Below are 57,671 nucleotides of genomic sequence, written 5' to 3'. Positions count from 1 at the left end.
TGATCAAATAACCATTGATTCAAAGGAATCTAAAACGCAGTATTCTGACGGCAACGGCTCAGGAACAGGAGAGGTATTCTCTATTCAATTAATGAAAACTTCAGAGGATGGAACGGTATTGGCTGGGGCAGAATTTGATGTCTTCAAAAATTCTACGAGTGAACTTATTGGTAAAATCATTACAAATGAGCAAGGGATAGGAGAAATAAGTAATTTATTACAAGAAGACTATACACTGATTGAAACAAAAGCGCCAATTGGTTTTATTTTAGATGCAACACCTATAAAGATCGCCTCAAATGAGTTTCAAAATAAGCTGGCCGTTAAGCAAGTAATAAATAAAGCTGAGCCAACATCGGGCTCGGTACAATTAATTAAAATTGATCAAACAACGAAAGCAATCTTAAAGGGTGTGGTATTTGAGCTTCAAGATGAGACGGGAAGCACGTTACAGACAGAACTTACAACAGATGAAAAGGGTCAATTACTCGTTGAGGGGTTAGCACCTGGAAAGTATCAATTTCTGGAAACAAAAGCATTAAAAGGCTATATACTAAATGCACAGCCGATTCCTTTTGTGATTACGTCAAGCCAAACTGAACCATTAAAAGTGATTGCTGAAAATCAAAAAGAAGACACACCAGAACCTTTAAAAGAGAGTAGTAATGACAAACAAACAAAGAAAAATACTGACAATCACTCTGAAAATAAAACACTACCTAAAGCTGGAGAAAATACTAGGAACTACTTATTGCTATTCGGTAGTCTATGCTTAGGAATGGTAGCAGTCATCCTCTTTTACAGAAATAAAAGAGTTTAATTTTTTGAGATATGAGCAAATAAAACTGAGGTAAAGTCTGTTAGGCTTTTCATCTCAGTTTTATTTGGTCATCAGGAAAATTTTAATAATAAGGAATTCAATTAGACTGATTGTGATAGATAAAGTATAATAGATAGAAGGAATCAAAGTAAGTAAGGGGATTAGTAAAGTGCAAGGTATTTTTATAACAATCGAAGGACCAGACGGCGCAGGGAAGACTAGTGTTTTAAACGAGTTATACCCAAGATTAGATCTGGCGGCAGAAAGAAGTATTATCAAAACAAGAGAACCTGGCGGCATTCCCATTGCTGAGAAGATTCGTCAAATTATTTTAGATCCAAAAAATCAAGAGATGGATGAGCGGACGGAGGCTTTGCTTTATGCCGCGGCTAGACGTCAGCATTTAATGGAGAAAGTGTTACCTGCTTTAGAAGAAGGTAAGATTGTTTTGTGTGACCGTTTTGTAGACAGTTCGTTGGCCTATCAAGGAGCAGGTAGACGAATCGGTGTTGAAGCGATTGCCACAATCAATGAATTTGCGATCGAAGGAACGATACCTGATTTCACAATTTATTTGGATGTTGACTCAGACACAGGACTAAATCGTATCAAAAACCATCGTCAGCAACAAATTGATCGCTTGGATTCAGAAGGACTTGAGTTTCACCAACGAGTTCGTCATGAATATTTAAAGCTAGTAGAAGAAAATCCAGAAAGAATTACGAAGATCGATGCCAGAATGAGCTTGGAAAATGTTGTAGAAGCAACGTTTCAAGCAATTGTAAACCGTTATCCAGAATATTTTAGAAACTAGGAAGGTGACCGAATATGAAAATTATTTTAGCAATTGTCCAAGATAAAGATAGTAACCGTTTAGCCAATGAATTTATTGATGCCAATATTCGTGCAACCAAACTTTCATCAACTGGGGGCTTTTTAAAAGCTGGTAATAGTACCTTTATCGTCGGGATCGATGATGATCGTGTAGAAGAGGCATTAGAATTGATTAAAAAAACATGCCAATCTCGCAAACAATATGTGTCAACTCCTGTAACATTAGATATTACAATGGATGGACAAGTGCCTTATCCTGTAGAGGTCGAAGTTGGCGGCGCGACAGTTTTTGTCTTGCCAGTAGAAGGATTCCATCAATATTAGGATGAATGAAGCACATGTTTTAAATGAACAACAACCGCTGCTTTACCAGCAGCTTCAAAAAAGTTTCGAGCATGGTCGTCTTGCCCATGCTTATCTTTTTGAAGGCGATACAGGAACTGGTAAAAAAGAATTTGGTTTATGGATGGCAAAACACATTTTCTGTACGAATTTAACGGACAATAACCCGTGTAATCAGTGCAATAACTGTTTGCGGATCGCTGACAATGAGCATCCGGATGTCCTGCGTATTGCACCAGATGGTCAAACAATCAAGGTCGATCAAATCAGAGCTTTGAAAGCAGAATTTAGCAAAAGCGGCGTGGAAACAGCTCAAAAAGTTTTCTTGATCGAGCAAGCAGACAAAATGAGTATTGGTGCAGCGAATAGTTTGTTGAAATTTTTAGAAGAACCAGAAGGAAAAGTTTTAGCTATTTTAGAAACGACCTCGTTAGCGAAAATTTTACCTACTATCCAATCTCGTTGCCAGGTTCTTCATTTCCAACCATTAGTTAAGTCTAAATTAGTCCATGCTTTGGTAGAATCAGGAATCAATAAAAATACAGCCAGCCTTTTGGCAGAGTTGACAAATAGTTTTGACAAAGCAGTTGAAATCTCTCAAGATGAATGGTTTAATGAAGCTAGGGAAATTACTCAACAATGGTTTGATTATATGATAAAAGATGATTTACAAGCTTTTGTCTATGTTCAAAAAAAGATGGTCAAAGTGTTTAAAGAAAAAGACCAACAAGCGTTGAGTTTTGATTTATTACTTGCTTATTACCGCAAACAACTCACTGAAAGTGTGGCGCAAAACCAACTCAAGCGTGTAGTCGAACAGCAGGCCACACGGGTTGAACTGATTTTAAAAGCACGACAAAAGTGGGAAGCCAATGTTAGTTGGCAGAGTGTTTGCGAGCAATTAGTAATACGAATGATCCACCCTAAAACATAAATAGGAGGATGGAAATGGTAGAAGTAGTAGGAGTTCGCTTCCGTGAAGCAGGTCATATCTATTATTTTGCTCCTGGAAAATCAGAGTATTTTTATAATGAGAAAGTACTTGTGGAATCACAGCAATCTAAACAGCTAGCCACAGTTGCGATACCGAAGAAATCTATTGATCCAGAAGACTTACCTGAGGATTTAAAACCCATTTTAAATAAAGCATCAGAAACTGATTTAGAAAAAGAACAAAAAAATGTGGATGATGCTGAAGCGGCTTTAAGTGTAGCCAAAGAAAAAATTCGAGCACATGAATTAGAAATGAAATTGATTCGTGTTGAATATACATTTGACCGCAGCAAGATGGTTTTTTATTTTACGGCAGATGGTCGCATCGACTTTCGAGAACTAGTCAAAGATTTAGCCGCGATTTTCCGTACAAGGATCGAATTGCGCCAAATCGGTGTCAGAGATGAAGCAAAAATTTTAGGCGGGATTGGTCCATGCGGTCGACAATTATGCTGTTCGACTTTCTTAGGCGATTTTATGCCAGTATCCATCAAAATGGCAAAAGATCAAGGACTATCACTGAATCCTGTAAAAATTTCTGGATTGTGCGGTCGCTTGATGTGTTGCCTGAAATACGAAAATGATGAATATGAAGCAGCGAAAAAAGAATTGCCTGATTATGGTAAAGATGTCATTACACCAGATGGAAAAGGACGTGTAGTTGGTTTGAATTTATTGAGCCGCATCATTAAAGTTCGTTTGGTTGGACGTGAAATAGCTGTGGAGTATGATTACGAAGAAATCAAAGAAGCGACAGAAAAAGCTCAAGCCGAAAAAGGTGATCACAATGGATAAACGCTCTTTATACGATGGTCTGAGTTCTTTAGAGACTGATTTACAAGGAACTTTAGGACAATTATCGGAGATTAAAGAAGCACTTCATGAATTAGTTGAGAAAAATACAACACTTGAAATCGAAAATCAGCGTTTACGGGAGCATTTGCAGGAATTGACTAAATTAGCCAGTGACTCTAGTGACCCAGCTAAGCAGGAGTTATCTAAATCTCGAATGAATTTGGAAAAACTTTATGAAGAAGGGTTTCATGTCTGCAACATTTTATATGGCTCACGCCGGGAAAATGATGAAGAATGTGCTTTTTGTTTAGATGTAATTTATGGTGAACGATATAAATAAAAAGTTGGGACAAAAGGAGCTGCTTTTAGGCTAACTGCTTGTGTCCCAGCTTTCTTTTTTCAAAAAATCAAAAAGGAGTTTCTCTATGCAAAAACAAAAAAGTTTTGATTCATCCGGCATCGGGCAGCTATATTTAGTGCCGACTCCAATAGGAAACTTGGAAGATATGAGCTTCCGCTGTATCAATAGTTTAAAAGAGGCGACGATCATCGCCAGTGAAGATACTCGAAATACGCAAAAATTGTTGAATCATTTTGAGATAACAACCCCCCAAATCAGTTTTCATGAGCATAATTATAAAGAGCGAATTCCGCAATTTATCGAACGCTTAGAGGCTGGTGAAATCATCGCTCAAGTCAGTGATGCTGGGATGCCTTCGATTAGTGATCCTGGGCATGAATTAGTTGAAGCATGCATCGAAGTAGGGATCAAGGTGATTGCCCTACCTGGACCTACAGCAGGTATTACCGCATTGATTGCTTCTGGGTTATCTGCGCAGCCGTTTACATTTTATGGCTTTTTACCTCGGAAGAAAAAAGAGCAAGTAGCCGTTTTAGAAAAGCTAAAAGCAGCTGAACCAACGCAAATTTTTTATGAATCACCTCATCGAATTGCGGTCACGGTTAAGCACTTATCAGAGGTTTTCGGTGAAGAGCGGAGAGCAGTGATTTGTCGTGAACTGACTAAACTTCATGAGGAATATCTTCGAGGAACTTTGGCTGAGCTGAGAGATTACTTAGCAGAGCATCCGTTAAAAGGCGAGTGTTGTCTTTTGGTTGAGGGAGCTGACAGCCTAGCAGCTATCAACGAAAATCCAGATTTGGAGCTGTCAATCAAAGCGCATATCGATGTTTTAATGGATTCTGGAAGTTCTTCCAAAGAAGCAATCAAAGAAGTTGCCAAGCTTCGAGGGTTAAAAAAACAAGAAGTGTATAAAGAATTTCATGTAGATCAAGAGGAATAAACAGAAATAAGATTGGAGCAGAAGTGTTTAACTCAGAGAGTTACGTCTGCTTCAATCGATTGCTGTGATTCCTTGAGGCTAGGATGTGACTCGTAGAGTTATGGACTAGTCTTTTTTTGTTCAAATTGGTTTGTCTGGTTCAGGTATGATACTGTTATGGAAACGCTCTATTGGTATAGATGTTATTTTTTATAACGTGAATTGTCAGAAAAATGAAATTATTTTTGCTGAATGAGTGATTTCTATTAGGATAAATCCAAGATCGATGCTAAAATAACCGACAAAGCTAAAATGAAGGTAGGCTTAACTTTGATATTGGAGGAGTTTGTATGGAAACAGGAAATATTGCGTTTATTATTGTATGTTCAGCGATGGTCTTTTTGATGACACCGGCATTAGCATTTTTTTACGGTGGTTTAGAGCGTAGAAAAAATATCCTTAACACGATGATGATGGTGATTTGTGTCATGGGTTTAGCATCAGTCCTTTGGGTTGGTCTGGGTTATTCTATGTCATTTAGCGGCGATGATTTGTTTGTTGGCAACTTAGATAAATTATTTTTTAATCAAGTGTCCATGACAAAAGGCGAGACAATTCCAGAAAGCTTGTTTGCTGGATTTCAAATGATGTTCGCTTTGATCACAACAGCAATCATCACGGGAGCGGTGGTTGGGCGGATGCGTTTTTCTGCAATTTTTTTATTTATCGGTATTTGGTCGATCATTGTTTATTATCCAATGGCACATATGGTTTGGGGCGGTGGCTTTTTAGACAAAATCGGTTCGATCGATTTTGCAGGCGGAAATGTGGTGCATATTAGTTCGGGCATTTCTGGTCTCGTATTAGCTTTAGTTTTAGGTCAGCGTAGAGAATATCGACAAACGGAATACCGGCCTCATAATATTCCCTTTGTTGTGTTGGGTGCCGGCTTACTTTGGTTTGGCTGGTTTGGTTTTAATGCAGGATCGGCTCTGGCAGCAGACGGACTAGCGATCCACGCATTGTTAACAACAAATACGGCAGCGGCCAGTGGGATGCTTTCATGGATGCTAATTGAAAAACTGGCAATCGGAAAACCAACGATTGTCGGTGCTTGTACCGGTGCTGTAGTAGGACTTGTGGCAATCACGCCAGGCGCAGGCTTTGTTTCGCTTTGGAGTTCATTTATATTGGGTGCGTTGGTTAGTCCGGTTTGTTATTACTTTATTTCATTTATTAAACATAAATTTGGTTATGATGATGCACTAGATGCATTTGGTTGTCATGGTGTTGGTGGAATTTTTGGTGGGATCATGACAGGAATTTTTGCAGATCCTGCTGTAGGTGGGAAAACAGGCCTGCTTTATGGTGGAATAGAATTGTTTATAGCCCAAATTGCTAGTATTGTTTTTACAATCGTATTTGCAGGCGTTGCTAGTTTTATCATCATTAAAGGAATTCAATTGTTCATGCCAATCCGAGTTTCAGCCAAAGAAGAAGCACTAGGATTAGATCGAATCGAACATGATGAAACAGCTTATCCAACATTTATGGGATTAGATTCTTAGGAGGAAGATCGATGAAAAAAGTAGAAGCAATCATTCAACAAGAAAAATTAGAAGAGTTGAAAGTTACAATGGCTGATAGTTTTGAAACACTAGGAATGACTGTAAGCCAAGTGCTAGGATTTGGAAATCAAAAAGGTCTAAAAGAATATGTACGTGGACAGGAAATCATCACCTCATTATTACCAAAAGTCAAAGTCAGCTGTGTTGTGTTAGATGAAAAAGTAGAAGAAGTCATTTCCTTGATTTTGGCTATTTGTCAGACAGGAGAAGTGGGAGATGGTAAAATTTTTGTTTATAATGTAGAAGAAGCAATTCGAATCAGAACAGGTGAAAAAGGCACAAATGCCATTTAAAAGAAGTAATCCAGCAGGCTTTTAAATGCTGGATTACTTCTTTGTTTTTTATAACTTAAGTTTACTCAAAAGACGAATCATCAATCTCTTTTATACGCTCTGCCGCTTTGTCGTCAGATACGTTTGTGTATTTCTGAATGACAGTGAATGCTGGGTTTTCATTATTAAAAAAAAACATAAATTACAAAAAAGTAAATGTAGTTGTGAAAGAACAAACGTTCGTGTATAATGTAAGTAAAAGAAAGTGTGTTTTAAAGGAGAAAAAATGATTATTGAAGACGTATTATATGGTTCATTTAAAGTTGAAGAAGTTCTTACGGGATTGATCAGATCACAAGAGATCCAACGTTTAAAAGGTGTCCATATGGCCGGACCAGCAGTTTTGATCAATTCGGCTTGGAATGAGACAAGATACGAACATTCCATAGGCGTTATGTTATTGATCAGAAAACTAGGTGGAACTATAGAAGAACAAATTGCAGGCTTACTGCACGATGTCTCACACACTGCGTTTTCTCATGTGGTTGATTTGGCTCTGTCTAATAAAAATGATGATTATCATGAACAAATCAAAACACAATTAATTGAGCAATCTACAATTCCAACCATATTAAAGCAGTATGGTTTTGATTATCGGCAGATTTTATTTGATGATGAACAATGGTTATTACTAGAACAACAAGCACCTTTACTATGCTGTGATCGAATCGATTATACATTACGAGAAGTTCACCGTTATTTTTCTGTTCCAATACAAAAAATTCACCAATTTTTAAAGTCAATCAAAATTATTGAAGATCAAATCGTTATAGACTCAATCGAATGGGCCATTTGGTTTATAGATCAGTATCAAAAAGTAGTGATCGACTTTTTTTACGATCCTCGAAATATTTGCAGCTATGAGTGGATGGCAAAAATAATCCAGCTTAGTCTGGAAAATCAAGAAATTACGTTAACTGACTTAATGATGACGGATTCAGCGTTTCTCAAAAAATTAAAATCAAGTGATTCTGTGGAGATAATACAACTACTGGATAAAATGGATCGTCCACCGAAGTGTAGTGTCTGCTCTAGTGAGGATCACTATGATATCCAGCAAAAGAAAAAAACAAGAATTGTTGATCCTTTAGTAAAAGTAGCAGATGACATTGTTTCGGTATCAACTATTTCACCAATTGCTCAAGTAAAACTTGAAAAAATACTTCACGCTAGTCACAAGGGAATTTACCTTAAATTCGATTAAGACTGGAATGACACACCACATTTAGTTTAAAGGAGGATGGCAATTATGATCAGTGAACTGCGTTTTCCCTTAAAGAAGGATACATCCCGCAAAATTATTCATATCGACATGGATGCCTTTTTTGCTTCTGTTGAAGAACGTGATCATCCTGAATTGGTAGGACATCCTCTAGTAATCGCACGCCATCCTAGTGATACTGGTGGTAAAGGCGTGGTAACTACGGCCAATTATGAAGCACGTAAATTTGGAATCCATTCTGCCATGAGTGCTCAAAAAGCCTATGAACTATGCCCCAATGCAATTTTTAAACCAGGTAGTTATGAGAAATATTCTGAAATTTCACAACAGATCAGAGAAATCTTTCGCCGATACACAGATATTATTGAACCAGTTTCAATCGACGAAGCGTATTTAGATGTAACAGTGAATAAAATCAATAGTAAATCGGCTATCAAGATCGCCAAATTAATTCAATACGATATATGGAATGAATTGCATTTAACGTGTTCGGCTGGGGTGAGCTATAATAAATTTTTAGCAAAATTAGCTTCTGACTTTCAAAAACCAAAAGGCCTAACGGTTGTAATGCCAGACGATGCTGAAGTATTTTTAAAAGCGTTGCCGATCGAAGCATTTCATGGTGTGGGTAAAAAAACGGTCCCAAAAATGCATGATTTAGGTATATATACTGGCGAAGATCTGTACAAACAAGATGAGATGGAATTAATTCGTAATTTTGGTAAGATGGGTTATTCTCTTTACCGCAAGGTTCGCGGCATTCACGATTCACCTGTAAATATCACAAGAGATCGCAAATCAGTGGGCAAAGAACATACATATGGCACACCACTAACGACTGAAGCGCAAGTAACTGCTCAATTAAGACAATTAGCAGAACGCGTAGAAGAATCATTAGATCGGGTCCAAAAACACGGAAAAACAGTTGTCTTGAAAGTGCGTTATACGGATTATACAACAGTAACAAAGCGTCAGACTCTTCCAGAATATATTTCTAAAAAAGAAGAATTATATTATCAGGCAAACTTGATCTGGGAAGAAATTCTGGGACTTGAACAAGGAATTCGGTTATTAGGGATTACTTTGACGAATCTTGATCCGATGGCGTATGAAAATATGGTATTGCCTTTATGGGAAAAACAAAAGACAGAGGAAAGCGAAGAGTTACAGAAGTGAGTGATTAGATTAAACACGTGACGTTAAATTTTAGTGATTTCTTGGTAACTATGCTACTATCTTTATAATCATAAACACGAAAGGGAAAAACAATGGGCAAAACAGTTATGTGGTTTCGCAAAGATCTTCGTTTGGATGATAATACAGCTTTTAACAAAATGATCGAAGAGAGCACAGAAACGGACGAACTCATCTGTCTTTTTCAACTAAATCCGACACAGTTTTTAGAAGAAAGCTTCAATCATGCTGCTTTTTTTAATAGCTTGAACACTTTTTTTGAGCATACTGAAGCAAAAGGTGTCTCAATTCATTTTCTATATGGAGACTTAGAGGAAACTTTTACTGAACTAAAGAAGAGTTATCAAGAGTGGGATAAGATCTATTTTAATAAAGATGAACGTGGCTTTGGTCGACAACGAGATCAGGACATGCTGGCTTTTTTTGAGAATAATCAAATTCGAGTACATTCCTATCAAGATAGTCACTTACACGGTGTTGAAGAAATTAAAAAGCCGACAGGTGAGAGTTACAAAGTGTTTACACCTTATTTTAGAAAATGGCTAACACTGCCAAAGTCTCCCTATGAAAGAACGACAAAAATAACTAGATCATTTGAAAAGCTTAGTCATCCATTATTCAGGAATGGTCAAAAAGAGTTTGAAAAGATTGTTGAAAACATAAATTTACCATTTGACTATGAGTGTGGAGAAGCTGCGGCTGAAGAAGTGTTAAAAGAGTTTATCAAAAATCACTTACACGACTATCAAAAAGGGCGAGACTATCCTTTTTCAGATCAAACAAGTAAACTATCGAGATTTTTAAGAACAGGAGAGATATCCATTCGAAAAGTTTGGTACGCTCTTAATGCCGAACCAGATTCAGATAGTCGTCAGACGTTTATTTCTGAATTATGTTGGCGGGATTTTTATAATATGATCTATTTTGAGAATCCTAAACAAAAGACACAAGAAATCAAGGAGCAGTATAGACAGCTCCAATGGACCTCGAATCAAAATGCTTTTGAATGTTGGAAAGAGGGACAAACTGGTTTTCCAATTGTAGATGCTGGGATGCGACAACTCAATCAAATTGGCTGGATGCATAATCGGGTACGCATGATCGTCGCTTCTTTTTTGATAAAAGATTTAATGATCAATTGGCGAAAGGGAGAAGAATATTTCCAACAAAAATTAGTTGATTATGATCCAGCCAGCAATATTGGTGGTTGGCAATGGGCAGCTTCTACAGGAACTGACGCAGTTCCTTATTTTCGGATATTCAACCCCACGTTACAAGGTAAAAAATTTGATCCGCATGGTGACTTTATTCGTCAGTATATCCCTGAATTAAAAGCTGTACCAAATGAATATATTCATGAACCAAGTAAAATGCCAGCTGCGCTTCAAAAAGATATTGCCATTTCTTGCGGAAAAGATTATCCTAGTCCCATCGTTGATCATCAGAAAATCCGTTCAGAGATCTTGGCTTTTTTCAAGACAAATTGATTTTAGTCTAAACAAAAAATGACCAAGAATCATAGTGAAGTTATGAACTGGTGATTCTTGGTAGCTAATTGGTGTTCTTCAAATTTTGTGAATGCCAATTTATTTCTCGAAGTTGCCTCTGATCTTATTTTTTATCTGTATTTCAAGAAAGTTAGTTTCTATGTTTTTGTCTAACAGCGATTAAAGTAAAGATTCTGCACCGTCCACATAGAGTTCTGTTCCAGAGATATTTGCTGACACATCCGTAGCTAAAAATAAAACGGATTGTGCAACTTGGTCACTGGTTCCTGTTTCATTTTTCAAAGGTCGATCGCCTTCTGGAAATTCTACCTTGATTTCAATTTTTTTTAATTCATCTGAATAAGTTGTTTTTTCATTGATTGCTGTATCAATAGCCCCCGGGCAAATTGCATTGACACGAATATTGTAGCGAGCAAGCTCTAAGGCTGCCATTTTAGTAAACGCTACTTGTCCAGCTTTTGAAGCACTATATGCGGAAGCACCAAAATTATTAAAAATTCTCGTACCATTGATAGAGCTTGTTACAATGATTGAACCGCCATTTTCTTTCATATGGGGAATCGCAAATTTTATACATAAAAACGTACTACGTAGATTCGTATTTATCGTAGTATCCCATTCATCAACTGTTAGGGTTTCAATCGGTGCCCACGTACCATTGATCCCAGCATTACTGAAGAAGATATCCAAGCCTTGAAGACTGTTAGTTAATTCGTCGATGGCCTTTTTTAAACGGATTTCATCGGTTACATCCACGCTTCTATAATAGCAATCATAACCATTCTGTTTGAACTCTTTGGCAATAAGCTCCAACCGACTTTTGTCAGCGTCAATCAACCCAACATTAAAGCCTTTTTCTATAAACAATTTGGCTGTAGCAAAACCAATACCAGAAGCAGCGCCTGTGATGATCGCTTTTTTAGTAGTCAGTAGTTGACTTGTTTTCATAATAGTGTATCCTCCTATATTTTTGGGTAATATTATTTAGTAACGAAGCCTTCTATTTTGTATTGTAATACGCCAATAAAAGATGAGCCAATGATTTGATAATGAATAGAAAGAAAGACCGATAGAGCAACAAGAAAGTTTTCTGCTGCTGTACCGGTCAATGGCGAAACCTGATTTTTCTTATGGAATAAGACTTAAATCAGGTTTCCTTTTTTTATTTGTTCATACACTTGTTCAGCGTCATGACATTTGTCCCAAATGATAGCTTGTCCACAGGCTAGAGATTTCTTGACATCAAGAATCCGCTGATTACTACTGCCTCTGAATTGGAGATTCAAGTTTCTTTTTGATAATTCAAATCGTCCGTCTACTAAGATATCAATTTTATTCAATAGTTCCAACTTGTCGCTGGATTCTAATAATAATTCTTCAAAGGTATAGCCTGACCAAGACCAAATGTCTTTTTTGTCACCAAATTCTTTATGAACTCGATCGACAACGGTCAAACAAACCGCTGTATTTAAAAAGGGTTCCCCACCTAATAAGGTCAAGCCCTGTACATAATCATGTGATAAATCTTCGATGATTCTATCTTCTAATTCTTTTGTAAAAGGTTTACCGTAGCGGAAATTTTGGACGGCTTGATTAAAGCAACCTTCACAGGCAAATAAACAGCCGCTAACATATAAACTATTTCGCACGCCTTCCCCATCTACAAAGTTAAAGGCTTTGTAATCACCAATATAATTTTGACTAAGTTCTTCTGCTAACCATTCTTGTGGTTTAGGATTTCTCATGTTAGTCATCCTTTCAAATAAAAGCAATGTCTGCAAAGCGTTGCACGAACCAACTCTTCGAAAAAAAGATAACTCTTACTAGTGACAAAGAGCGTCACGACCGAGCGTTCCTATTTTTCTGTCAGAGTTAATCGGTTCGCTCCACTTTTTATTTAATCTAGCTGCACGAACCAACTCTTCGGAAAAAAGATAACTCTTACTAGTGACAAAAAGCGTCACGACCAAGAGTTCCTATTTTTCTGTCAGAGTTAATCAGTTCGCTTCGCTTTTTATTTCATATGTTTCACTCGTGATGAGATTTCTTTATGGCGTCCGTGAACCATTGGTCGAGCTTGTGGATTACCTAAATAGCCGCATGTTCGTTTCACTACATCACAGGATTTTGGATCGTGATTACCACATTGTGGGCATTCAAAACCGCGCTGTGTGGGGTTGAAATCTCCTTCAAAACCACATTCGTAACAATGATCGATTGGTGTGTTTGTTCCTAAATAACCAACACGATCATAGGCATAATCCCAAACAGACTCTAAGGCCTTGGGATTTTGCTGTAAGACTGGGTATTCACAATAATGGATAAAACCACCGGAGCAATATTGCGGATAGTCTTTTTCAAAATCTAATTTTTCAAATGGGGTTGGATTTTTACGAACATCATAGTGGAAACTGTTTGTATAATATTCTTTGTCTGTGATATTTTCGATCACGCCAAATTTTTCAGTATCCAAACGACAGAAACGGTCTGTTAAACTTTCACTTGGTGTTGAATAGACGCTAAAGTGATAACCATATTCATTGCCCCAGTCATCAGCATGCGCTTTTAAATCTTTTAAAATTTCAATTGTAAAATCTTTGGCTTCAGGATTAGTCTCCCAATCGCCACCATAAAAGGCAGAAGCGACTTCATATAAGCCGATATAGCCAAGGGAAACGGTCGCACGTTTATTTTTGAATAGTTCATTAACCGATTCTTTTCTTGATAAACGTTTTCCAAAAGCACCATACATATATAAAATCGGTGCATTTGCTGGTGTTGCTTCCTTACAGCGTTCAACTCGATAAACTAAAGCATCTTTCATTGTCTCAAGGCGCTCGGCCAATAGTGCCCAGAATTTATCCACATTGCCATGGGCTTCCATAGCAATTCTAGGAAGATTCAAAGTCACAACACCTAAATTCATACGGCCTACATTGATTTCTTCCCCGTGTTCATCTTTCCAGCCTTGTAAGAAAGAACGGCAACCCATTGGTACTTTAAAGCTACCAGTCAAATCGACTAATTTATCATAATTTAAAACATCAGGATACATCCGTTTTGTCGCACATTCTAATGCCAGCTGTTTGACATCATAATTAGGATCAGTCTCATTTAAGTTTACACCGCGTTTCAAAGTGAAAATCAGTTTAGGGAAAATAGCTGTTCGATGCTCACTACCTAAACCATTGATGCGAATTTGTAAAATAGCTTTTTGAATTTCACGTTCAAACCAATTTAGACCTAAGCCAAAGCCTAAGGAAGTGAAAGGTGTTTGCCCGTTTGAGGTGAATAAGGTATTAATTTCATATTCTAAGCTTTGCATCGCATCATAAATATCTTTTTTAGTTTTACTTTTAGCATAGGCTTCTTGGCGATCAGTTCCTTCGATCCACTCTTTAGCATCAGTTAAATGTTTTTGATAATTTAATTCAGAAAAAGGAGCTAACAATTCATCTACACGGTCTGCTGAACAACCCCCATATTGACTTGAAGCTACATTAGCTATGATTTGTGAAATTTGAGCAGTTGCTGTTTGGATCGATTTAGGTGGTTCAACTTCAGCATTACCGATTTTGAAACCATTGTTTAACATTCCCTTGAAATCAATCAAGCAGCAGTTAGTCATTGGCGTATATGGATGGTAGTCTAAATCATGATAATGGATATCACCTTTTTGATGTGCATTTGCAACATGAGGAGGTAGCAATTTAAGACCAATCGATTTACCAACGATTCCAGCGGTTAAATCTCGTTGGGTATTGAAAACATCACTGTCTTTATTCGCATTTTCATTGACAACGGATTGGTCTTTATTGATTAATTTGCTGATCGTAAAATTAATGTCAGTAGCTTTGCTACGCTCAAAATCACGACGAGTGCGATAATTGATATATTCTTCCGCTAGTTCGTATTCATTTTTTGTCAACAAAATATGTTCGACGATATTTTGGATTTCATAAATTTTTACATTTTCGGCAAAACGATCTGAAATTTCCTGATCGATTCTTTCAACGATTTCTTGAATACGCTCATGGGCAAGTGGGTCCAAAGAACCACGAATTTTTTGTTCAGCTTTGATCAAAGCATCATAAATTTTTCGATCATCAAAATCAACCAGACGTCCATCTCTTTTAACGATTTTCATAGTGTGCAAGGGCGAAGCAGTAGAACTCACTTCATTATTAGCGTGTTTAATCTCCATCATTACTACCCATCTCCTCATAGATTTATTCCTTCCTAATCATAAAACAATTAAGTCAATCTTTCAACTATATATAGTGTGAAATTTAATTTTTATTCCTTTGTAGCAACTACATATAGTGTTTATGAGAAATGAAAAAATAGTGAAAACAACTCCCTAAAAGGTTTGTGGAAATTGTCACAACATTCTTGTTAAGAAAAATAAGGGATTAATAAATTTTTTTTTATTATTACTTAATTGTAAGAGGAAACGATGTTCAGTCTCACAATATATTGGTAGAATAAGGACAATGAATAAAGTGGAGCGAAAACTATGACAAAAATTTTAGAAGTGAATCATTTAAGCAAATCTTACGGTTATCGAAATAATAAAGTTCAAGTCTTAAACAATATTTCTTTTTCAGTAGATCAAGGTGAATTTGTTGGTATCATGGGACCCAGCGGAGCGGGAAAATCTACTTTACTGAATACCATCTCAACGATCTCGCTGCCAACAACTGGAATTGTTCGGATCGATGGGCAAGATATATTGAAAATGCGTGATAATCAAATCAGTGATTTTCGCCGTAAAAAGTTAGGGTTTATTTTTCAGAATTTCAATTTAATGGATACCTTGAATGTCAAAGATAATATTCTACTGCCTTTAGCTTTGGATCGGATGCCTTTAACTGAAATGGAACAACGCTTGACTCATGTTACAGATACTTTAGGAATCAATCAGTTATTGACTGCATATCCTAATGCGATATCTGTGGGACAAAAGCAACGGGTAGCTGCGGCACGTGCCCTGATTACGAGGCCTAAAATCATTTTTGCAGATGAGCCAACAGGATCTTTAGACTCAAAATCAGCCGCAGAATTGCTGCAGTATATGACAAATATGAATGTACAAGATGATGCTACAATTATGATGGTCACTCATGATCCTTATACGGCCAGTTATTGCAATCGAATTCTATTCATAAAAGATGGGGTGATTTTTTCAGAAGTCGTTCGTCAGGGATCTAGAAAAGATTTTTTTAATCGAGTGATCGATATGCAGGCAACGATCGGCGGAGGTGGTCGGGCTAATGATTTTTAATTTATCTTGGAAAAATTTTAAAGGACAATTTCTCAATTATCTGGTTTATTTTGTCAGTATGACGTTTGCCGTTGTCGTTTATTATTGTTTTAGCGCAATTACATATAATAGAAACTTAACAAATCGAGTTGGGCAAGAGGTCCATATTGATGGGGCAATGAATTTAGGCGGTATTTTGATTGTTATTATGATATTAGGTTTTATGTTTGCAGCAAATCACTTCTTTTTATTGAAGCGTGGCAAAGAAATTGGTTTATATCATTTAATTGGGATGCGAAAAGAGCAAATAGCCTTTTTATTTTTTGTAGAGACATTGATTTTGGGTGCGGTATCTTTGATTACGGGGATTATTTTGGGCATTATTTTTTCAAAATTATTCTCGATGATCTTGGCCAAAGCCATGTTTTTACAAGTGGATAGTCTGTTTTCTATTTCCCTTCCTTCCATGATTCAAACGAGTGTGGCCTTTGTTTTTATGCTTTTAGCCGTGTCACTTCGAAGTACTTGGTTGATCTACCGCTATCAAGTATCGAATATGCTGAGAGTCAATAAAAAAAGAGCAGCTGATCCAAATAAAATATCTGTTCTAAGAATTTGTTTAGGTATTTTTGGTGTCGTATTGATTGGTACGGGTTATTTTTTATCGTATAATGTTATTCATTTTGGAACTATCTTGGTGAAAACAAGAGCGGGTTATGCCGGTTTTTTATTGTTACCGTTAATAATAATGTTTATATGTATGTTAGGTACTTATTTATTTTTTAAATATACAATGTATTTAGTCGTATATTTATTTGGAAAAAATAAATATACTTATTATCGAAATTTGAACATGCTTGCATCAGGTAACACAAAACGTAATATTAAAAGAAGTAGCAGTACACTATCGTCTGTCACTATTTTTATTGCGATTGCCTTAGGAATGATTGGTGGAGCAGCTTCTTTTTATACGATCGGGATGAATTCAGTAAATATTACGACGCCAACTGATTTTATAGTGGCCGAAGATGATTATGAAAAATTAGCTCAAAGAATCAAACAGGAACCGGATACAAAAATCGATTCATTAGTCACATTAAATTATAAGTTGACGGGTAGCCGATTTCATCTTAAAATTGGACAGGATGATAATCAAAATACGATAAGTCCAATAAATTTATTAGCTCTTTCAAATTATCAAAAATTTCAAAAAATAAATCCTTATTTAAAAAATATTAAATTTAAGAATGATCAGGATGTTGTTCTTTTGGACAGTATTCAAAATATTTTAGCAGGGTTCATTCGTTATGGTTCTGAGTTTATTTTAACAGATGGAATAAAACTTCATGTTTCTGAAGTACGCCAGGATTATCTGGGGCAAGATTTATTGCGCTATAGTTTTCCGACACTTGTTGTATCTGATAAGCAGTTCAATGAGATAAGTTCAGGTGTCACCTATAGACTGCAAGCTTTTAACATTAATACTGAAGATGAGGATGCTCTGGCAAATAAGCTATCAGAAGAAGTCAAACCTAACTGGATTTCACCGGTGTATAATAAATATCAATGGGTCAACGATCATTTAGAAGGTTATACATCGAAAACCAGTCTACAACCCGAAAAAGATCAATCATCAGAGTTTTCTGAAGAGGGCGAACGGGAAGCTTGGCAATTAAACTATGCAAGTCGCTTTTCGGACTTAAGATATGAAAGAAGAGTGATGGGACTATTCATTTATGTAGCCATGTTTTTAGGCGTCTTAGCCTTGATCATTACAGGAAGTATTTTGATGCTGCAGCAATTTTCAGAAGCTGAAAGAGAAAAAGAAAACTACGATCTGTTAAAGAAAATTGGGATTCCCAAAAAGAAAATCACCCAGCTTATTTATCAGCAAAACAGCATCATCTTTTTCCCGCCGATGATTATTGGGGTTTTACATGCAACGTTTGCGATCTATGTCTTTAGTAGATTAATTTCAAGTTCTGGTTATTGGTTAGCCTATTTATCATGTGGAATGTTGATTTTGATCTATCTTGCTTACTACTTTTTAACTTCAGCGATCTACTCTCGTATCATTCATGGCAAGGATCGTTAATAGTTTAAGTTTCTTTAAAGGGATTTTTCAATGAAGTAGTGGCTTCTATATCATGGTTGAGGCTGTATTTAGTATAAGTGCGGGGTGTCTTACATGATCAAAAGGCTCTTCTAAGGTGTAGAATTGTTTTAGCAGCAAAGCGATTAAAAAAGTATTTTTTTGTTTTTTCTTTAGTAAAAGAGGGTAGAACAAAATCTTTTGCGTTTTGTTCTACCCTTTTTTTGTTCGAAGGTGACAAAACTGTTAGTATGGAAGACGGCTTTATTCGCGAATTTAGTTTCTTTTCTCGTTAGTATTGATTACAATAGCAGTACCAAAAAATATGATTATATGAAAAATTTGGAGGCATAAGATAAAATGAAAGCTTTTTTTACTCAACCAAATGTCCAATACTGGGGGAAATTCATTGGAAAGACCGTATTTTATTTTGGTATTCTTTTAATGTTGATTTATTTATATCATTATAAAAACATTGATGGCGGTACATTTATTTATAATGAATTTTAGGGAGGGAATACTTCATGACGATTTTAAATATTATTGAAGCAATTGATCGTTGGGGGATAACAGAGCCAAACCGTCCCGTCTATATTGAAAACACACGAACATATACTTATGGAGAGCTTAAGCGTGACTCCGATGCAATTGCTGCATATTTGCAAAAAAACATAGGACGTGCTCGTCCAGTCGTTGTTTACGGAGAATTAGAATTTGAAATGCTGGCATGTTTTTTAGGGGCATCAAAAGCAGGACATGCCTATATACCGATTGAAGCACACACACCAAAAGAACGAGTTGAAATGATTTTAGATGTAGCTGATCCGGCAGTGATTTTCTCTGTTGCGCAATGGTCAGATATCAAAACAGCTGCTGATATTATTTCATTGGAAGAATTACAGAACATTTTCGTAGACACACAACATGCGAACAAGCTTGAACCTGTTATTGAATCAGAAACCTACTATATTATTTTTACTTCTGGAACAACTGGAGTGCCTAAAGGGGTTCAAATCAGTCATGGAAATCTTTTAAGCTTTGTGAATTGGGAGTTGGCAGATTTTGGGATTACTGAAGGCATGCGTTTTTTATCACAGGCACCTTATTCATTTGATTTATCTGTGATGGCTGTGTATCCTGCTTTGACCTCTGGTGGGTCCTTGACACCCTTGCCTAAAGACGTCATCAACGACTTTAAACAGCTGTTTGCTGAACTTCCCAAGCTGGAAATAGAAGTTTGGGTTTCAACTCCGTCATTTATGGATATTTGTTTGATGGAGCCAACGTTTGATGGTGAACATGTAGATAGTTTAAAAGTTTTTCTATTTTGTGGGGAAGAGTTGCCTAAAACAACGGCTCAGAAATTATTAGAGCGATTTCCTAAAGCTACTATCTTCAATACCTATGGACCAACAGAAGCCACAGTGGCAGTTTCAGGCGTTAAGATCACCCAAGAAATTTTAGACGAATATAGTCGCGTGCCGATCGGTTATGTAAAAAATGATACAACTGTGTATATCATGAACGAGGATCATGAGCTTCCCGCAGAAGAAGTAGGAGAAATCGTGATCGCTGGCCCAAGTGTTTCTAAAGGCTATCTACATAATCCAGAAAAAACAGCGGATGCCTTTTTTGAGTATAAAGGCCAACCAGCTTATCGCACAGGGGATGCTGGTAGACTAAAAAATGAGATGCTGATTTATGATGGTCGGATCGATTTTCAAGTGAAACTGCATGGGTATCGCATTGAACTTGAAGATATCGATCATCATTTAGCCAGTGTTTCTTATATAAAACATGCTGCAGTAGTGCCAAAATATCAAAACCATAAGGTTCAACAATTAGTCGCTTTTGTGGTTGCTAATCCTCATGAATTTGAAAAAGAATTTAAATTGACCAAAGCAATCAAAGAAGAATTGAGCCGTTCAGTGATGGACTATATGATTCCGCAAAAATTTATCTATGTTGAAAAGCTACCGCTGACAGCAAATGGAAAGATCGACCGTAAAGGATTGATAAATGAGGTGAATGCAACATGATCGATGTACCTCATATGATTCCTTATGCGAATCCGATTTATTTTATTTATTTGTTAATTGCATTGTTACCAATGATTCTGACTTTATTTATTAAAGGAAAACGTTGGGCTTGGTATCAAGTTTTGGTCACATTATTGTTCTTATACATGAGTTTTGGTGGTGAAGACTGGAAACAAGGCGTAGCGTTGATCGCCTATGTCATTTGGCAGACAATTCTCGTTTGGTTCTATTTTCATTATCGTCAAAAGAAAAACGAAAGTCTGGTCTTTTATTTAGCCGTATTTTTAGCAATCTTACCGTTAGTTTTAGTTAAGGTAGTGCCTTTTGTTTCAGGTCATGCTTCTCTGTTAGGGTTCCTAGGTATTTCTTATTTAACCTTTAAATCTGTGCAGATCATCATGGAAATGCGGGATGGCTCGATCAAAGAATACAATATTTTACGGTATATCGAATTTCTTTTATTCTTTCCAACGATTTCGTCTGGTCCGATCGATCGCTACCGTCGTTTCGAAAAAGATGTTGAAAATCCGCCGACGCCTGTTGAATATGTAGATTTTCTAGGAAAAGGGATTCACAATTTTTTCTTGGGATTTTTATATAAATTTATTATTGGTTATTACTTTGGCCAAGTATTACTACCTGTGGTTGCGAAGTTGGCTGCAAAATCAGGCGGTATATCATGGGAATTAGTCGCATATATGTATATTTATAGTATGTATTTGTTCTTTGATTTTGCAGGCTACAGCTTGTTTGCTGTAGGAACTAGTTACTTGATGGGGTATGACACACCAATCAACTTTAATAAGCCGTTTCTGAGCTGGAATATCAAGGAGTTTTGGAATCGTTGGCATATGACTCTTTCATTTTGGTTCCGTGATTACATTTATATGCGCTTAATGTTTACTTTGATCAAGAAAAAAGTCTTCAAGAGCCGTATCGTAGCATCGAATGTTGGTTATTTTGCCTTATTCTTATTGATGGGCGTCTGGCACGGCTTAACATGGTATTATCTAGCATATGGCTTTTATCATGCTGCATTGATTTGTTTGACCGATGCTTGGCTACGTTTTAAGAAGAAGCATAAAGAACAAATTCCATCGAACAAATTCACGCATGCATTCGCTGTTTTTTTAACATTTAATGCAGTTTGCTTCAGCTTCTTGATCTTTTCAGGATTTTTAGATACATTATTCTTTAAATAAAAAATAAACTACAGCTAAGAACTGTACGACAAAGGGGAAATTACGCATGAACATAGAAGAAACAGTTTTAGATATTTTGGAAGAAATTACTGGTACTGATGAAGTCAAAGAAAATAAAGATGTTGATTTATTTGAAGAAGGACTAATGGATTCACTTGCAACAGTTCAGCTATTAGTTGAAATTGATGGACAATTAAATGTGCAAGTACCTGTTTCAGAATTTGACCGCGATTTATGGAACACACCAAATAAAGTTGTCGAACAAGTGAAAGCCTTACAATAATGAGCATGAAGAAAAAACTTTTTGGAATCTTTGGACCGATTCTAATTTCTGCGGTTCTGTTAGTCGCTTTTTTCTTTGCACCATTTAAAATAGATGTGGATAGCAAACGCGTTTTATCAGATGCTTCCACCTCTATGGCAACTAATGTGCTAAGAGGAAATGCCATCAAGAATAAAGCAATTGGTTCAAAAGAATATATTCCATTTTTCGGTTCTTCTGAGTTAAGCCGAATCAGTCCGTTTCATCCGACTGTTTTAGCAGAAAAATATGACCGTGGCTACCGTCCGTTTTTATTAGGGGCTCCAGGTACGCAATCTTTAACACAGGCCTTGATGATGCAATCTATGGGAGAAAATCTTGCTCATAAAAAAGTGGTTTTCATTATCTCGCCTCAGTGGTTTGTTAAAGAAGGGGTTACCAATGATTATTTCAATGCCTATTATTCTGAGCTTCAAACGTATCAATGGGTTAGTGATCTAAAAAAAATCACTGATGACGATGTTTATCTTGCGTCAAGATTAATGGATTTTCCAAAAGTAAAAGAAGACAAACGGTTATGTAGTGCTTTGAAAAATATCATTTCTGGTGAAATTCCAAATCCATCAGATAAGCACTATATTAATTTAATGATCAATATGTTTTCTCGTGAAGATGAATTGTTCAGTAAAATTGGTATGGTAAGCAGAGATAAGACAATCAAAAAAGCTGAAAAACCGTTACCTATGACTTATAATGCCAATGAATTAGATCAAATAGCAGCTGAAATCGGTCAGAAAGCGACAAATAATAATCCATTTGAGATTTCTAATTCCTTCTATAATAAGCGGTTAAAAAAGAAGCTGAACAGCCTAGAAAGTTCGCAATTAAATTGGGATTATCGTTTTTCCCCTGAATTTTCTGATTTACAACTAGTACTCAGTCGATTAGCGCAGGAGAAAGCGGATGTACTTTTTATTATCCCACCAGTAAACAAACACTGGACAGATTTTACCGGTCTCTCCCAAGATATGCTGCAAGGTTTTGCCAAAAAAGTCAAATACCAATTAACAAGTCAGGGCTTCAGCAATATTGCCGATTTCACTAAAGATTGTGATACTCAATACTTTATGGCTGATACGATCCATTTAGGCTGGAGAGGTTGGTTAAAAGCTGACCAAAGGATTCAGCCATTTCTAGAAAGTGATGCGACTAAATCACCAAATTATCAACTTGATGGATCATTTTATTCAAAAGAGTGGCAGCAAAAAAATCCGAAATCTATTAGATAGTCAACAAAGTAGTAAGACATAATTGTTTTTTTTGAACATTTATGTCTTTTTTTGTATTTAAATTAAAGAATATTATTATTTTATCTATTAAAATTAATATATTATGGTACTATGGTAATAGTTGTTTGTTTTTTATAAAAATAAAAGGAGATAATGATGAAAAAACAGAAATTTTGGATAATAATAGTGATACTTTTGATGATTGCTAATTCTTTGATTCCTGTTGTTAGTTTTGCTGAAACATTCGTGTCAGAAGAAACTTCTGATACTTTATCGTCTGATGAACTAACAAGTGAAGTACCGAACAAAGAAAGCTCTTTGGAAAGTTCAGAAAGTGTTTTTACAAAGGATTCTTCGACAAGTGATACTTTAGATGAGCGACCAGAGGCCGTAGAAATTTCTACAACCGAAGCGATACCCGAAACGTCAGCGAGTGAAGTCGAAATCGAATCAAGACAAGCAAAAGTACAACAAGCTGAAAACCTGATATCAAATGTTACATTGACCGATTCTAAAGGAGTAGAGTTCAACACAACGACAAATCGTCCTCAAAGACAAGCACCGTTGAAGATAACTCTACAAGTTGGGACAGAAAATCAAACAATTCAAGCTGGAACATATGACTATCAATTACCAGCAGATATTGCGATTTCAAACAACATATCCGGAAAATTAGCGACAGTCGGAAGCTGGACTATCGATACGACCGGAAAACTTACCATCGTTTTTAATGAAACCGTAGTCAATGGAAAATATCAAATCGATATTGAAACAAGTTTTATTCCATATAGCGATGATAGTGACTTACTTAAAATGATTGTTTTCCCCTTAGCAAATAATCAGGAAAAACAATACGATATTTTATTTAAACTTTCAGGTGAAGGAAGCATTAGCCTGAAGAAAAACAAAACCTTTAATACAGATCTCGTGTCGACAGAAATAAAAACCAATATCAATCGAGAAACCATCCAGCCAAATCAAAAAATAGTGGTCAAGAACACGATCAATAGAAAAGGCTCGAGCCAGAATGAAGATGCATCGGCTTATATCGATATCAAAGATGTAAAAGTTTTTGAACAAGACGTTTCGATGGGCGGTCAGTTGATTGGTGAACCTATTTTGTTAGGAAGTGGAGATTACACACTTCAACAAAACGGTGCTAATTTAGAAGCTATTCTAAATAAAGAAACGAATAAAGCTGTGATTCTATCGTATGAATCAGTTATTGAAGAAGAGTCGATCGTTAATGAAGAGTTGTATAATCTGAGAACTGAAGCAACTATTTATGGAACATCTCTTTCAAATTATGTTTATTTTCAGTATAATCACAATCCTCACATAACTAAAAAAGGGGAGTACAATGTCAAAACAAATACAATCGTTTGGACGATCGATTACAATACGGATAATACTGAGCTGACTCAAGGAAGCAAATTTACCGATATCCTCAAGGATGAAGTTGCCAATGATTTAACTTTTTCAAGTCTAAAAATTTATTATTTATATGTTTATGGCACCAATTCGATCAGCCAAGGCGGTTTTGCGCCAACAAGTCACTGGGATACAAGTGGCTTTGGTCAATATACAACAGATTACACTTATACCAATAACCAAAATGCTACATCAACTCAGGCCTATCGATTTGTTTATGAAACAGCTGTTCAAAATCCTAGCCCGCGGGTGATCGAAAATCAGGCTTCAGATACCTTAGGAAGCGATGAAGCAAAAATCAATTTAGCGCCATCAAATATTTCTAAAATACTGGAAGAAGATTCTCTAGATATGACAGAGGGAACCGTAGACTGGTCGATCATTGTCAATAATAAACACTGGGGAATGCAGTTCAATCAAATGATTGATGTGTTTGGTGAGCGAGTAAAAGAGCTAGTGGATGGATCTGCTGATTTTTACTATTATGCTAAAGGTGATGACAAAACGAAGCACCCATTAGTTGTTGGACAAGATTATACGATCAAGAAAACAAGTTCCGGCTTTACAGTGGATATGTTAGGCATTCACGCTGGCGTTACAACGAATAAATATGTTTTGACGTATACAAGCAAGTTTGATAACACAGATATTAATGTAGGCGATGAACTAAGTAATAAAGTTTCCCTTGCAGGAAATGGAAATATTCCGATGGAAGCTTCAGCAACATTCAGTATTCCTAGCTTTTTAGTTGGAGGCGGTAAGAAAAATGTTGTATATGCAAACACAGCGGGGATATTTACCTGGACGATCGGAATCAATGAAGAGCGACATAAATATAAAAATCTTATTTTAGAGGATGAAATCGAATCAATTCAAAAATTAGATAAAGACTCGATTGAAATTCTCGAACTAGATAAGATTATCAATGAAAATGGCAAGGAAGTAGTGTTGACAGGTGAGGCAATTCAACCAGGAGATGCCCGCTATCCTACTGTTATGGAAATCAAAGATAATCATATTCATCTAGAATTTTCATCTATTGGGAACAAAAAAGTAGCAATCCGCTATAAAACAGCACCAACTACTGCTCCTGTTTCTGATTACTACACTAAATTTACGAATATAGCTAAAATTAGCGATGAAAAGGACTATCAACACGAACTTAAAGCGGAAGAAACAGTGGCTTTAGGGATCAATACTTATAAAGTGGGCAGAGTTTCAACAGCAGACAATAAACTTGCTAATTGGTATATTCAAACAAATACTATGCCGGCAAATCGTCCATATGAAAAGTTAGTTTTAGAAGATAGCTTCACACTAAGTGATTTATCGAAAGCTGAAAATACTAATTTTGTAATAGGAACGGATGCTTTTGTGGTCAGAGACTTAGTTACAAATAAGGTTCTCAGTTTAGGTGAAGACTACGAGATCACTTTCACTTATGATCCAGATCAAAGCGCAGCAGGCTCGCTTTTGAAAAATTATGAAACAAATTATTTTAAGATCACCTTTAAAAAAGAAACTCGAGGCGTTTCTGTAGAGTATCAAACCGTTACAACAAAATCAGCAAATGTAATGAATACAGCAGTTTTTTCAAATAATAAAGCGATTAAATCAGATTGGTCAACGGTAAATCATACCATTACAAGTGGTTCTGGTTCTGGAAAAGGGGTCGGCCAGATTCCACTGAAAAAAGTTGATGCACGTACACAAGAACCGTTAAATGGAGCCGTTTTTGAACTGTTTGACAAAGAAAGCAAGCAATCGCTAGGATTAAAGGTAAGATCTGATCAGGAGGGGAATGCCCTCTTTAAATCAGTAGCTGAAGGTGAGTATTTGATTAAAGAAATTACAGCTCCAGATGGGTATAAATTATCTGATGAGTATCAAAAAGGTGTCCTTTTATCTACCAAATCAGATGACGATATAGCTGAGCCAAATTATGTCACTATCGTTGAAAATGAACCAATCATCACAACAGGTACAGTGGAACTGAAAAAAGTAGATCCAAAAGGAGCCGCTTTATCAGGTGCCCAGTTTAATTTATCACGTCATATTCAGGAAAAAATAGAATACTACCATCTAGATGAGCAAAATACAGTAAATTGGACAGCGGATCAAAACCAAGCTTATGTATTCAACTCAAATGAACAAGGCTTGATTACTGTTGGAGATCTGACTGAAGGGGATTACGAATTTACAGAAGTGAAAGCACCAGTAGGGTACGAGTTAGATGCAGCGCCAGTTTCTCTAGCATTAACGAAAGAGTTGATCGAATCAGAAACAGCTGCTACAGGAGCTAAAACAAACGAATTATCAATGGGAACGATCCATGTGAAAAAAATCGATCAAGAAACAAAACAAGTACTGAGCGGAGCTGAATTCACACTTGTTTCTAAAATTGATCCTACGAATCCAGTCACATTGACAACAGATGAGAATGGTGAAGCTGTATTTGAAAAAGTAGCACAAGATACTTATACACTGACTGAGACCAAAGCACCTGTTGGTTATCATCTGAAAGAACTTGAGCAAGATATCACGATCGATCCAGAGCATTTAAATATCGAATTAACTGTAGAAAACGAGCATAAGATAGGAGAAATTCTACTCCAGCATGTGGATACAAAAGGCAATCAAATCGATGATGACATCTTACTGAAAGAAAAAATCGGCACAAAACAAACCGTTACACCAAAAGAAATCACAGGCTATCGTTTTAAAGAGGTACAAAAACCAACGCCTCAATTAAGAAATAGAATGAATCAACTAGTTGGAGTAGATGAAGTTATGTTTACAGAGGCACCGCAAAAAATAATTTACGTCTATGAAAAAGAATTAGGACCATCTATTACTGATCCCAAACTACCAGAAGTGCCAGAAGTACCAGAAGTACCAAATGTACCAAACGTATCAAAAGAGAAAACAACAGCGAAAGCGAATGATACTCAATTCCCAAAAACATCTGCAGTTGTTAAGAAAAAACTACCAAGGACCAATGAACAAGTTGAACACTGGTATACGGTATTAGGGAATTGTTTGATTATCGGTCTATTGGGTTATTATGTTATCTATTATCGTAGAAAAAAACAAATAGATCAAAGGTAATTTTTTGAAAAGGCAAACAGTGATAGAAAATGCTCATTTAAAGGGTATTTCTATCACTTTTCCTTTTGTATGTTTCAATATACTGTTGATTTTTCAAGAGTGATAAGAAGTGATATAATACGATTAATGATAATTGAGTGGCAACAAGGGTTCAGTACCTTGGGATAAAGATAAAATCTGATTGTGGCTAAAAGTGCCACCCTCATATTTTCCTATTTTTCAGTCGGAGCAGAACGAGCCCGCTATATCATATCTAGCTTCACGGGCTAACTCCTCGGAAAAAAGATAAAATCTGATTGTGGCTAAAAGCACCACCCTCATATTTTCCTATTTTTCGGTCGGAGCAGAACGAGCCCGCTACGCTTTTAATTATTAGGAGGGAATATTTTGGATCAAAAAGAAGAACGTTTATTAATAGACTTAACCAATGCTAAGGGAGTACCAGGCAATGAAGGGGAAGTCAGAGAGATATTTAAAAAATATGCAGAACCTTTTGCAGATAAGGTCATGTATGACGGGTTAGGCAGTATTATTGCCAAACGTATCGGTGATAAAGAAGGACCAAAAGTGTTCTTCTCAGGACATTTAGATGAAGTTGGTTTTATGGTGACACAAATCACAGAAAAAGGATTTATTAAATTCCAAACACTTGGTGGCTGGTGGGGACAAGTTATGTTAGCGCAACAAGTGCAGATCAAAACGGGTAAAGGGGAGCTATTTTATGGTGTGATTGGTTCAAAACCCCCTCATGTTTTGACGGCAGAAGCTAGAAAACAGCCATATGATGTAGCGGATATGTTTATCGACATTGGTGCGTCTAGTGACAAACAAGTCGCAGAGTGGGGCATCAAACCAGGAGATATGATCACGCCTTATATTGAATATCGTCGGCTGAATGATACGAAATTTATGCTGGCTAAAGCCTGGGACAATCGGATTGGTACGGCGGTATCATTAAGAGTATTGGAAAATCTAGCAGCAGAGGGCCATCCTAATATCCTATTTGCAGGCAGTGACGTGCAGGAAGAAGTGGGGTTACGCGGTGCCCAAACAAGTACTCATTTAGTCGACCCAGATATTGCTTTTGCACTTGATACTGGAACAGCAGGTGATACACCAGGTATGACGCCTAAAGAAGCTGATTCTGAGTTAGGCAAAGGACCACAAATCTTGATTTTCGATGCATCGATGATTCCACACAAAAAATTACGTGATTTTGTGATCCAAGTGGCGGAAGAAAATAATATTCCTTTCCAATATACCGTGATCACAGGTGGTGGAACGGATGCAGGTAGAATGCATTTGACTCGAAATGGTATCCCGTCACTTGCAATCACAGTTCCAGTTCGTTATCTACATTCTCATACATCAATGATCCATGAGGATGATTATCTAAACACAGTTAAATTAGTTACAGAAGTTGTGAAGCGGTTAGATAAAAAAACAGTAGATGAGCTTCGCAGTTACTAAAGAAGAGGTGATAGTTCAAATGAAAAGTCAAATTACGAATGCAATGCATCGGGAACAAGCTCGAACATCTTTAAAAAATCAATGGGGAACCATGGCATGGATTACATTTTTAGCAGTATTTATCCGCTTTATGATTAGCTCGGTAGTAGGTAGTGTAGCTAATTTACCACAAGATAGTGCAAGTAATAATGTTATGTCTTTTTTACTAAATAACTTTCTCTTTTTTGCCATTACGTATGGCACTTATTATTGTGCTTTACAAGTATTACGCGGCAAAAGAGTTCAAGCAGGAATGTTAACAGCTATTTTTCAAGGCAAGTTTTATCTTCCAATGTTGTTTATCAACCTGATTCAATATCTTGTTGAGTTAGTATTGAACTTAATTGTGTTATTACCAGTACTTTTATCTTACGGTGCTGCTTTGTACTTTGGATTGATGTTTAATACAGTATCAGTTGACCAATTTCAAACGCAAATGAGGGGAGATTTCTTTTTAGCCTTATTATTGCTGATTTTCGCATTTCTGATGATTTTAATCGGTGTTTTTGTCAGTGGTGTGTTCCAGTTTGCCGTTTGGGTAAAACTTGATGATCCTGAATTATCAGTGGGAGATGCCCTAAAATACGCCTTGTTCTTGATGAAAGGTCGCTTTGGTCAATATTTACTTCTACAAATTTCATTTATTGGTTGGTTTATCATCGGTGCATTGGTTTTCGGAATTGGTTTATTATGGGTGATTCCTTATCATGATGTTGCTGTAGCAAGTTTTTATGATACCGCTCGTGAAGAAAAAGGGGCACCAACAGTTGTTGGATAAAAAATAAGAACGCAATTATAGTTGGCTGAGTTGAATCTGGTATAAAACCAGATGTCAATTCAGCTATTTTTTTACTCATGCATTTATCTAAGCTTTTTTTAAGCCGTAATCGGATAGATACTGTAAGAAGTCAAAGATATTATCGGATAATTCATTGTTCAAAGAGTAATGAATCATTGTCATTGCACTTGAAGTATACAAATCAATCATAAATGTCAGGGGAAGGTTGAACTGTTTATATTTGCTGCTGGTTTCTATATACAAAGCGCAGTGCTTTCTTAAAATAAGCAGAAAGCTTTTTTCTAAATTATAGTGATTGTATGGAGAATTAAACAGCGTCTGGATTTCTGTTTTCTTTTTAGTTATGTCCTTAGCAATTGATTGTATCGATTCAGAAACCTCATTTTTTGAGAATCTTTGTTGTATTAGTTTATCAAAAGAATCAGAGTAGGTTTTAATTATTTTTTCAAGTACATCAAATTTATCCATGTAATGAGCGTAGAAAGTAGATCTACCGATTTTGGCGTATGCACAGATGTCTTTGACTGTTAGTTTTTCAATTGATTGTTGTTGCAATAAAAAAATAAGTGATTTTTGAATTAGTTCTTCTGTTTTAATCACACGTAAGTCTTTATTCATCAAACTGCCTTCTTTCTGGACACTGATACTCTTTTTGTTCATTATAATACATTTTCAATACTTTTGTGTCTGTTTTTAATGTTGGTCCGCACGCATACTGATGGTTACAGGGAGGGATTTCAATGTTTAAAAACTATCACAAAAATGAACAATTTAATTTTCAAATGAACCGTTTTTTAGAGCCATATGAAAAAGAAAGTAGTATCCAAAAAGAAGTAAGTGCGGCGATTCCAAATCTTAACGATTTTGAATCATGGTATGAAACATGGTTGTCACTGGGGCATGAAAAAGAAGCAAAAAAAGAGTATGGAATTGCTTCTGTTTATTATCAGCTAGCTGAATTTTTTTTTAAAGAAGAAGATTCAAGAAAATTAAACACCTATCAACTGTTCAAAGAAGCGTTTTATAAGAGTATTGATACACGTCATATGACGTGTATTCAGATTCCTTATGAGAATACTTTCATGCCAGGCGTTGTAATAAAAAATAATGGGACACCAAAAAAAACATTGATTATCCATGGTGGATTTGATTCTTACCTAGAAGAATTAATCAGGTTAGCTAACTCGTTAGAAAAGCTAACTGACTATCAATTTATTTTATTTGAAGGTCCCGGTCAGGGAGAAATGATCAGAAAAAAAGTAGCGATGGTCTACAATTGGGAAAAACCAGTTGGAGCGGTATTGGACTATTTTGAGCTAGCAAAAGCGGATTTGATTGGCATGTCCCTAGGAGGCTATTTATGCTTGAGAGCTGCGGCTTTTGAGCCGAGAATTGAAAAAGTTGTGGCCTTTGATTTGATGTATTGCATGAATGACGCACTAAAAAATAGAATTGCTCTGCAACAATATCAATTTATTGAAACAGAATTACTAAATGGAAATGAACAACAGGTTGATGAAGTGTTATCCGAAGCGATGAAGCAAAATATTGATTTAAATTTTAAACTATCAAAAGGTTATGCTATATCTAATACCAAGCGACCATCTGAACTATTAAAATTTATTTCTGCTTTTACTCTTGAAGGAATTGAAGATAAGGTCACACAAGAAGTGTTGCTGATGGCGGGAACGGATGATCTCTATGTACCAGCTGATAGATTACCTTTTCTTATCAGTAAACTTGTACATGTAAAAAAACTTGAAACAATTCTTTATACAACTTCTTCAGGCGGAGAACGACATTGTCAGGTGGGAAATAAGGCTCTAGCTTATGAAGACATCTCCGCTTTTTTATTAAAAAAATAAAAGGTAGCAAACAACTTAATGTATCGTCTATGCTGTTCTTTTTATTTGTTATCTTTATAAAGTTACAACAACTTTCATCATTAATTTCCTTTTTTGTGTTACCATTAAGTGAAGAATTCTTAAGGAGGTCGAGGAAGTTGAAAATAACCGTTTTAGGCTGTTTAGGTGCTTATCCTTATAAAGGCGAAGGAACCAGTTCTTATCTACTCGAATCAGATGGTTTTAAGCTATTACTAGATGCTGGAAGTACAACCTTAGTCAATTTAGAAGAGCATCTTGACCCGCTAGCACTAGATGCCGTGATTTTGTCCCATTACCATTATGATCATATCGCAGATCTTGGTGTGCTGCAGTATTATCGTCAATTATATCCAGTACTGGAACCGACACCTGTTTTGCCGATTTATGGACATACAGACGATGCTGCTCACTTTGAAGCATTGAATATGCCGGGAGTGTCAAAAGCCGTTCCTTATTTTGAAGCAGAAGAATTGAAATTAGGTCCTTTCCTTGTGACATTTATGAAAACAATTCATCCTGTACCTTGTTATGCAATGCGTTTTGTAGAAGAAAAAACGGGTAAAGTATTTGTTTTCACAGGTGATTCTGGCTACTTAGAAAGTTTTGTCGATTTTGCGAAAGAGGCTGATGTCTTTTTAGCAGATACGTATCTATTTGAAGGAAACGAGAAGCACCATGCTCATTTTACATCTAAAGAATCAGGGGAAATTGCGAAAGCAGCCCAGGTTAAACAGCTGATCTTGACCCATTTACCGCAACATGGTTCGTTAGAAGAGTTGAAACAGCAAGCAGAAAAAGCAGCTGGCAATCAAGTGTCCGTTAGTTTAGCAGAGAAAAATTTAGTTATCGAAATTTAAGGAGTGGTGAACTGTGATTTTTGTACCAAATGAAAATAACGACCCAAGAGTTAACTTAGCAATCGAGACCTATTTATTAAAAGAAAAACCTTTAGATGAACCGATTCTTTTGTTTTATATCAATGATCCATCAATCATTATTGGGCGTAACCAAAATACGATCGAAGAAATCAATAAAGAGTATGTAGATGAACATGGAATTCATGTAGTTCGTCGCTTAAGCGGCGGTGGTGCTGTCTATCATGATCATGGGAATTTGAACTTTAGTTTTATCATGCCTGACGATGGCAACTCTTTCCGTGATTTTGCTAAAGTAACTCAACCAATCATTCAAGCCTTGCACGAGCTAGGCGTTTCTGGTGCTGAATTAAAAGGCCGTAACGATTTAGTTATCGATGGGATGAAATTTTCTGGAAATGCGATGTATGCAACAGCTGGAAGAATGTTTGCTCATGGTACTTTGATGTTCGATAGTGATATCAACGAAGTCGTCAATACGCTAAAAGTCCGTAAAGATAAAATTGAATCTAAAGGGATTAAATCAGTCCGCTCAAGAGTGACTAATATCAAACCGTTCTTACCAGCAGATAAACAAGAGATGACGACAGAAGAATTCCGTGAAGATATTTTATTGAAAATTTTTGGTGTCGACTCTGTTGATCAAGTAAAAACGTATGAACTAACGGATGAAGATTGGGAAAAAATCAATAAGATTTCTGACGAATATTATCGTAATTGGGATTGGAATTATGGCAAATCACCAGCCTTTAACTTAGAACGTCACCAACGTTTTCCAATTGGTTCCATCGATGCACAGATGAATGTAGAAGCAGGTGAAATCAAGGAAATCAAAATCTTTGGCGATTTCTTTGGATTAGGTGAAATCAAAGACGTAGAAGAAATTTTGACTGGCACAAAATATGAAAAATCAGCGATCGAAGAGGCTGTAGATAAGATCGATATTAAAAAATATTTTGGCAATATTGAAAAAGAAGATTTAGTTGGTTTGCTGTATTAAGTAGAAAATAAAAAAACTGTAGTTAAGCTAGAAATAGTTTGACTACAGGTTTTTTTAATCGCATAGTCAAGTACTTAGTAAAACAAAGTAGTTGACAATACTTCTACTGAGTTATACTATATACCTGTACTTAATAATACTAAGTAGTTAGAGAAAATACTATAGACCTCAAGTGCCATATGAAAGAACAGGTGATGAATGTTATGAACGGGACAACAGAAATGCTTAAGGGCGTTCTAGAAGGTGTGATTCTGGAAATTATCAAGCGACATGAGACATATGGTTATGAAATAACCAATAATTTACAAGAATACGGATTTGAAGATATCGTTGAAGGAACAGTTTATACGATTCTCTTACGTTTAGAAAAAAAGAGCTTAGTCACTGTTACAAAGAAAAAATCCACTGTTGGACCAATGCGTAAATTTTATTCCCTAAATGAAGCAGGAGAAAAAGAACTCGACCTATTTTGGCAACGTTGGACATTTATTTCAGGGCAGATTGAAAGACTAAAGGAGGAAAAAAAGAATGAAAAATAAAAATGTTATCGATTATTTTAAACAAGTTCATGCAGATAAGGTAGAGTATAATAAACAAATGGCACGTTTGAAGGAACTTCCTTCTGACTATCAAATCGTGTATAAAGAAGTTCAAAAATTTTTATGGGAATTTACCGCAGGTGATGGTATGGATATGCTTCCACCTATGCTGGAGCTGCTAGACTTTTTTGAAGATGGTGCGGCAAATAATATACCAGTTTTACAATTGGTTGGCGAAGATGTAGGCTCTTTTGCAGAAAATACACTACATGAAATGCAAGCTAAAACACGAATCAACGAACTAAAAAGAAAAATGAATGAACGAATCGCTAAAAAAATTAGTGAAGAATAGAGAAATTTAGTCAGCAAAATTTAAAAATTATATTTTGACATCATATCCTTCTCTTCGTATAATATAGAAGCGAAGAGGAGCGATAATATGCGAAACGAAATGATGCATCGACCAGTTGTGAAACCAGAACTTGTTGATTTTATGAGAAATAAACAAAAAAAGATCCAAGGTGAACTTGGGGTGATTGAAGAAGAAGCACACATTGCTGGAGTGCCGATTATACCTCATGAAACAGTTGTCTTTCTACAGTTTTTCTTAGATCAAATTAAACCAAAAAATATTCTAGAAATTGGAACCGCAATTGGTTTTTCTTCTAGCTTAATGGCCCAATACGTTGGAGCAGATGGACATGTTACTACAATCGATCGATTTGATGTAATGATCAGAAAAGCCAAAGTAACCTATGAACGCTTAGGACTGACAGATAAAGTGACCTTATTAGAAGGACAAGCAGCGGAAGTTTTACCCACATTAACTGGTCCTTATGACTTTATTTTTATGGATAGTGCGAAATCTAAATATATCGAATTTTTACCGGAATGCTTACGTTTATTACGCGTCGGCGGTGTCTTGATGGTGGATGATGTTTTCCAAGCAGGCACAATTTTAGATCCGATCGAGGAAATTCCGCGTAGTCAAAGAACGATCCATAGAAAGTTGAATCAATTTTTAGAGACAGTCATGACGCATCCAGATTTGACCTCAAGTTTATTGCCTTTAGGTGATGGCGTGATTATGATCACAAAAGAAAGAGAAATAACTGAATAACATTTATACGGCTTGGGTCAGGATTTAATTATTTTGACTTGAGTTTTTTTATGTAATAATAAAGGAGCGAATCAAAATGAAAACGGATAAAGAAAAGCTTCAAGTGTTAAATAATTTAGTCGCACATTATGGTTACCAATATTGGTGGGAAGATACTAATCGAATCTCTGATTGGGTGTCGATGATCTTGATCCAGCAAACGACTGAAAAAAATGCTCACAAGGCATTAGGAAATTTGGAACCCTATTTAACTGTTGAAAGTCTTCAGGAAATTGAATTGGAAACGTTACAAGAGCTGATTCGCCCAGCCGGATTTTTCAAACAAAAAAGTAATTATATCAAAGAATTAATCAGTTGGTTTATTTCACATGATAGTGATTTTGATAAATTTCGAACATACTCGACTGATGAGCTAAGAAAAGAGCTATTGACGATAAAGGGTGTCGGTTCAGAAACGGCAGATGCAATGTTGCTTTATATTTTTGAACGAAATGTTTTTATCGCTGATCAATATGCCATTCGTCTGTTTAATCGTGTAGGTTTCGGTCCATATAAGACATACGAAGAAATGCGGAAAGACTTTATTCATTTGACCGAAGGAGTTCCTCATGATTTATGTAGAGAATGGCATGCAGCGATTGATGTCCATGGAAAGCATTTTAACAAAGATAAGAATATGGATGAATCATTTTTAAGTTTTTAAGCAAGTTTTCCCTCGATTTTTTATTTTCATTAGAAGTGATATTCAAACGTAGATTATCTAATATATTTGTAATAATAATGGTGTAGAATATCTGAATTTCCTATTTTATTTGGTTTTCATCGACTTAGTTTAAAGGAAATTCGGGATGTCTTTTCCAAAATTTGACATAAAAAAGATAGCAATGGTAGTTTAACTACATCATAGATCATAAAGTCAGGAAAAGAACTAACTGAATAGCATTACAATAACCCAGATCCAAATGTAATTATTTGGCTCTTTTTTTGATGTATATTAACTTTTTGAAGATGAAAAAGTAAGCGTCTCAGTAAGGATATAAAAATTAATTTGACAATCAATAGAGAATGTTATAAACTATTTTTATATCGAATCGATATAAAATAAAAAGGAGTTAAAAATAATGAAATCGTTGAAAAGAGTCTGGCTAAACTTGATTTTAGCCCCATTTTGGTTTTTAATTGCAATTAGTGGATTATCCGTTTATTATTCCGTAAAAGGCTTAGATACGGGAGAAATATCTTTAGAAATCGCTGACCAAACGTCGGTAATTTTATTGATCGTACAAATAATCTTATTATTGGTTTTAGTTATTACAGCTAAAAAAGAACAGTTTAGTTTATTCGCAAGTTTTAAGATTTCTTCGCCAAAGTTAAATGTGGAAATTATTAAAGGTGTGATAGTCGGCAGTTTATTTGCAGTCTTATACTTGTTTATCTTATCTCCAATACAATATGAGTTACAAAAAAATGTTGGAGATATCATTCCACCAGGAGAAGCAATGAAGGTTTTAGGAGGACAAATCATTCCCTTTTTTATTGCAAATGTTGTCTTAGCTCCATTTGTAGAAGAGTCTCTTTATAGAAATTATGCACTTACTAAGTTTGAGCAAAGATATAGCTCAATGAAGAGTGTTCTGTTGTCGGCGCTCGCATTCGGTTTTTTACATTGGACTGGTGGAATTTGGTATATCCTAATGACAGGTATTATCATTGGTATACCATTTGGCATAATTGCTTCTCGTAAAAAGAATATTTTATTGATTTTTGTAGCACATTTGACACTAAACTTTATCGAATTTATTTATATTGCTTGGTTTTGATAGAGGTCAAATAAACAGAAAATGAATCAGAATGGAGAATGTTAATTGGAAGATATTATTCTAGGCTGCTTAGCAGTCCACCCAATGAATGGATATGGTTTGAAACAATTTATTGCTGGTTCTGTCAATACTTTTTCAGATGTCAGTTTTGGCACCTTGTATCCAGCTCTAAAAAGACTTCAAGATAAAGAATTAATCCTTTTAAAAATAGAAAATGGAAAGAAAATATACTATATTACAAAAAAAGGTGAAGAGACCTTAGAGGAATGGCTAATGAATAAACAATCTAAGTTTAAAATGAATTATGAATTTTTAACAAAATTATTTTTTTCTGGATTGATCGAAACCGAAAAAGTGAAAGAAAATATCTTAGCCCATCTAAAAGAAATTGAGCAAGAAAAAATAATCATGGAAAAAACCTTGATTGATTTCGAACCCCATGTGGATATTTATCAAAAAATGACCATTAAGTTTGCAATTGATTTTTACGACTTTTTAGCTAATTGGTATACAGATTTTCTAAACGAATTAGATCTGGAGGGAAAATAGATGTGTCTTTCAATGATTATCGACGAAAACAAAGAAAAAGTTTTAGGTTTCAACTATGATTTCTATTATCATCATGGCTTGATTACGGTTAACCAACGTCAATTAAATAAAACTAGCATTCCAGTGGAAGTGGGTTTATCAACAGCGACTTGGGTATCTAAATATGGATCAATTACCTTTTCACAATTCGGTGTTGAGCTTCCATCAGCTGGAATGAATGAAAAAGGACTTTCAATTGTAATGCTCTTTCATGAAGAAGGTCAATTTCCTGACAATCAGAATGGATCAATAAGTGAATTACAATGGATTCAATTCCAATTAGATAACTATGCAACTGTAGAAGAAGTAATCTCCAACCTTCATCTACATACACCTTCTGCGAGTTTTTATTGTCTGCATTATTCTATGCTAGATGCATTTGGAAATTCAGCGATTATTGAATTTATTGAGGGAGAAGCCAGCATTTATTTTAATGAAAGCCCACATATTATTTCCAATACTTCATATAAAGCGTCGATTAATTATGCTTTGGCTAAAGAAAAAATAGAGGGTAAAACAAATAATGATGAATTGACTTCATTGAACAGATTCATGATGGGGTATCAAGAGATGATGGATTATAGTGAAGAAGATACGGCCATTCATATTTTACAAAAATGTAGTCTTCCAGAAAAAAATCAAAGCATTTGGCAATGGATTGGACAAGAAATTCCTCAAACGTACACGGCATGGACAATAACATTCCGACCGGAAAGTAAAAAAATTATCTACACAACCTGTTCAGATAAAAATGAAAAAATTATTGATCTCAATGTATTAGATTTTGAAACGATATTTAATCGTTCCTCGTTGGATGTCAATAACAGTTTTAAAGGGGATGTTATGAATAAATTTCATAAATATGACTATCAAGAAAACAAGAAGATCATAAGGAAAAGTTATCAACAGCTAACCGATGAACTTACTGAGGACTTTTTAACCGAGCTTACTCACTATCCAGATAATTTTCACTAGGAAATAGAACTAAAATAATTTCTCTTTATTTTATGTTTAATTTTCGTTTAAGTTTCATGGCGTACACTTTTCTTTAAGAGGAGGGAAACGTCATGAATGATACTAAAAACATAAAAAGAAGGGTTCCTAAAATACTTTTGATTGTAGGTGTTGTTCTAATGCTCTTTCTTTTATTTCAAAAAAGCCTAACTGCATTTGCCGAAAAATTTACACCCACGAGTGAACCTGTAGAAATTCAAACGCCAACGATTTTTGTTCCAGGCACTAATGGAACGGTCAATCGATTCAATGGCTTGATTAAAACGTTAGATTCAAAAGCCGATGTGTTAAAAGTGACTGTCGCAACAGATGGAACTGTTTCATCTAAAGGAAAACTAACAAGTTCAACGGAACATCCTAGCATTGTGATTGCGTTTAAAGACAGTAGTGACGATACATTGCCCGTTCAAGGCAAATGGTATCAATTAGCATTAAGCTATATCCAAAAGAGGTATTCATTTGAAACATACAATTACTTAGGCCATTCTAATGGCGGATTAGTAATCACTTCTTACCTAGAAGAATTTCAGCAACCTGATGACCCAATATTAGCCAAATTGATAACATTAGGAACACCGTATAATGATACGTCAAAAAAATATAATGACGCTGTGACTTCATTTACACAACTAAAAGAAACTAGCGAGCTACTCAAAGGCTATTTAAAGAATTTAGAAAACATCCCTGATACGATCAAGATGTTGAATATTGCTGGAGAGGTTGATGATACGGCGTCTGACAATACCGTTCCTGTACAAAGTGTTTTTTCTGGAAGGTCTATTTATCAGGAACAGGTAGCCGAGTATCAGGAAGTGTTGATTCAAGGAGAAAAGACAAGTCACAGTGAGTTAGTTGAAAATCAAACAGTAGTCCAATTATTGAAAGATTTCTTTTGGTAGAATAGGATGAAGATGAAATAGGATAGAGACTCTTGTCTTTGTTCTATTTTTGTTTTATTGTGTAAGTATGATCAGACAAACAATAAACCTTGCTTTTTCATGTTATTGAGAATGAAAGAGCTATTTTCTCAAAGAAAAGGCGAAAATAGCAAAAATAAAATAACTAAACTGTAATAATTCTATTGACATAATAATTTTAAATTGATACGCTAAGAGGGTAGAAAATATCTAGCTGTATGGACTAGTCCCTCGCGGAAAAGGTAAAATATGATTGAGATAGAAAGCATGGCATTCATATTTTCCTATTTTTGAGTCGAGCCCATTACGCTTTTATCATTATCTAGCTGCACGGGCTAGCTTTTCGGAAAAAAGATAAAATATGCCTGTGGTCAAAAGCGCCACAAACATATTTTCCTATTCTTCTGTCAAAGCTAAACGAGCCCGTTACGCTTTTAAAAATTAGGAGGAATATGTATATGAACTTAATCAACACAAAACTATTAGATTTCGAATGTGACGCATACCAAGACGGAGACTTTATTAAAGTTTCAACAGCAGACGTATTAGGTAAATGGAGTATCTTCTTCTTCTATCCAGCTGACTTTTCATTTGTTTGTCCAACAGAACTTGGCGACATGCAAGATCATTACGATCACTTAAAAGAGTTGAATTGTGAAGTTTACTCAGTATCTGAAGATAGCCACTTTGTTCATAAAGCTTGGGCGGATGCGACTGATACGATCGGTAAAATCAAATACCCAATGTTAGCTGATCCAAATGGTAAAATTGCTCGTTTCTTCGGTGTTTTAAATGAAGATTTAGGTCAAGCATACCGTGGAACATTTATCGTTAGCCCAGAAGGCGAAATCAAATCTTACGAAATCAATGATATGGGTATCGGCCGTAATGCAGATGAACTAGTTCGTAAATTAGAAGCGTCTCAATTTGTTGCGGAGCACGGTGATAAAGTTTGTCCTGCAAACTGGAAACCAGGCGAAGAAACAATCGCACCAAGTTTAGACTTAGTTGGTAAAATCTAAACCCTTAAATAGACATTTGTAAGACTTCCTTTTCTAGGGGAGTCTTTCTTAAAATTTATAGATCAAAATAATGAGATGTACAAAAAGGAGAACATACATGAGTCAAGAAATTTATGATTTAATCGTAATCGGCGGCGGATCAGCTGCTTTATCAGCTGGAATTTATGCAGGTCGTGCGATGTTGGATACATTGATTATCGAAAAAGATAAGATCGGCGGACAAGTAACGACGACTTCTGAAATCGTAAACTACCCAGCGATCCGTGCCACAACGGGTCCTGAATTGATGGAAGACATGCGTTTACAAGCCTTGGATTTCGGTGTTGAATTTACAACAGACGAAATCATTGATGTTGATTTAAGCCAAACTGTAAAAACTGTGAAGTCTGCTACTAAAACCTATCAAGCCTATGCTGTGATCATCGCAACAGGTGCTTCAGCCCGTAAAATTGGATTCCCTGGTGAAGTTGAATTTACAGGACGCGGCATTGCATATTGTTCAACATGTGATGGTGAATTTTTCCAAGGATTAGATATTTTCGTACTTGGCGGCGGATATGCAGCAGCAGAAGAAGCCGTTTATTTAACTCGTTATGGTAAATCAGTCACAATGATCATTCGCGAACCTGATTTTACGTGTGCTAAATTAACAGCGGAAGCTGCCAAACAACATCCAGATATCAAAATCGTCTACAATACCGAAGTCAAAGAAATCACTGGAGATGACTTTGTTCGTAAAGCTGTTTTTATCAATAACGAAACTGGTGAAGAAACGACATACGAAGCACCAGCAGACAGCACGTTTGGGATGTTTGTTTTTGCTGGAAATAAACCAAGTACAGAAATTTTTGAAGGCAAAGTCGAATTAGATCGCGGCTATGTACCGACAAATGAAAATATGGAAACCAATGTTCCAGGCGTTTATGCAGCTGGAGATTTACGTATCAAAGAATTACGTCAAATCGTGACAGCTGTTGCAGATGGTGCAATCGCTGCAACGAATGCTCAAAAATACATCACTGAAGAAAAAACAAAAGCTGGTTTGCCAATCGTCAATGAACGGATGGAAAAACGTTTAGCAAAACAACATGCTGAAACTAAAGAAACACAACCAAAAGCAGAAAATAAACCTGCTAAAGCAACAAGTGGCAATAACACATGGTTCCCAGATGCAATGAGAGAGCAATTAGGTGGTATTTTCGGTAAATTAACGAAGAATGTAACCTTATTACAAGTCATGGATAGTGGCGAAGAGAAATCACTCGAATTAAATTCTTTCTTAACTGAGTTTGCATCATTAAGCGATAAAATTTTGTTGGAAACTGTTCAAAAAGGTGCAGGTGCTGACGTAGAAGCAAAATATGGTATCGATAAATTACCAAGCGTTGTTGTGTTAAATGATCAAGGGGAGTACACAGGAATCAAGTTTAGTGGTATTCCAAGCGGACATGAAGTCAACTCAATCGTCTTAGCTGTTTATAATGTAGGAAGTGCTGGTCAGCCAATAGAAGAACCAGTCGTTAATAAAATCAAAGAATTACCTAAAAAGAAAGTACAGATTTTTGTATCATTGACCTGTCATTATTGCCCAGATGTCGTAGCAGCGTGTCAGCGGATTGCTTCAATCAATCATAACGTTGAAGCTGAAATGATCGATATCGGTGTTTTCCCAGAGTTGAAAACAGAAAAGAAAATCATGAGTGTTCCAGCAATGATCATTGATGATAAAGACATTGTTTTTGGTTCTAAAAATATGGACGAAATCGTTGAAATTTTAGAAAAATAGAGTATAGACATCTGTATTGAAAACTAATTCAGATGTCTTTTTTTAGTTATTTAATTTTATTAAGTAAAACTGACTATTGAAAGTTGAATCAAGAATTTTAAAATGCTAACTTGATAGTAAATTTTCGCTAAAGTCCTTTAATTACTTATAAAATTCAGTATAATAGGTTAAAGGAGATACAAAAATTTAAAAATAGGGAAGTAAGGTATATGATATATGAACGTTAGAAAATCAAATTTTGAGTTTTTTCGGATATTAAGCGCCTTTGTTATTGTAATGCACCATTATGTTGTTCATTCCGAATGGAATTTTGGAGAAACTTTACGTATGAAGCCAATTTTTCTCGATATTATTGGATCGGCTGGGAAATTTGGTGTAAATTGCTTTTTATTGATTAGTGGATATTTTTTAGTGAATAAGGCATTTAAGCCAAAAAAATTATTACAGTTGTGGTTACAAGTATTTTTTTACTCAATTGGAATTTTTTTCATTTTTGCATTTTTTGGAAAAGATCATTCTATATTGAACGTTAAAAATAGCATCGTAGCAAGTTTACCAATTGTGTTTCAGCAATATTGGTTTATTAGTTCTTATGTGCTATTATACTGCTTGGCGCCGTTCTTAAATATTTTGGTGGAAAATATGAACAAAAAGCAACATGCAGCCCTTTTAATAGTTTTTTTTGTGTTTCTATCAATTAAGCCAGTTATATCGTTGTTAGTAGCTAATTATGGTGGGGTCGAAAGTGGTATGTGGTTTTTGTTTATTTATTTTATTGCTGCATATATAAAGGTATACCCTGAGTCATTTGCTAAGAGCGCTAAAAGTTATTTTATAAAAAGTGCTGTTGTTTTTATGATTATAGCTTTTTTAATTGCATTACTTGCTTTTTACAATCACCAAAATGAAAATGCACTTTCTAAAAGCTTAATGATGGACATTCAAAGTCCTCTATATCTTCTTTTGTCAATCTTGCTTTTTTGTGGTGTTAAAAATTGGAATATCGGTTCTATACCTTTTGTAAATTTATTGGGTTCCGCAACGTTAGGTGTTTATCTAATTCATGATAATAATTATATTCGCCATTTTCTATGGAAAGAGTTGACGGCATTTAAAGCATCATATTATGGGATAAATTTAGTTGTGACTTCTATTGTAATTATTATTTTAGTTTATATAGTCTGCTCGCTAATCGATATTTTGAGACAAAAGTTATTTGCTTTATTGCGTATTGGAGCATAAGAAAATAAATTAGTATGTATAGATGAATAGAAAATAATATGAAGACATCTAATCGAATATAATAAGACCGCGAAAAATTTGATGTATCGATTTTTCGCGGTCTTATTATATCATGGTAATTTGTTTAAATGAAACATAGAAGGTTAATCAAGAAAAAGCAAGGAGCTTGATAATCTAGGTTCAATGGATTGGAATATACGTTTAGCAATTTCTTCATGCCCCTTTTCATTTGGATGCATATCATTTTTTATATTTTTATTTTTCAAAAAATTATCACTGCTTTTAGGATCGATGGTATCTTTTGTAGTTGTCCATATGCCACGAATATTCGCCACAGGGATATCATATTTAGAACCAATTTTAAAAATAACATCATCATAAAGTTGTGAGACATTTAAATCTCTGTTCCATGTTGTTATCAAAACTATAAAAATCTTTTGTTCTTGAAGCTCCGAAATGATATATGATAAGTTTGCTTCAAATTGTTTTAAACTCTCTTCATTTTTATAATCTAAAAGGTCGTTAGTACCGTATTCTACTGTAACAATATTTGGTTTTTGTTTTTTGATGTCTTCAATGCTTGAAATACCAAGATTACTAGCTCGTGCCCCAGGTTTGAACACTCCTTTCTGCTCAACTTGTACATCATAAGAATCCTCAATTAGATTTGCTAAGATATTGGTAAATCTTTGCTCTTCATTTTGGACAATCAGTCCAGCACTTATACTATCACCCATAGGAGAATAAGTTATTTTATCGATTTTCTTTGGTAGGCTAGATGAAGTTAGTGTTTCTTCAGTTTTGATTTTTTTTGTTTCAGAAGAGTTTGATGAAAAAAAATAGTATATAGAAAATAAAATGGTAGGAATTAAGGCTCCTATTAATAGATATGTTACTTTTTTCATTGATAAATCCTTTCTTACTAATATGTCTACAAAAAAATCTATCTGCAATGAAACTAAGTTGCAGATAGAATGTGTGAATAATTAAATCATAACTATTTTATCGTGACAAGTTTTTTCAAAGGCTCAACGCCAAAATGCTTTTCTTGATAAAGTAAAATTTCAGCGCAAGCTCGACTATCTTCCAACGCGTCATGATGATTATCCAATTGGATATCTAGAGTATCACAAATGGTGTTCAATTTGTGATTTACTAGCTCTGGGAATAGTTTACGGCTAGTTTTCACCGTACATAATGAAAGGTAATTCGGTTGATTAATGCCGTAATAATCCAAACATCCAGCTAAAACACCGCAGTCAAAAGGGGCATTATGAGCGACCACTAGGCTATTGGGTTTAAAGCAAGCTTGGATTTGTTTCCAAACATCAGGAAACTTCGGTGCATCAGCTACATCTTCTGGTTTGATGCCATGAATTTGGATATTTTTCCAGAAAAAATCTGTTTCTGGTTTGATCAGTGAGTAGTATTCGTCAACGATTCGATTATTTTCTACTTTTACTATAGCAACAGAACAAGCGCTATGTTTAGCATAACTGGCTGTTTCAAAGTCTATGGAATAAAAATTCATATTTATGATCCCTTTCGGTTCAAAATTAATTCATACATGCAGTATAACAAAAACTTAGATATTTGGTAAGTACAATAGAAAAAAATTAATGGAAACTAAACAAAACTCATAGTCGAAATAATGAACCTTTGATTTTGTTCTGATTAGTTGATTCTTGTTTTTAGAATTATTTGTTTTTGGATTTCATCCATTAAAAGAGTAGCGCCAGAATGAATCATGGATAGATCGATCGTAGCCAGTTCAATCAACAAAATATTTTCTCTTTTCGATTGAGGTAGTGATAAATAATTAGAGTCAGCTTTTTTTAGTAAAACGCCTTTATTTTTGAGACTCTTGATCAGAGAATCAATTTGAATCACTTGCGGCAGTAAAAGGTGAGTCTTCATCGCAAGCGGAGGGGCTACGTCAATGAGTTTAGCTAAAGGATGCTGTTGGATAGACCAATTAAATGCGGTGGCTTTTTCAAAATAAGCATTGCGGACATTTTTCAAATGATACTCATACATTCCACTATTGATATAAATCTCCAACGCTCCTTGTGAAAACATAGAGCTATCGATATCTGCGCATTTTTTATACTGGAAAAAAGTAGTTTTTAGTGCAGGAGGTAAGACAACAACGCCAATACGAAGACCAGGGAAAATAATCTTTGAAAAGCTTTTTAAGTAGATGGTTTTGTTATAGATATCATTTGAAAAAACAGAGTCATTTTTATTATCCAAGTCAAAATCAGCTAAGTAATCATCTTCAAGGAGATACACATCATATTTTTTAGCCAAGTGAATAAGCATCAGCTTTTCTTGTTTAGTATAAGAGATTCCTAAAGGGTCATGAAATCTGGGTGTCGTGTAAAAAAATTTTATGGATTCCTCTTTAAATAAACGTTCTAACTCATCAAAATCAAGACCTTTAGCCGTTCTTTGAAGACTAAATACTGGTAAGTGATAGACTTTAAGCAGTTCAATAAGTAAAGAATAGGACGGTTCCTCGATTAAAATCGCGGTTTTGTTATTTGGAAAAGGCATTTGGCAAAGAATGTTGAGTGCCTGCTGAATGCCAGACGTGATATACATGCATTCTGGATCAGCAAAAACCTGTGTATTTTCAAGCTGGATCTTGATGGTTTTAATAAGTTCTGGTAATCCTTGAGCTGTTCCGTAGAGAAATAGTTCCTTTTGATAGGTATCGATCGCTCGATTAAAACAATGCTGAAAATCGTTGATAGGGAACAGCTGTCGATTTGGCGAAGAGCTTGAAAAATCATAAACTGTATCTAATGTGTTGAACTCTTCTAGTTGTTTTTGAACCACGAAGTAGCCACTTTTTTCTTTAGCATATATAAAATGTTCAAGTTCTAGTTTCTTTAAAGCTTGTGTCACAGTCTGTTTACTACAACTATATTGATCAGCTAATTTTCGAACAGCTGGTAACTTTTGACTAGGAACTAGTTGGCCTGCTTGGATTTTTTTAACTAGATCATCGGCGATAGTCAGATATTTAAACATGTAAGCTCCTTTTTTGTCCTAGGACAGATGGGGATTTCTTGTATTGTAGCAGAAAAAAATCTTTACTACAATACAAGTAGTTATTAACGAAAGGAGAATTAAACTTTATGACCGGAACCAAAAAAGCTTATTTAGCTGCTGCAGTACAAATCATCATTACTGGTTTTTCATTCATGTTTGTTAAAATCACCCTAAAAACACTTTCGCCAATAGATATACTGATGTATCGATTTTTCTTTGCATGGATGGTGGCATCGATCCCTATTTTACTGAAAAAGGTTCAGTTTAAAATAACGGTTGCAGATATTAAAAAAATTTTTCCATTGGCGTTGTTTTATCCAATTTTATTTTTTGCATTTCAAGTTTTTGGTTTAGCTTTTTCATCTTCATCTGAGGCTGGTATTATCCAAGCAACTGTCCCTATTTTCACGATTATACTAGCAGGAATTATATTGAAGGAAAAAACAAGCACGTTGCAAAAAATGAGTGTTTTATTATCTATTGCGGGGATCGTTTATATTTCTCGGATGAATAGTCAGGATGCTTTAAATTTTTCAATCATAGGAACAATCCTACTGATTCTTTCAGCAGTATCTAATGCGTTTTATAGTGTTTTTGCTAGAAAGCTAACGAAAGAATATTCATTTTACACGTTGACTTATATTATGACATTTCTCGGGTTTGCTATTTTCACGATTATGTCATTTAGTGCACGGATAGTTTCTGGTGCATCACTAGATTATATCGCTCCTTTAAAATCACCATCTTTTTTGATAGGAATTTTATATTTAGGTGTGCTATCTTCATTTTTCAGTTCATTATTATCAAATTATGCACTTTCAAAAATTGAAGCATCAAAAATAAGTGTGTTAGCTAACTTAACACCAGTCATCACAACTTTAGTGGGTGTCTTCATTTTGAATGAGACGCTGAAAAGCTACCATATAATAGGGATGTTAGTGACATTGGTCGGAGTGATTGGTGCAACTACATTTGGAAATAGAAAAAACGAGAGAAGAGGAGATTTATAATGTATAAGGTAGAAACTAATAAAGAATATATCCGAGGAATACAAATTTTAAATGTGTTAAAAAAAGCTGGTATGGGAACGCAAACGTCTGAGTTGCGTCAAAAAGCGTTTGAAAATAGTTACAAAATCATCTTGATTTTTAATGCACAGAATAATGAACTAATTGGTTGTGGTCGTCTTATCTCTGATGGCTGTTATCAGGCAGCAGCTTACGATATTGCAATTGACCCAGAATATCAAGGATTTGGCCTTGGGAGAGTGATTTTGGAGAATTTATTACAGGATATGGAAAAAATTAATGTAATACTTTATGCAAGCCCGGGTAAAGAGACGTTTTATGAAAAATTTGGTTTTCGTTTAGGCAAAACATCAATGGTTAAATTTGTTAATCGAGCGAGAATGAAAGATACGGGCTATACAGAGTAACAAATTGAGATAGAGAAAAGGCGCGAACATCGAATTGATGGATCGCGCCCCCTGTTTGTTAAACAGTCAAATCAACTTCTACCGGACAATGGTCACTACCCGTAATTTCAGTGTGGATCTTAGCATTTGTCAAAGCCTCTTTCAAGCCATCAGAAACGACAAAATAATCGATTCTCCATCCAGCATTATTCTTCCGAGCATTAAAACGATAACTCCACCAAGAATAAACCCCTTCTTGATCAGGGTAGAAGTGACGATAGGTATCGATAAAGCCACTATCCAACAGCTCTGTGAATTTCCCACGTTCTTCTGGTGTAAACCCAGCATTTTTTTGATTGGTTTTCCAATTTTTTAAATCGATATTTTGATGAGCTACGTTTAGATCACCACAAAGAATCACGGGTTTTTCTTTACTTAGTTCATTTAAATACTCGCGAAAAGCATCTTCCCAAGTCATACGGTAGTCTAAACGTTTCAGTTCATTTTGTGAATTGGGTGTATAGCATGTGATCATAAAAAAGGTTGGATATTCTAAAGTAATCAAGCGACCTTCTTGGTCATGCTCTTCAAAACCCATACCATAACGCACGCTTAGTGCTTCTTCTTTGGCAAAAATCGCAGTACCTGAGTAGCCTTTTTTTTCCGCATAATTCCAATATTGATAATAACCAGGTAGCTCTAAGTCGATTTGTCCTTCTTGTAATTTTGTTTCCTGTAAGCAGAAAAAGTCTGCATCTAATTCGTTAAATACTTCCATAAAGTTCTTCTTCACAACAGCACGCAGGCCGTTGACATTCCATGAAATACATTTCATTTTGAGAACCTCCTTCAAAATTGATACTATTTATTGATTCCTGTAAGTAAGGCTTTAGCTTAGTTTAACATATATAATCTAAATTTTGGTATTCTTTGTCGACTTTTTGATTCGAATCAACGAGTAGCATTTTTGTATCCAGGTATTTAGATTTGTGATAAAGTTATAGAAAAAGAAGTGGATAATTAGTTGAATTTTCCTATATTGAAAGGATCTATAAAATTGAATGCAAAAGAGCTTGGTTTATTGATTTATGGAGTTGTACTAAGTAGTATTATTGGGGTCATATCTTTTATCTTTTTAAGGGTAGAAGGAATAGGTTCTGAATTACTTTGGAATTTAGTCTCACCTGATCACCAGTTTCGAGTGTTATATATTTTAGGTATTACTTTGATTGGCGGTGTTTTGTTAGGATTTTCTCGAGCAAAATGGGGAAATTTACCTCACACAGTTCATGATTCAGTGACAGAATTAAAACAGACCAAAACTCTAGATTATAGTAGTGTTTTCCGCAGTTTATTGATTGCCCTCATCGTGTTGATTTTTGGGGCAGGCGTGGGTCCAGAAGCAGGATTGTTAAGCGCAGTTATTTATCTTTCAGTCTGGCAAGCAGATAAGCTACGTTATTATTACTTTAACTATAGCGAATTGAAAGGCTTGTCTGTGCAAAAACGAGTGGCACAGTTGTTAAATCCTAAAAAATATTTATTGACTTATGATGAAAACAGAGCTGTAAAAGAACGACAAAAATCGAAAAAAAAGTTCTTTTATCTATTATTTATCATCAATGGTTTAGTCACTTTTTTTCTTTTGATGAAAATGACGGGACAACCATCGTTTGTCTCTAAAATGGGCGAATCTAATTGGATCTGGAGTGATCTATGGGTGGGATTGCCATTGATTTTGTTTGGTCTATTGTTTGGAAAATGTTATAGTCTCTTTACTAACTTTTTAAAGAAACGTCTAGACTTTTGGCAAGAGTTTCCGATTCGTAAAGCATTAATAGGGTCTGTAGCAATTTTTTTAATCGGTATTTTTCTGCCTAATTTACTTTTTTCAGGGCAACTATCACTTTCGCTTGCACCTTTTGTTGGAAGTCAAGCTTCATTTTTAGTGTTAACGATGATTGCGTTGATCAAATTATTGTTCTTACAAATATGTCTGAATACAGGTTGGATCGGTGGCGATATCTTTCCTATTGTATTTTCTGCGATCATTCAAGGCTTTGCTGTATCGCAGTTATTTACCCAAACAGATCGTTTGCTGATTGTTGCAATCGTGAGTACCAGTATTGCAATTGCAATCATAAATTCGCCGTTTCCAGTAGGTGTGTTTATGACGTTGTTTTTCCCATTAAATCTAAGCCCAATCATTTTGGCGGTAGCAACTATTTTATTTTTCGCCAAAAAAGGGTCAAGTCAATTCATCCAAAAGAAAACAGTGAATCAAAAAATAGAATAAAATATCATGTATCGTACTAAGAATATTATTATGTAAATAGGCGTTGTTGTCTTAGAAGTATCGAGTAAAAAAGTATTTTTACTCGATACTAAGCGACCAAGCATCCTTCATACTTTCTATTCATAATGAACCAAGAAATACAGTTCACTTTCTTAACGCCCGTCTGAAAATAAGCTACTGATTATGTTACTCTATCTTAGTTCAACCTAAGGTGTATCATTAATGGCTATCTAAAACTTTTTTGTAGTCATAACCTATTTCTTTTTGTAGATTAGAATTAGTATTGTGTTGATATCGTGTTATTTGATTTTTAATTAATGATTTGAAAAAAGGACCATTTGGTGAATAACTTGTGTTGTATAATGGCACTGTTATTGTTGACTCAATCTTTTTAGTTGCTTTTGTATATTTTGAATTACTAGTAGAGTATTTAACAGAATAAATAATTTTACTGCTTTGATTTGGCACTATAAATAAATTAATCTGTTCAGTAGAATTAGCAGCAATTTTTTTATTTACAGGTACGGAATATTTATTAGAAGTATTGCTGACATCTAGTAAAAGGACAGCAGTTTTATCTCGACCGCCTGCACCCATACCGCTAAATGTAAAACTTTTATTTGTTCGATCATAGTAGATAGAATGTATTTTAAATTTTTTATTAGATGCTAATTCAGTTAATTCAAATTTAATAGCACGATATTTTTCGTTCTTTTCAAATAATCTATGTAGTTCATCTGAAAGGTTCAACTCAAAAGATTTTAAAATATCACCAGAATATAGTGAATCCTTTCTTTTTGTTTTAGTCAAGAATAAGTTTTCGACATCTTTAGATGATAATTTATTTTCCACTTGGTCAATATCTTCTAATATAACTGACAACTTAAACTCTGAATCTTTCGAATTGCCTAAACCATTATTGATAATAAAAATTATTAACTGATTGTCCTCTAAACCATAACTAATTTCTAAGTCAGCTTCTTTTATCGGCTGAATGTCGTCTATTTCAATAGTTGCATCAGAAACTATTAAATTTTTTGATGTATTATTTTGTAGAGTAGATACATTCGTAAGAAAGAAATAAGAATCATTTGATTCTTGAATATCTGTTGGTTTTGCTATGACATATGAGTTATTTAACGATTCAGGATTATAGACTGGTTCAGTCTTATTCTGAGTGACTTCTATAGTACCTATAAATGGAATAATTACTTTTTCTGTGATGGTAATTATAGAAAGGATAGCCGGAATAATAGATATAAATAGCATAATTCGGCCTTTCCGTTGTTTTTGAGTAGTTTTCAATCTTTTTTCTTTTCTGGGAATAATAAACACCTCCACTAACAATTATATAATTAAACCATATAAGAAAAAATAAGTTACTTTTTGATAATAAGGTCATTTTAATTATAGTGAAAGTTATTTATAGCATTAGGCGAAAAGGGAGATGCCACTAAAAGGACACCTCCTCATTTTTATTTCTTAACAAAATGAGTAGTTACTTTTCTTTCACGATCTAACTTCTTAATTTTGATTTGTTCAGCTTCCACCAAACGGATAAATTCTGTGAAAAAAGCGTGGAACAAATGACCTCAAGCATAATATTCTTTGATAACTTTTTTCTTGTTGATTGGACCCGTTCGGAATTGGAAGAAATGATCCAATATGGCCAGAGGTTCTTGCCAAGAGTCAAAATGATCTAGTAAATCTTGTAAATCAGTAATATCTTGATAGGGGATTGCTTTTAGGTTATGTAACTCGTTTTTCATAATGGTTCTCTCCTTTTTTGAAGCGCTGAATTTCGTACTTCAGCGCTTCTTAATGTACGCATTGACTTAGGCAACTTATTAAATTAGCGGTAGAAATGACTTGTGGATGATCATTGTCAGTCTGGTAGAATTTCTACCGCTTTTTTTTGGGATAAAACAAAAAACGCTATTGGAGCAGTCAGTGAGAAAAAGCTATTTTTTCAACAACGTTCTAAAAATACCTCAATCCGAAAAGTGCATGGATTCCTTTTTAGTCCAGTTGCTCAAAATTTAACGACTTTTTATCATCCTAAAACTACCAATACCGCTATCAATTATCTAGAAAAAGTATGCAGACTTTATTAAGTACATGATTTTAACAAAAAGTTTCCAGACAGACTAGAAAATTCCAGTAAAATTAGGTACAATAAAGAATGCTAGGACTTTGTGCTAGCAATTGGCAACTTGTATAGATAGTTTGCTCTGTCTATGCAAGGCTTCATCAGTTGGTTGTCGCCAAATGATGAAGTGCCTTTTTGCTTTGCACCACCACGACTGACCAAAGGGCAGAGTGGATGATGCAAAGTACAAGGTGAACGAAGTGAACGTTGTCTCCTTGTCTTATATCTATAATTTATCATTTGTTTTAATTTGAAGTGAACCTCCTTTGCTTGAATTTGTAGAATAGAAAAAACGATATCAGGAAATTTCCCAATATCGTCAACAATAGTCTCTAAAAATCATCTACCACTTCTTCTGAAATAGCCCAAAAGTTAACAAACCTATGGCAAAATAGGTAAACTTTAGGTACAAGAAAGAAGCTAGTACATGTTGCTAGCACTATTGGCAACTTGTTTGGGCAGTTTGCTCTGTCTTTACAAGGCTTCAATTATTTGGTTGTCGCCAAATAATGAAGTGCCAATTTATTTTATATTCTGATTTGAACAGCTCATTTATAGATGGGCTGTTTTCTTTGTTCTATTCTACCTCCTAAGTATATACGAAAAGAAGGCGAACACGCAACCTAATTTTCCTCTTAAACGCCATTAAATAACACGAAAAATCGTTTCCTTATATATAAGATAAAATAACAGAAAAAATATTTTTACATAGATCTTGTTTATATTTAATAATTTATTTACATAGAGAGAAAAATAAGTTATAATCAATAAGTTGTGATTAATATACAAAAGGAGGGATTAAATGAATACAGAGAATAATGACCTAAACAATCAAAGAATTGAAACAAGCGAGATTTTAATTGAAAAAAACTCAATTCAATTTAATCGAACGACATTACAAATTAGCAGTATTGCACAAATATCTCTTCATACGCCACCAAGTAAAAGTATGACTAAACCAGTTATTGCTTTTATCCTATTCCTATTTCTTATAAAAAGCCTCACGATAGTTAGTATTTTAGGACTAGTAATTTCTGGTGCAATTATCTATCAAATAAAGAAGGCAAACGATAGTAGAGGGGAAGACATGTACATCCACTTGAATTCTGGTAACAGATATATCATTGCTTGTGCAGACCCGCAATTTGCCAACTACATAAGAGAAGTTATTGAATATTGTATCAACAATACTAATAATGAACGAATAGTCATTAATATGGATCAGTGTGATATATCGAATAGTCCAATTATGTTTGGTAATAATAATGGTGTAGAGTATGGAAATTAAAAATAATCATTTTAATAGCTCACCATTTATATTTGGTAACAATAACAAAGTTAACTATTCATCAGATGATGCCCAAATCGACTGGGATAAGTTTTACACAGAAATAAAAGCAACGCTGACTAAATTACCTCAAGATAGTCAAGAATTTGAAGCCTGCACAGAATTATTAGTGGAGACATCTTCAAAAAATCAAGGCAGAATAAAAGATCTGTTAAACAAACATTTGCCAGAGTTTACATCAGATGTGTTTAGTAATTTTGCAAGCACCTTTCTTTCTGATTTAATTTGGAAAATGTTAGGTAATCGATAGACTTAACATTATATGTTCATAAAAAGTCTTTATCTTTCTTGAATATGAAGATCAACGGCGAGACAAGCATTATAGCTGTCTTAGCCGTTTTTTTATGAAAGGAAAGAGAATTTTTAAACCACGTATTAAGTATTAAAACGAATATGAATTACTTCGATATTTTATTAAGATATACTTGATATTAGGGTTGAAAAAAATATAAAGGAGTATGAAAAAATGATTGATGTTAACGGCGCAGAAGCACAGAATCAGGCGACCAAGATTGGTCAAGCTAACGATAAATTAACGATTTCCCAAACCGTGACCTTTTCTTCTGGGACAACGGTGCCAGGAAATGCCACAGCAACTACTACTTTTGAAGAATTTAAAACCTCTTCCACAACAATCCAACAACTGTTAAACCGTGACGTAGCGAATATTCACAGTGCTGTTGCAGCGTTTGAACGAGCAGATTCCCAAACGAAACAGTTATTTGATAGACCCTTTACAGGTTTGATGAAATAGCGATGCATTAAAGCGTTTAACTTAAGGAGTGGATGATATGAAAGAGGACGACATTAGAAAGAAGCGAATTGAAAACGAAGAAAAGCAAGAAGAGACTGTTCAGATTAGCCTGTTACTAGAACGCAAAATGGAAGAATATGGACAGCTAGCTATGAGGGAACGGATACAAAATGAACGGATATTAGCCTATTTTCATGGACAAGAAGAATTTTCTTTTTTTGAAGAGATTGTTGAAGAAGCTCGTATAGAAGAACGCCGATTTTTTGATGAAATGAACGAAGGTCAGGAAATAGTAAACAAGGAAAAACGACAATTAGAAGAGTATTCCGAAACCTTGTATGAAGCAGAATTACAAGCGCTGAGAGAGGAGGAAGATGACCGTGGTCAAAATGGTGATTGGTGAAGTCCAAACTCAAACAGAACAAATAAAATCATATGCTAAAACGTATAGTCAGGCATTGGAATCTGTTTCAACCGCAACGCAAGGGATTCAGTTAGCGGTAGGAATGAGCGGAGAAGGAATGGACGCCATAAAATCCTATCTTTCAAGCGTTTATCCAGCGCTATGTAAAGCAGCGATTCTTCATAGTGAGGCGGTTGTACAAGCGAATGAACAATATGTGGAAGCCTACATCTCTCAGTGTGGTAGTGAAGATTTAGATTCAGAAGAATTACAAGAGCAAATCAATGAAGCGGATAAGTTGATTCAAGGGTTTCAATCGTCAAAAGACAGCTATACTCAAGCCAAACAAAATTTATCAGACGACAAAGATCAATTAATGGGCATGATTTTCCAAGCCGCAATCACTATCATGGATGCAGGCATCACACGTAATCAAGCGAAGAAAGCCAAAATAGAGGAAAAACTTCAAAAATTCCTTGCGTTTTGTGACCAGTCTACCAGTTATTTTGATGGGTTGAGTGATACAGGGAATTTGCTTTCAAAAGGAATGCAAGCTTTAGGTGTTAACGGTGACGGCAGTATTGGTCCTGGGAGTTGGAACGGTAAAGGGTTCTCTTTGAAGGATACATCTTGGATGAAAGATGTGAATAAACGTTGGAATGATCGCCATCAAACCAGTGAGCAGAAATTTGTGCGAAACTTGAAAGATCAGTATGGATTTGATGATGAGACAGCACAAATTATTTTGAAAATGAAAGAAAATATTGATAAAAATTATCCTAATCTTTCACAGAAAGAACGAGACTATATTCTGAACCGTTTACTTGGTGGTTTGGTATATGGTGAAGGAAGCTTAAAACAAGCTGCTATGTGGGCTAATACGGCGGGTTTGGGAATTACTGATGGCGGTGGTGATGCTATGTCAATTGAGGATCAGTTAAAGAAATTACTTGGCTTAAGCGATAGAGACTATGATTTATTACGTTATAAAGTGAGAATACAAAATATGATTTCATCATCCGGCAATATATCTTTTAGTGATCTAAACAAAGATCAACGACAAAACTTCAAAAATACTATGGGGCAAGCTTTGGGACATGATTTATCAATGAAAGATTTTGAAAAATTATGGAATAACCAATATAATCAGATGAGAGGGAAAGGAGACTTTGCACATCAGTCTATTACACAAGCTACCATTTTAAATCCGGGTATTCCAGCAGCAGCTGGAAATGGTGGTCGTGAAAATGCTAATCGTTTATCTGGTTGGAAAGGTGATGCAACAAAAGCGGCTGAAGCAAAACCGAGCTTAGGTCCAGATGATTATAAAGCGGATTTGGATTCAGAAAATATAACGTATTTAATGAACAAAAATAAATGGTCTTACATGGATGCAATGAATTATTATCACAATCGTTTGCGATCAGGACAAAGTCGAGCACAAATTTTTACTGAACATACATCGTATAACGAAGTGAAAAAAACTATATTTGATAGTCTAAAAGTCAATTCTATGAAAGAATTAAAAGAAAAATACTATGATTCGTATCGATTTTTATGTAACTTAAAGGATAAAAATAATGAATTGAAGGATTATTAGAATGAAAAAAAAAATCTTTTTTATTATATTACTGATACTGATTGTCTTTGGGGTTTATAAAGGTTGGGAATATCTAAAAGTTAAAAATATTTTTGATGAAATATATTACTCAGAATATGATGATCTTGGTTATGTTTTAAATCCAAAAGGGTTTCCAAAGATGAAACAGATTGAACGGTGGGATAGAAAAACAGCAGATACCAATAATGTTGTAGGACCAGTAATTGAGAGTTATAAAGAAGAATATTTGGAGAACGGTGAGTCTTTATCAATTAGTTTTATGTTTTCAAAAAAAGAGTTTTATATAGGATATACTAAAAAAATAGATTCCAATATCTCTTATGATATTGGATATAGATATGATAGTGAAACAAAAATTTTAAATGAAGACATCAGTATTATAGATGACAACATAGAAAAATGGGATATAAAAAAAGCGAACGAAATCCAAAAATATTTTGATAAATACAATATTTCAAAGAAAGAAGTACAAATAGTAACGGATAAAGTCTTATACAATAAAGTTATCAAGGATTGGATCAATACTTATCCTAGTCGCTTCTCTGCAAAGGATATTGGGAAAGTGATAATCAAGAAAGATCCATTTTTAGAATAAATTGAAATGAGTAAAAAAATGAAGAAGAAACCAAAGCTTGTTGTACTATGTATAGTTATATCTTTTATTGGATATAAAGGTTTGGAGTATTTAAAAATTAAAAATGTTTTCGATGAGATGTATTACACCAAAATTAAAAATATTCAAAAACAAAAAGCAACTGGATTTTCTGAATTGAGAATAAAGAACTTAATTATTAATCGGAACTAGGAGAGTGCAGAAATAGAATCATGATTTCAATTTGGTTTTATTATAAAGTGCTTTAATTTCAGACATTTCC

At 35.0% G+C, this 57,671-nt stretch carries 58 protein-coding genes (1 of these 58 running past the window's edge); 47 read left to right on the top strand and 11 right to left on the bottom strand.

What is annotated here, in order from left to right:
• The 12 genes from RV15_RS07950 to RV15_RS07895 all read left to right on the top strand — a co-directional run.
• Positions 1 to 820, top strand: the end of a protein-coding gene (locus RV15_RS07950; RefSeq protein WP_071877525.1) for a SpaA isopeptide-forming pilin-related protein. The gene continues 923 nt to the left of window position 1, outside the view; the window shows 820 of its 1,743 coding nt (coding positions 924-1,743); its start codon lies off the left edge, out of view; its stop codon occupies positions 818 to 820.
• 169 nt (positions 821 to 989) lie between these two features.
• The gene (tmk, locus tag RV15_RS07945) at positions 990 to 1,634 is read left to right on the top strand and encodes a dTMP kinase (protein WP_071877524.1); all 645 of its coding nucleotides are present in this window, start codon (positions 990 to 992) and stop codon (positions 1,632 to 1,634) included.
• 14 nt (positions 1,635 to 1,648) lie between these two features.
• Entirely contained in the window at positions 1,649 to 1,978 is a 330-nt protein-coding gene (locus RV15_RS07940; RefSeq protein ID WP_010760520.1) for a cyclic-di-AMP receptor, read from the top strand.
• A 1-nt stretch (position 1,979) separates the two neighbouring features.
• Complete coding sequence (holB, locus tag RV15_RS07935) at positions 1,980 to 2,930, top strand: DNA polymerase III subunit delta' (RefSeq protein WP_071877523.1); 951 nt, start codon at positions 1,980 to 1,982, stop codon at positions 2,928 to 2,930.
• 14 nt (positions 2,931 to 2,944) lie between these two features.
• Entirely contained in the window at positions 2,945 to 3,784 is an 840-nt protein-coding gene (locus tag RV15_RS07930; RefSeq protein WP_071877522.1) for a PSP1 domain-containing protein, read from the top strand.
• Positions 3,777 to 4,124 (top strand): DNA replication initiation control protein YabA, encoded by a 348-nt coding sequence (locus RV15_RS07925; protein WP_071877521.1) that lies wholly within the window; start codon positions 3,777 to 3,779, stop codon positions 4,122 to 4,124. The genes RV15_RS07930 and RV15_RS07925 overlap by 8 nt, the downstream gene beginning before the upstream one ends.
• An 85-nt stretch (positions 4,125 to 4,209) precedes the next feature.
• Positions 4,210 to 5,088 (top strand): 16S rRNA (cytidine(1402)-2'-O)-methyltransferase, encoded by an 879-nt coding sequence (gene rsmI / locus RV15_RS07920; protein ID WP_071877520.1) that lies wholly within the window; start codon positions 4,210 to 4,212, stop codon positions 5,086 to 5,088.
• Positions 5,089 to 5,417: 329 nt separating this feature from the next.
• A complete protein-coding gene (locus tag RV15_RS07915) occupies positions 5,418 to 6,635 on the top strand; it encodes an ammonium transporter (protein ID WP_071877519.1) in 1,218 nt (405 codons plus the stop codon).
• Positions 6,636 to 6,646: 11 nt separating this feature from the next.
• Positions 6,647 to 6,988 (top strand): P-II family nitrogen regulator, encoded by a 342-nt coding sequence (locus tag RV15_RS07910; protein WP_071877518.1) that lies wholly within the window; start codon positions 6,647 to 6,649, stop codon positions 6,986 to 6,988.
• 265 nt (positions 6,989 to 7,253) lie between these two features.
• Entirely contained in the window at positions 7,254 to 8,231 is a 978-nt protein-coding gene (locus RV15_RS07905; protein WP_071877517.1) for an HD domain-containing protein, read from the top strand.
• A gap of 45 nt (positions 8,232 to 8,276) precedes the next feature.
• Entirely contained in the window at positions 8,277 to 9,425 is a 1,149-nt protein-coding gene (gene dinB / locus RV15_RS07900) for a DNA polymerase IV (RefSeq protein WP_071877516.1), read from the top strand.
• A gap of 92 nt (positions 9,426 to 9,517) precedes the next feature.
• Positions 9,518 to 10,930 carry a cryptochrome/photolyase family protein gene (locus RV15_RS07895; RefSeq protein ID WP_071877515.1) on the top strand — a complete coding sequence of 471 codons (1,413 nt, stop codon included), beginning with the start codon at positions 9,518 to 9,520 and terminating at the stop codon, positions 10,928 to 10,930.
• A 180-nt stretch (positions 10,931 to 11,110) separates the two neighbouring features.
• Here the strand turns inward: RV15_RS07895 and RV15_RS07890 are convergent, their stop codons facing one another.
• From RV15_RS07890 to nrdD, 4 genes are all read right to left on the bottom strand, one after another.
• Complete coding sequence (locus RV15_RS07890) at positions 11,111 to 11,899, bottom strand: SDR family oxidoreductase (protein ID WP_071877514.1); 789 nt, start codon at positions 11,897 to 11,899, stop codon at positions 11,111 to 11,113.
• 32 nt (positions 11,900 to 11,931) lie between these two features.
• Complete coding sequence (locus RV15_RS19055; RefSeq protein WP_281246828.1) at positions 11,932 to 12,060, bottom strand: hypothetical protein; 129 nt, start codon at positions 12,058 to 12,060, stop codon at positions 11,932 to 11,934.
• Positions 12,061 to 12,093: 33 nt separating this feature from the next.
• Positions 12,094 to 12,696, bottom strand: a complete 603-nt coding sequence (nrdG, locus tag RV15_RS07885; RefSeq protein WP_071877513.1) for an anaerobic ribonucleoside-triphosphate reductase activating protein — start codon at positions 12,694 to 12,696, stop codon at positions 12,094 to 12,096.
• 269 nt (positions 12,697 to 12,965) lie between these two features.
• Positions 12,966 to 15,158, bottom strand: coding sequence for an anaerobic ribonucleoside-triphosphate reductase (gene nrdD, locus RV15_RS07880; protein WP_071877512.1), 2,193 nt, complete (start codon positions 15,156 to 15,158; stop codon positions 12,966 to 12,968).
• 309 nt (positions 15,159 to 15,467) lie between these two features.
• Here nrdD and RV15_RS07875 point away from each other — a divergent pair, with 309 nt between their 5' ends.
• The 10 genes from RV15_RS07875 (at position 15,468) to RV15_RS07830 (ending at position 29,924) form a co-directional block, all read left to right on the top strand.
• A complete protein-coding gene (locus RV15_RS07875) occupies positions 15,468 to 16,235 on the top strand; it encodes an ABC transporter ATP-binding protein (protein ID WP_071877511.1) in 768 nt (255 codons plus the stop codon).
• On the top strand, positions 16,225 to 18,309 hold the full coding sequence (locus tag RV15_RS07870) for an FtsX-like permease family protein (RefSeq protein ID WP_071877510.1): 2,085 nt from the start codon (positions 16,225 to 16,227) through the stop codon (positions 18,307 to 18,309). The genes RV15_RS07875 and RV15_RS07870 overlap by 11 nt, the downstream gene beginning before the upstream one ends.
• A 357-nt stretch (positions 18,310 to 18,666) precedes the next feature.
• The gene (locus tag RV15_RS07865) at positions 18,667 to 18,816 is read left to right on the top strand and encodes a teichoic acid D-Ala incorporation-associated protein DltX (RefSeq protein WP_025872889.1); all 150 of its coding nucleotides are present in this window, start codon (positions 18,667 to 18,669) and stop codon (positions 18,814 to 18,816) included.
• Between the two features lie 14 nt (positions 18,817 to 18,830).
• Complete coding sequence (dltA, locus tag RV15_RS07860) at positions 18,831 to 20,345, top strand: D-alanine--poly(phosphoribitol) ligase subunit DltA (protein WP_071877509.1); 1,515 nt, start codon at positions 18,831 to 18,833, stop codon at positions 20,343 to 20,345.
• Positions 20,342 to 21,547, top strand: a complete 1,206-nt coding sequence (gene dltB / locus RV15_RS07855; RefSeq protein WP_071877508.1) for a D-alanyl-lipoteichoic acid biosynthesis protein DltB — start codon at positions 20,342 to 20,344, stop codon at positions 21,545 to 21,547. The genes dltA and dltB overlap by 4 nt, the downstream gene beginning before the upstream one ends.
• 46 nt (positions 21,548 to 21,593) lie before the next feature.
• Positions 21,594 to 21,830 (top strand): D-alanine--poly(phosphoribitol) ligase subunit DltC, encoded by a 237-nt coding sequence (gene dltC / locus RV15_RS07850; protein WP_071877507.1) that lies wholly within the window; start codon positions 21,594 to 21,596, stop codon positions 21,828 to 21,830.
• Positions 21,830 to 23,098, top strand: coding sequence for a D-alanyl-lipoteichoic acid biosynthesis protein DltD (gene dltD / locus RV15_RS07845; protein ID WP_139242992.1), 1,269 nt, complete (start codon positions 21,830 to 21,832; stop codon positions 23,096 to 23,098). The genes dltC and dltD overlap by 1 nt, the downstream gene beginning before the upstream one ends.
• A gap of 156 nt (positions 23,099 to 23,254) precedes the next feature.
• Complete coding sequence (locus tag RV15_RS07840; protein ID WP_071877506.1) at positions 23,255 to 27,637, top strand: SpaA isopeptide-forming pilin-related protein; 4,383 nt, start codon at positions 23,255 to 23,257, stop codon at positions 27,635 to 27,637.
• A gap of 387 nt (positions 27,638 to 28,024) precedes the next feature.
• Positions 28,025 to 29,107, top strand: a complete 1,083-nt coding sequence (locus RV15_RS07835; RefSeq protein ID WP_071877505.1) for a M42 family metallopeptidase — start codon at positions 28,025 to 28,027, stop codon at positions 29,105 to 29,107.
• Between the two features lie 19 nt (positions 29,108 to 29,126).
• Entirely contained in the window at positions 29,127 to 29,924 is a 798-nt protein-coding gene (locus RV15_RS07830; RefSeq protein ID WP_071877504.1) for a DUF975 family protein, read from the top strand.
• Between the two features lie 87 nt (positions 29,925 to 30,011).
• On the opposite strand, the gene RV15_RS07825 is transcribed toward RV15_RS07830, so the two are convergent.
• Positions 30,012 to 30,563 carry a TetR/AcrR family transcriptional regulator gene (locus RV15_RS07825; RefSeq protein WP_071877503.1) on the bottom strand — a complete coding sequence of 184 codons (552 nt, stop codon included), beginning with the start codon at positions 30,561 to 30,563 and terminating at the stop codon, positions 30,012 to 30,014.
• Positions 30,564 to 30,685: 122 nt separating this feature from the next.
• Here RV15_RS07825 and RV15_RS07820 point away from each other — a divergent pair, with 122 nt between their 5' ends.
• From RV15_RS07820 to RV15_RS07755, 14 genes are all read left to right on the top strand, one after another.
• On the top strand, positions 30,686 to 31,810 hold the full coding sequence (locus tag RV15_RS07820) for an alpha/beta fold hydrolase (RefSeq protein ID WP_071877502.1): 1,125 nt from the start codon (positions 30,686 to 30,688) through the stop codon (positions 31,808 to 31,810).
• Between the two features lie 137 nt (positions 31,811 to 31,947).
• Positions 31,948 to 32,688 carry an MBL fold metallo-hydrolase gene (locus RV15_RS07815; RefSeq protein ID WP_071877501.1) on the top strand — a complete coding sequence of 247 codons (741 nt, stop codon included), beginning with the start codon at positions 31,948 to 31,950 and terminating at the stop codon, positions 32,686 to 32,688.
• Positions 32,689 to 32,701: 13 nt separating this feature from the next.
• Positions 32,702 to 33,706 carry a lipoate--protein ligase gene (gene lplA, locus RV15_RS07810; RefSeq protein ID WP_071877500.1) on the top strand — a complete coding sequence of 335 codons (1,005 nt, stop codon included), beginning with the start codon at positions 32,702 to 32,704 and terminating at the stop codon, positions 33,704 to 33,706.
• Positions 33,707 to 33,909: 203 nt separating this feature from the next.
• Positions 33,910 to 34,245 (top strand): PadR family transcriptional regulator, encoded by a 336-nt coding sequence (locus RV15_RS07805; protein ID WP_071877499.1) that lies wholly within the window; start codon positions 33,910 to 33,912, stop codon positions 34,243 to 34,245.
• The gene (locus tag RV15_RS07800) at positions 34,235 to 34,597 is read left to right on the top strand and encodes a DUF1048 domain-containing protein (protein WP_071877498.1); all 363 of its coding nucleotides are present in this window, start codon (positions 34,235 to 34,237) and stop codon (positions 34,595 to 34,597) included. The genes RV15_RS07805 and RV15_RS07800 overlap by 11 nt, the downstream gene beginning before the upstream one ends.
• Before the next feature lie 87 nt (positions 34,598 to 34,684).
• Positions 34,685 to 35,365: an O-methyltransferase gene (locus RV15_RS07795; RefSeq protein WP_071877497.1), complete on the top strand. Its 681-nt coding sequence runs from the start codon at positions 34,685 to 34,687 to the stop codon at positions 35,363 to 35,365.
• Positions 35,366 to 35,441: 76 nt separating this feature from the next.
• A complete protein-coding gene (locus RV15_RS07790; protein WP_071877496.1) occupies positions 35,442 to 36,068 on the top strand; it encodes an endonuclease III domain-containing protein in 627 nt (208 codons plus the stop codon).
• 418 nt (positions 36,069 to 36,486) lie between these two features.
• Positions 36,487 to 37,185, top strand: a complete 699-nt coding sequence (locus RV15_RS07785; RefSeq protein ID WP_071877495.1) for a CPBP family intramembrane glutamic endopeptidase — start codon at positions 36,487 to 36,489, stop codon at positions 37,183 to 37,185.
• A 45-nt stretch (positions 37,186 to 37,230) separates the two neighbouring features.
• Positions 37,231 to 37,734 (top strand): PadR family transcriptional regulator, encoded by a 504-nt coding sequence (locus tag RV15_RS07780; protein ID WP_071877494.1) that lies wholly within the window; start codon positions 37,231 to 37,233, stop codon positions 37,732 to 37,734.
• Positions 37,735 to 38,748, top strand: coding sequence for a linear amide C-N hydrolase (locus tag RV15_RS07775; RefSeq protein WP_071877493.1), 1,014 nt, complete (start codon positions 37,735 to 37,737; stop codon positions 38,746 to 38,748).
• Positions 38,749 to 38,840: 92 nt separating this feature from the next.
• Positions 38,841 to 39,686 carry an alpha/beta hydrolase gene (locus RV15_RS07770; protein ID WP_083429132.1) on the top strand — a complete coding sequence of 282 codons (846 nt, stop codon included), beginning with the start codon at positions 38,841 to 38,843 and terminating at the stop codon, positions 39,684 to 39,686.
• A 476-nt stretch (positions 39,687 to 40,162) separates the two neighbouring features.
• The gene (gene ahpC, locus RV15_RS07765) at positions 40,163 to 40,726 is read left to right on the top strand and encodes an alkyl hydroperoxide reductase subunit C (RefSeq protein WP_069645415.1); all 564 of its coding nucleotides are present in this window, start codon (positions 40,163 to 40,165) and stop codon (positions 40,724 to 40,726) included.
• A 97-nt stretch (positions 40,727 to 40,823) separates the two neighbouring features.
• The gene (locus RV15_RS07760; RefSeq protein ID WP_071877492.1) at positions 40,824 to 42,512 is read left to right on the top strand and encodes an FAD-dependent oxidoreductase; all 1,689 of its coding nucleotides are present in this window, start codon (positions 40,824 to 40,826) and stop codon (positions 42,510 to 42,512) included.
• A gap of 216 nt (positions 42,513 to 42,728) precedes the next feature.
• The gene (locus RV15_RS07755) at positions 42,729 to 43,754 is read left to right on the top strand and encodes an acyltransferase family protein (RefSeq protein ID WP_071877491.1); all 1,026 of its coding nucleotides are present in this window, start codon (positions 42,729 to 42,731) and stop codon (positions 43,752 to 43,754) included.
• A gap of 143 nt (positions 43,755 to 43,897) precedes the next feature.
• Here RV15_RS07755 and RV15_RS07750 read toward each other — a convergent pair whose 3' ends face one another.
• The 3 genes from RV15_RS07750 to RV15_RS07740 all read right to left on the bottom strand — a co-directional run bounded on the left by RV15_RS07750 (position 43,898) and on the right by RV15_RS07740 (position 46,790).
• On the bottom strand, positions 43,898 to 44,659 hold the full coding sequence (locus RV15_RS07750; RefSeq protein ID WP_071877490.1) for an SGNH/GDSL hydrolase family protein: 762 nt from the start codon (positions 44,657 to 44,659) through the stop codon (positions 43,898 to 43,900).
• Positions 44,660 to 44,751: 92 nt separating this feature from the next.
• Positions 44,752 to 45,285: a 3'-5' exonuclease gene (locus RV15_RS07745; RefSeq protein ID WP_071877489.1), complete on the bottom strand. Its 534-nt coding sequence runs from the start codon at positions 45,283 to 45,285 to the stop codon at positions 44,752 to 44,754.
• A gap of 143 nt (positions 45,286 to 45,428) precedes the next feature.
• Complete coding sequence (locus RV15_RS07740) at positions 45,429 to 46,790, bottom strand: aminotransferase-like domain-containing protein (RefSeq protein WP_071877488.1); 1,362 nt, start codon at positions 46,788 to 46,790, stop codon at positions 45,429 to 45,431.
• Between the two features lie 107 nt (positions 46,791 to 46,897).
• Between RV15_RS07740 and RV15_RS07735 the strand changes: the two genes are divergently transcribed.
• Complete coding sequence (locus RV15_RS07735) at positions 46,898 to 47,821, top strand: DMT family transporter (RefSeq protein WP_071877487.1); 924 nt, start codon at positions 46,898 to 46,900, stop codon at positions 47,819 to 47,821.
• Positions 47,821 to 48,246 carry a GNAT family N-acetyltransferase gene (locus RV15_RS07730; protein WP_071877486.1) on the top strand — a complete coding sequence of 142 codons (426 nt, stop codon included), beginning with the start codon at positions 47,821 to 47,823 and terminating at the stop codon, positions 48,244 to 48,246. Before RV15_RS07735 ends, RV15_RS07730 begins: the two co-directional genes overlap by 1 nt.
• Positions 48,247 to 48,304: 58 nt before the next feature.
• On the opposite strand, the gene RV15_RS07725 is transcribed toward RV15_RS07730, so the two are convergent.
• Positions 48,305 to 49,060, bottom strand: a complete 756-nt coding sequence (locus RV15_RS07725) for an exodeoxyribonuclease III (protein WP_071877485.1) — start codon at positions 49,058 to 49,060, stop codon at positions 48,305 to 48,307.
• 204 nt (positions 49,061 to 49,264) lie between these two features.
• Here RV15_RS07725 and RV15_RS07720 point away from each other — a divergent pair, with 204 nt between their 5' ends.
• On the top strand, positions 49,265 to 50,521 hold the full coding sequence (locus RV15_RS07720; RefSeq protein ID WP_245791279.1) for a chloride channel protein: 1,257 nt from the start codon (positions 49,265 to 49,267) through the stop codon (positions 50,519 to 50,521).
• 219 nt (positions 50,522 to 50,740) lie between these two features.
• On the opposite strand, the gene RV15_RS07715 is transcribed toward RV15_RS07720, so the two are convergent.
• Together RV15_RS07715 and RV15_RS18930 are read right to left on the bottom strand one after the other, a co-directional pair.
• Positions 50,741 to 51,868 carry a hypothetical protein gene (locus RV15_RS07715; protein ID WP_217265808.1) on the bottom strand — a complete coding sequence of 376 codons (1,128 nt, stop codon included), beginning with the start codon at positions 51,866 to 51,868 and terminating at the stop codon, positions 50,741 to 50,743.
• 245 nt (positions 51,869 to 52,113) lie between these two features.
• Positions 52,114 to 52,290 (bottom strand): hypothetical protein, encoded by a 177-nt coding sequence (locus RV15_RS18930; RefSeq protein ID WP_245791278.1) that lies wholly within the window; start codon positions 52,288 to 52,290, stop codon positions 52,114 to 52,116.
• Between the two features lie 102 nt (positions 52,291 to 52,392).
• Between RV15_RS18930 and RV15_RS07705 the strand changes: the two genes are divergently transcribed.
• From RV15_RS07705 to RV15_RS07670, 8 genes are all read left to right on the top strand, one after another.
• Entirely contained in the window at positions 52,393 to 52,635 is a 243-nt protein-coding gene (locus RV15_RS07705) for a hypothetical protein (RefSeq protein WP_071877482.1), read from the top strand.
• 837 nt (positions 52,636 to 53,472) lie between these two features.
• Positions 53,473 to 53,958: a hypothetical protein gene (locus RV15_RS07700; protein ID WP_071877481.1), complete on the top strand. Its 486-nt coding sequence runs from the start codon at positions 53,473 to 53,475 to the stop codon at positions 53,956 to 53,958.
• The gene (locus tag RV15_RS07695; protein ID WP_071877480.1) at positions 53,948 to 54,268 is read left to right on the top strand and encodes a hypothetical protein; all 321 of its coding nucleotides are present in this window, start codon (positions 53,948 to 53,950) and stop codon (positions 54,266 to 54,268) included. The genes RV15_RS07700 and RV15_RS07695 overlap by 11 nt, the downstream gene beginning before the upstream one ends.
• 216 nt (positions 54,269 to 54,484) lie before the next feature.
• Positions 54,485 to 54,772, top strand: coding sequence for a TIGR04197 family type VII secretion effector (locus RV15_RS07690; RefSeq protein ID WP_071877479.1), 288 nt, complete (start codon positions 54,485 to 54,487; stop codon positions 54,770 to 54,772).
• A gap of 37 nt (positions 54,773 to 54,809) precedes the next feature.
• Positions 54,810 to 55,175: a hypothetical protein gene (locus RV15_RS07685; RefSeq protein ID WP_071877478.1), complete on the top strand. Its 366-nt coding sequence runs from the start codon at positions 54,810 to 54,812 to the stop codon at positions 55,173 to 55,175.
• Positions 55,147 to 56,775, top strand: a complete 1,629-nt coding sequence (locus RV15_RS07680; RefSeq protein WP_083429130.1) for an LXG domain-containing protein — start codon at positions 55,147 to 55,149, stop codon at positions 56,773 to 56,775. The genes RV15_RS07685 and RV15_RS07680 overlap by 29 nt, the downstream gene beginning before the upstream one ends.
• Before the next feature lies 1 nt (position 56,776).
• Positions 56,777 to 57,391, top strand: a complete 615-nt coding sequence (locus RV15_RS07675) for a TipC family immunity protein (RefSeq protein ID WP_071877476.1) — start codon at positions 56,777 to 56,779, stop codon at positions 57,389 to 57,391.
• Between the two features lie 18 nt (positions 57,392 to 57,409).
• Complete coding sequence (locus tag RV15_RS07670) at positions 57,410 to 57,601, top strand: hypothetical protein (RefSeq protein WP_071877475.1); 192 nt, start codon at positions 57,410 to 57,412, stop codon at positions 57,599 to 57,601.
• Positions 57,602 to 57,671 lie beyond the last annotated feature (70 nt).

It is taken from the genome of Enterococcus silesiacus (assembly GCF_001886225.1).
Taxonomy (GTDB): Bacteria; Bacillota; Bacilli; order Lactobacillales; family Enterococcaceae; genus Enterococcus_L; species Enterococcus_L silesiacus.
Note: the sequence above shows the minus strand (reverse complement) of the source record. Positions and strands in the feature narration are given on the sequence as shown.

Excerpts from the sequence above, each read along its gene's own strand:
- RV15_RS07875 (WP_071877511.1), top strand. The coding sequence starts at position 15,468 with ATGACAAAAATTTTAGAAGTGAATCATTTAAGCAAATCTTACGGTTAT.
- RV15_RS07775 (WP_071877493.1), top strand. The coding sequence starts at position 37,735 with ATGTGTCTTTCAATGATTATCGACGAAAACAAAGAAAAAGTTTTAGGT.
- rsmI (WP_071877520.1), top strand. The coding sequence starts at position 4,210 with ATGCAAAAACAAAAAAGTTTTGATTCATCCGGCATCGGGCAGCTATAT.
- RV15_RS07840 (WP_071877506.1), top strand. The coding sequence starts at position 23,255 with ATGAAAAAACAGAAATTTTGGATAATAATAGTGATACTTTTGATGATT.
- holB (WP_071877523.1), top strand. The coding sequence starts at position 1,980 with ATGAATGAAGCACATGTTTTAAATGAACAACAACCGCTGCTTTACCAG.
- RV15_RS07865 (WP_025872889.1), top strand. The coding sequence starts at position 18,667 with ATGAAAGCTTTTTTTACTCAACCAAATGTCCAATACTGGGGGAAATTC.
- RV15_RS07685 (WP_071877478.1), top strand. The coding sequence starts at position 54,810 with ATGAAAGAGGACGACATTAGAAAGAAGCGAATTGAAAACGAAGAAAAG.
- RV15_RS07830 (WP_071877504.1), top strand. The coding sequence starts at position 29,127 with ATGAAAAGTCAAATTACGAATGCAATGCATCGGGAACAAGCTCGAACA.
- dinB (WP_071877516.1), top strand. The coding sequence starts at position 8,277 with ATGATCAGTGAACTGCGTTTTCCCTTAAAGAAGGATACATCCCGCAAA.
- RV15_RS07930 (WP_071877522.1), top strand. The coding sequence starts at position 2,945 with ATGGTAGAAGTAGTAGGAGTTCGCTTCCGTGAAGCAGGTCATATCTAT.
- RV15_RS07700 (WP_071877481.1), top strand. The coding sequence starts at position 53,473 with ATGAATACAGAGAATAATGACCTAAACAATCAAAGAATTGAAACAAGC.
- RV15_RS07790 (WP_071877496.1), top strand. The coding sequence starts at position 35,442 with ATGAAAACGGATAAAGAAAAGCTTCAAGTGTTAAATAATTTAGTCGCA.
- RV15_RS07760 (WP_071877492.1), top strand. The coding sequence starts at position 40,824 with ATGAGTCAAGAAATTTATGATTTAATCGTAATCGGCGGCGGATCAGCT.
- RV15_RS07730 (WP_071877486.1), top strand. The coding sequence starts at position 47,821 with ATGTATAAGGTAGAAACTAATAAAGAATATATCCGAGGAATACAAATT.
- RV15_RS07670 (WP_071877475.1), top strand. The coding sequence starts at position 57,410 with ATGAAGAAGAAACCAAAGCTTGTTGTACTATGTATAGTTATATCTTTT.
- RV15_RS07940 (WP_010760520.1), top strand. The coding sequence starts at position 1,649 with ATGAAAATTATTTTAGCAATTGTCCAAGATAAAGATAGTAACCGTTTA.
- RV15_RS07725 (WP_071877485.1), bottom strand. The coding sequence starts at position 49,060 with ATGAAATGTATTTCATGGAATGTCAACGGCCTGCGTGCTGTTGTGAAG.
- RV15_RS07675 (WP_071877476.1), top strand. The coding sequence starts at position 56,777 with ATGAAAAAAAAAATCTTTTTTATTATATTACTGATACTGATTGTCTTT.
- RV15_RS07870 (WP_071877510.1), top strand. The coding sequence starts at position 16,225 with ATGATTTTTAATTTATCTTGGAAAAATTTTAAAGGACAATTTCTCAAT.
- dltB (WP_071877508.1), top strand. The coding sequence starts at position 20,342 with ATGATCGATGTACCTCATATGATTCCTTATGCGAATCCGATTTATTTT.
- RV15_RS07785 (WP_071877495.1), top strand. The coding sequence starts at position 36,487 with ATGAAATCGTTGAAAAGAGTCTGGCTAAACTTGATTTTAGCCCCATTT.
- RV15_RS07750 (WP_071877490.1), bottom strand. The coding sequence starts at position 44,659 with ATGAAAAAAGTAACATATCTATTAATAGGAGCCTTAATTCCTACCATT.
- RV15_RS07795 (WP_071877497.1), top strand. The coding sequence starts at position 34,685 with ATGCGAAACGAAATGATGCATCGACCAGTTGTGAAACCAGAACTTGTT.
- RV15_RS07735 (WP_071877487.1), top strand. The coding sequence starts at position 46,898 with ATGACCGGAACCAAAAAAGCTTATTTAGCTGCTGCAGTACAAATCATC.
- dltA (WP_071877509.1), top strand. The coding sequence starts at position 18,831 with ATGACGATTTTAAATATTATTGAAGCAATTGATCGTTGGGGGATAACA.
- RV15_RS07745 (WP_071877489.1), bottom strand. The coding sequence starts at position 45,285 with ATGAATTTTTATTCCATAGACTTTGAAACAGCCAGTTATGCTAAACAT.
- ahpC (WP_069645415.1), top strand. The coding sequence starts at position 40,163 with ATGAACTTAATCAACACAAAACTATTAGATTTCGAATGTGACGCATAC.
- RV15_RS07690 (WP_071877479.1), top strand. The coding sequence starts at position 54,485 with ATGATTGATGTTAACGGCGCAGAAGCACAGAATCAGGCGACCAAGATT.
- nrdD (WP_071877512.1), bottom strand. The coding sequence starts at position 15,158 with ATGATGGAGATTAAACACGCTAATAATGAAGTGAGTTCTACTGCTTCG.
- RV15_RS07740 (WP_071877488.1), bottom strand. The coding sequence starts at position 46,790 with ATGTTTAAATATCTGACTATCGCCGATGATCTAGTTAAAAAAATCCAA.
- RV15_RS07695 (WP_071877480.1), top strand. The coding sequence starts at position 53,948 with ATGGAAATTAAAAATAATCATTTTAATAGCTCACCATTTATATTTGGT.
- RV15_RS07825 (WP_071877503.1), bottom strand. The coding sequence starts at position 30,563 with ATGAATAAAGACTTACGTGTGATTAAAACAGAAGAACTAATTCAAAAA.
- RV15_RS07820 (WP_071877502.1), top strand. The coding sequence starts at position 30,686 with ATGTTTAAAAACTATCACAAAAATGAACAATTTAATTTTCAAATGAAC.
- RV15_RS07755 (WP_071877491.1), top strand. The coding sequence starts at position 42,729 with ATGAACGTTAGAAAATCAAATTTTGAGTTTTTTCGGATATTAAGCGCC.
- dltC (WP_071877507.1), top strand. The coding sequence starts at position 21,594 with ATGAACATAGAAGAAACAGTTTTAGATATTTTGGAAGAAATTACTGGT.
- nrdG (WP_071877513.1), bottom strand. The coding sequence starts at position 12,696 with ATGAGAAATCCTAAACCACAAGAATGGTTAGCAGAAGAACTTAGTCAA.
- dltD (WP_139242992.1), top strand. The coding sequence starts at position 21,830 with ATGAGCATGAAGAAAAAACTTTTTGGAATCTTTGGACCGATTCTAATT.
- RV15_RS07925 (WP_071877521.1), top strand. The coding sequence starts at position 3,777 with ATGGATAAACGCTCTTTATACGATGGTCTGAGTTCTTTAGAGACTGAT.
- RV15_RS07680 (WP_083429130.1), top strand. The coding sequence starts at position 55,147 with ATGACCGTGGTCAAAATGGTGATTGGTGAAGTCCAAACTCAAACAGAA.
- RV15_RS07805 (WP_071877499.1), top strand. The coding sequence starts at position 33,910 with ATGAACGGGACAACAGAAATGCTTAAGGGCGTTCTAGAAGGTGTGATT.
- RV15_RS07895 (WP_071877515.1), top strand. The coding sequence starts at position 9,518 with ATGGGCAAAACAGTTATGTGGTTTCGCAAAGATCTTCGTTTGGATGAT.
- RV15_RS07915 (WP_071877519.1), top strand. The coding sequence starts at position 5,418 with ATGGAAACAGGAAATATTGCGTTTATTATTGTATGTTCAGCGATGGTC.
- RV15_RS07910 (WP_071877518.1), top strand. The coding sequence starts at position 6,647 with ATGAAAAAAGTAGAAGCAATCATTCAACAAGAAAAATTAGAAGAGTTG.
- RV15_RS07800 (WP_071877498.1), top strand. The coding sequence starts at position 34,235 with ATGAAAAATAAAAATGTTATCGATTATTTTAAACAAGTTCATGCAGAT.
- RV15_RS18930 (WP_245791278.1), bottom strand. The coding sequence starts at position 52,290 with ATGAAAAACGAGTTACATAACCTAAAAGCAATCCCCTATCAAGATATT.
- RV15_RS07905 (WP_071877517.1), top strand. The coding sequence starts at position 7,254 with ATGATTATTGAAGACGTATTATATGGTTCATTTAAAGTTGAAGAAGTT.
- RV15_RS07770 (WP_083429132.1), top strand. The coding sequence starts at position 38,841 with ATGAATGATACTAAAAACATAAAAAGAAGGGTTCCTAAAATACTTTTG.
- RV15_RS07890 (WP_071877514.1), bottom strand. The coding sequence starts at position 11,899 with ATGAAAACAAGTCAACTACTGACTACTAAAAAAGCGATCATCACAGGC.